This is a genomic window from Pseudosulfitobacter pseudonitzschiae (assembly GCF_002222635.1).
GTDB classification, from domain to species: domain Bacteria; phylum Pseudomonadota; class Alphaproteobacteria; order Rhodobacterales; family Rhodobacteraceae; genus Pseudosulfitobacter; species Pseudosulfitobacter pseudonitzschiae_A.
In genome coordinates this window covers 848,704-904,631 of record NZ_CP022415.1, presented here as the reverse complement: position 1 = coordinate 904,631, position 55,928 = coordinate 848,704, and the positions used below count along the sequence as shown (strand labels likewise).

Below are 55,928 nucleotides of genomic sequence, written 5' to 3'. Positions count from 1 at the left end.
TGCGGAGCGGACAGCAGCACATCGACACCCAGCTTGCGCATGTCGACCCAAGCACAGCCCGATGCGATACAGTCCAGCACCATCAACGCACCAACCTCGTGGGCGGCCGTGGCCATCGCGGCCACATAATCATCAGGCAAAATCACACCGGCACTGGTTTCGACATGTGGAGCAAAGACGATCCCGGGCTTGCTTTCACGGATTGCGGCCACGACCTCTTCAATCGGCGCGGGGGCAAAGGGTGACGGGGACGCGTTGCCGGTCTGGCGCGCCTTCAGCACAGTGGCATCGCCAGTTAGGTCACCGCTTTCGATGATCTGGCTCCAGCGGTAGCTGAACCAGCCGTTACGCACGACCAGCACCCGCGATCCACGGGCGAACTGCCGCGCCACGGCCTCCATCCCGTAGGTGCCCCCGCCGGGAATGATTGCCACCGCGTCGGCGCCGTAGACCTCTTTGAGCATGGCCGAGATGTCTTTCATCACCTTTTGAAAGGCGGCGGACATGTGGTTCAGCGAGCGGTCGGTGAAGACCACCGAAAATTCATCCATCCCTTGCGGGTCAACGGTATCAAGCAATGCCATGATCGGCCTCCTTCAGTCTGACGTTGCCCGACACCTAAGCCGACCCTGCGGCAAATGCCAAGTCAGCTGATCGGGCCAGTCAACCGCTCTTCGCTGAGCAGCACATTGGCCTCGACATCGCCCGCCCCCGGCAAGGTCATGATCCTGCGCCGCAGCACCCGTTCGAAATCGGACAGATCACGCGCCACGACGCGCAGGCGGTAATCATAAAGCCCCAGCACATGTTCCACCGTCTGCACCTCGGGGATTGCGGTCACCGCGCGCTCAAAATCTTCCAGACTGACGCGCCCCTTGGTCGCCAGCTTCACCCCCAGAAACACCGTCACGCCAAAGCCCACGGCCTCGGCGTCGATCTGCAAGCGGTGTCCGGCGATCACGCCGCTCTCCTTCAGCCGTTTGATCCGCCGCCATGTGGCAGGTTGCGACAGGCCCAGATCGCGCCCCAGTGCGCCGGCACTTTGCGTGGCGTCCAGCACCAGCGCGCGCAGCAGGGCGCGGTCGATATCGTCCAACTCCATCATATCGGCAACCGCTCGTCTGATTTAATCCGCGCCACATGCATCAGCGGCTCGATGTCCGCGATATGCGGCAATGTCAGAACCCGCGTACGATAGACACGCTGGTAATGCCCCATATCCTGCGCGATCACCGACAGGCGCACATCGACACGGCCCAGAAATGTCTGGATTTCGACCACCTCTGGCACATCGTGTGCGGCCTTAAGAAACTCGTCAAAGGCCACCGCAACGGTTTTGTCCAGCGTAACCCGCAGCGACACTTCGACAGAATAGCCCAATGCCTGCCAGTCGATCACCGCGCGCACGCCTTTGACAGCGCCGGTGTCCATCATCCGCATCTGCCGCCGCTGCACCCGCGCGGGCGTCATGCCGCAGCGCTCGGCCAGTTCGGCGGGTGTCAGCGTCGGATCGGCCTGCCATTGGCGCAGAATGCGTCTGTCCAGATCATCAAGCATGAATTTTCTGCCTTTAGTCAATCAGGCGAATGATTCACCTTTCATCTTGCCAAATAAACTTAAAATTCAACGCTGACCATCCCTGAAACCACGCCTAAGGTGCAGGCCAGAGACATATGGAAGGATAACACCATGCGCGTTTATTATGACCGCGATTGCGACGTCAACCTGATCAAAGACAAGAAAGTGGCCATTCTGGGCTACGGCTCGCAGGGTCACGCCCACGCGCTGAACCTGCGCGACAGTGGTGCCAAGAACCTTGTCGTTGCCCTGCGCGAAGGCTCGCCCTCGATCGCCAAAGCCGAAGGCGAAGGCCTGAAAACAATGGGCATCGCAGAGGCAGCCGCTTGGGCCGATCTGATCATGTTCACAATGCCCGACGAACTTCAGGCCGATACGTACAAGAAATACGTTCACGACAACATCCGTGAAGGTGCAGCCATTGCATTCGCGCACGGTCTGAACGTGCACTTCGGCCTGATCGAACCCAAAGAAGGCATCGACGTCATCATGATGGCCCCCAAAGGCCCCGGTCACACCGTACGCGGCGAATACACCAAAGGCGGCGGCGTTCCCTGTCTGGTTGCTGTCGACCGTGACGCATCGGGCAAGGCGCTGGAAATCGGCTTGTCCTATTGCTCTGCCATCGGTGGCGGCCGTTCGGGCATCATCGAAACCAACTTCCGCGAAGAATGCGAAACCGACCTGTTCGGTGAACAGGCCGTTCTGTGTGGCGGTCTGGTCGAACTGATCCGCATGGGCTTTGAAACACTGGTCGAAGCCGGTTACGCACCGGAAATGGCCTATTTCGAATGCCTGCACGAAGTGAAACTGATCGTCGACCTGATCTATGAAGGCGGCATCGCCAACATGAACTACTCGATCTCGAACACAGCCGAGTATGGCGAATATGTTTCGGGCCCGCGCATCCTGCCCTACGACGAGACAAAGGCACGGATGAAAGCGGTTCTGACCGACATTCAAACCGGCAAGTTCGTGCGCGACTTCATGGCGGAAAACCAAGTGGGCCAGCCGTTCTTCAAAGGCACCCGTCGCATCAACGACGAACACCAGATCGAAGCCACAGGCGAGAAACTGCGCGGCATGATGCCGTGGATTTCAGCTGGTAAAATGGTCGACAAAGCCAAGAACTAAGCCGGTTCCAACTTTGCACAAACCAAAGCCCCGGCCTTTGCGCCGGGGCTTTTCGTTCGGCACCCCTTTTCGAAACACGCAGGCAGACCAGAATGACGCAAACACCCGAGATCACTGGTAAAAGCTGGGCGATGGTCGCAATCCTTGCGTTCACATGGGGTGGTACGTTCCTTGTGACCGAGCTTGCCCTGACAGGCATCACGCCATTCTGGCTGGCAGCGGGCCGCATCGGCTTTGCCGCTGCGCTGATGCTGGTGATCTGGCTGGCGATGGGCGGGCGGCTGTTCAGCGATGCACCTTGCCGCAGGACATGGGGTGCGATGGCGGCAATCGGTGCGTTCAGTTCGGCCATTCCGTTCATGTTGCTGGCATGGGGGCAGCAGTATGTGACATCCGGATTTGCCGGTGTGTCGATGGCTTCGGTTGCGCTGACCGTTTTGCCGTTGGCGCATTTTCTGGTCCCCGGCGAGCGGTTGACATGGCGACGCACGGCCGGCTTTCTGATCGGTTTTGCCGGTGTCTGCGTGCTGATCGGTGGCCGCGCCTTTGAAAGCACCGGCGCGGGGCTGGAAACGGCGGGACGCGTGGCCTGTATTTCGGCGGCCTGTTGTTATGGCATCTCGTCGGTGTTGATGCGACGTCTGCCAAAAGTTGACCCCATCGGGTTAAGCACGGTGCTGTTGCTGATCGCCGCGGTCATCGTCGTGCCCGCCGCGTTGATCGTCGAAGGGCTGCCGCCGCTTCCTTCAGCGCAGACTTTATTGATCATCGCTTTTTTGGGGTTGGTCCCCACCGCTGCAGCAAACTTTCTACGAGTCACGGTGATCCGCACGGCGGGGCCGGTGTTCATGTCATTGACGAACTATCAGGTGCCGATCTGGTCGGTTCTGATGGGCATCTTGCTGTTGGGCGAACCCGCGCCACCCTCGCTGTTGCTGGCGCTGGTTCTGATTTTGGCGGGCGTGGGACTTAGCCAATATGGTGCGCTTCGCCGCATGTTTGCACGAAACCGCGCCCCTCAGTAACGGCCAAGATCCATCTTGGTCTTGGCCAGCACCTTGCCTTGGGCGTTGATCGCCTTGACCTCGGCCTGATACTGGTTGCCCTTGCCGCCTGAACAGGGGGGCAGATAGCCCGCAGACGCATATTCACCGCTACCACGCGCCTTTTTGATCACGCGTACACCGCTGGGCAACTTTGCGCTTAACCCCGGAACAGCGGGAAACTTGCCCGCGTTGCCCGTAACCGGATAGCCCAGCGTGCCGTGGCCGCCCTTGGTCGACAGCGGGCGATAGCTTTTGTCATTATACTCCACCACCAGCATCACAGCGCCATCGGGAATGCCTGTAACCTGAAAGGGCGGGGTTTTGCCCGTGCCCCCGTTCAGGGTGCATTGCTGGCCGGATGGCACGGTCTTTCCGTCCCACGGCGCACTGACGTGAGCACGCATTTCAGCACTGGCAAGGCCAGCAGACAAGACGATGACGGGCAACGAGAGAAAAAAGGGGTTCATTGGAAATGCTCCGAAAGGGTTTAGACCGCAAACTTTGCGCATCTGCCCTTTTGGATCAAGTGATGACAGCCGTCTCAACCGCGTCCACCACCGCGTTAACCGCATCTTCCAACACCTGCGCATCTTCGCTTTCTGCCATGACACGGATAAGCGGCTCGGTCCCCGAGGTCCGGATCAGCAGGCGGCCATTGCCGCGCAACTGCGCTTCGGCGTCAGCGATAGCGGCCTTTACAGATGCGGCCTCTAGCGGGGCCTGCCCTTCGGCGTAACGCACGTTTTTCAGCAGTTGCGGCACCGGTTTGAAATTGTTCAACAGCACGCTTGCGGGCTCTTCCGAGCGGACCATTTCCGCCAGAAATTGCAGCCCTGCCATCAGACCGTCACCGGTGGTCGAATGGTCGGTCATGACAATATGACCCGATTGTTCGCCACCCAGATTAAAGCCGCCCGCGCGCATCCGTTCCACCACATAGCGATCGCCCACGTTCGTGCGTTCCAACCGCAGACCGCGCCCCTCAAGAAAGCGTTCCAGTCCCAGATTTGACATCACAGTTGCAACCAGAGCGTTGCCCTTCAGCTTGCCCTCGTCGGCCCAGCGGGCAGCCATCAATGCCATGAACTGGTCACCGTCTCCCACCTTGCCGTTTTCGTCGATCAGGATCACCCGATCGGCGTCACCGTCCAGACAAATCCCCACATCTGCGCCATGCGCCACCACCGCTTCGGCAGCGGTTTCTGGATGGGTCGACCCGCAGCCCTGATTGATATTGTAGCCATTGGGGCTGACGCCGACGGGGATCACGGTGGCACCCAGTTCCCACAAAGCTTCCGGCGCGACGCGATGGGCGGCACCGTTGGCGCAATCCACGACCACTTTCAGCCCGTCCAGACGCATCTGGCGCGGGAACGATGATTTGATCCGCTCGATATACCGGAACCGCCCGTCGTCGATCCGTTTGGCGCGGCCTATCTGGCCTGCGTCAATCAGCTCGACTCCGCCGCGCACCAGCGCTTCGATCTCGGCTTCGGCGGCGTCGGACAGTTTGAACCCGTCAGGGCCAAAGAACTTGATGCCATTATCCTCTGCCGGATTGTGGCTGGCCGAAATCATAACGCCCAGATCGGCACGCATGGACCGCGTCAGCAGGCCGACGGCAGGTGTCGGCACCGGCCCCAGCAGCAGCACGTTCATGCCCATCGACGTCAAACCCGCCGTCAGCGCATTTTCAAACATATACCCAGACAGGCGCGTGTCCTTGCCGATCACCACGCGGTGCACACCGCTGTCATCGGGTTTGAAATAACGCCCGACCGCCGCGCCAATGCGCAGAGCGGTTTCGGCAGTCATGTTGCCGGTGTTCGCGGTGCCGCGAATGCCGTCCGTTCCAAAGAGTTTTTTCATGAGGTCTGATGTGCCACAGAGGCGCGCCAGAGGGCAATGGCCTGCGTGTGCATCCCGACATCATGGGCGCGGATCAGCTGAACCCCCTGCCCCAGCGCCGCCAGCGCCACGCCGACCGAGCCTGGGTCGCGCTTGGCCGCATCCGGCTCGTGGCCCAGCGTGCCGATAAACCGCTTGCGTGAAACACCCAGCAGGACCGGCACACCCAATGCGTGAAACAGCGACAGACGGTTCAGCAGCGCAAGGTTGTGCTCCCGCGTCTTGCCAAAGCCGATGCCGGGGTCAGCAATGATGCGATCGCGTGCGATGCCTTGGGCCGATAGGTCAATGATGCGGGCTTCGAGAAAGTCGTACACGTCCAGCAGCACATCGTCATAGTGCGGATCGTGGTGCATGGTCGCCGGATCGCCCTGCGCGTGCATCACGCATACCGGCGCGCCACGAAAGGCACAAAGCGGCGCAAGTGCCGCGTCAAAGGTAAAGCCCGCCACATCGTTCACCACATCCGCACCGGCATCAAGCGCTGCCGCCGCAACGCCAGCCTTGCGGGTGTCGATGGACACGGGCGTGCTGATGCCTGCGGCGCGGATGGCGGTGATGGCGGGAGCGGTGCGGTCGATTTCGTCTTGCGGATCGATGGTTTCAGCCCCGGGTCGAGTGGATTCGCCGCCCACGTCGATGATCGCGGCGCCGTCCTGCACCATTTGCACGGCATGGGCCGTCGCGGCCTCTCCTGCGTGCTGGCCACCGTCGGAAAAGCTGTCAGGGGTGACATTGAGGATACCCATGACGTGCGGTGCGTCCCACGCAAGCCCCGCAATCTGGGCGCGTGGCGCAGTCAGCGCACCCAGATCGCCATCGGCTTGGTCCGCAGGGATCACCACCGGCGCACGTCCGCGCTCCAACACCTCGACATGGGTGAACCAGCCCCAGCCACCGGCCAAGGTCAGAGCACTATCGGGCAGTGCGGGCCCGACCTGCACCAAAGGCCGGAAATACTGCGTCACAGCGTTGCGTCCGCCACCGAAACCGCGCGCAGCGGCACAGAGGCGTCGGCAGGCAAATCTGCACCGATGACCAGCAGTTCGGTCGCGTGATAGGTCGAAGCAAACCATGCCGCCAGCGCCACCGCATCACCGGGCTGAACCGAGGGGCCTGCAACCGCGTCAAGCACGATCTTAGACGGGGCCCAGACACAGCTTTGGCCGTTTTTCATTGCCCAATCCAGTTCTGTATGGGTCTCGACCACCACACAGCGGTCGTCGCGGGCGGCCAGAACCCATGCGTTTTGTTCAATGGCCAACAGGTCGATCCGGCGCTGGGTCCAGCGGTGCCCGGTCTGCGGCGCAGGCACATCCGAGGGGCCGACACAAAAGATCAGCGGGCGGCCTGCGGCCTGCAACTGGTCGATCCACCCCGTCAGATGCGCCGACGCAATGGCCGCGTTCCCCAAAAACACCAGTTCGGGGTGCAACGTGTCTTCATCCTCGTCCGGTTGCGTGGCATCATCGGCACGGGTGCGCACGATCTCGACGCCCAAGGCGCCCGGCCCGCGGTCCAGTTTTTCGATGCGTACAAAGGCGCGCACCGCTTGCGGTTCGACCAAGATACGGTCGGCCACCCGTTCGGCCAGTGTTTCCAGCAGGTTCAACCGTTCGTCCGCCAGTTCGTGGGCGATCGCTTCGGTCACTTTGTCATAGCTCAGGATTCTGTCCACATCGTCGTCGATGGGGCCGGTCAGCGGCTGCACCTCGACCACGATATTGAAATTGATGCGCTGGGTCTTGCCGCGCTCGGCCTGAAAGGCACCGATTTCCACATCGACTGCGTAGTCGCGCACCGATATCCGGTCCAGCGGCGTACCGTCATCTGTGGCCGCCGATCGTTCCGACGGGTGCGCAAAGGCAAGGTGAATTTCAGAGGCCATAAAGATGCGTCCCAAGAGCAGTTGGTTGCCCTTCTAACGCCCCCGCCTCTGAAACGACAGCCTCAAAGGCGTCACCCTGACCGTCAAAGGCGGCGCGCAGTCAGTTGGACGCGGTGCGATATGTGTCGCGGTAGAACAAATGCACGCCGATGCGCGCGGTCTGGGTATACACCTTGCTCCAGCGCGGATTCACTGCAGTCGTGTGATAATGTGTTGCACCCGATGTCAGCTTGGGCGCGGTGCCGTCCAGCGCGGCACGGGCAACCTTGGCCACACGGTTGAACGCGGCTGGTTCGCTGACCTTCTCGGCATGGCCGTCACAGGTATAGGTGAACTGGCACTGGTAGCGTTTGCCGGTGCCCTGATTGATCACACCGCATACCGATCCGGGAAAGCGGCCCGACTTGACGCGGTTAATAATCACTTCGGCCACGGCAAACTGCCCTTTGACCGTTTCGCCGCGCGCTTCGAAATACAGCGCCTCGGCCAAGCAGCGCCATTCGTCGCCGCCCTGCGCCTTGGGCTGGTGATCCAGCCATGTGCGGGTGAATTGAAGACCTTTGTGGGTGACGGTGGGGGGCGAAATCATCGCTTGCAGCCGGTCCTGAGACAAAGACTTCAGCCCCTGTCGTTCGGTCTTGAGCAGTGTCAGAGCCTCTTTTTCAGAGGCGAGAACAGGAACAGTACACAGACCAAAGGCCAGTGTGAGGCAAAGCAGCAAAAATTTCATTAGACCCATCGCGAGCAGTTTCAATTCGGGTCGTCTAACGAAAAAAGCCCCGATAATCCACCTCACCTGCTTTTTTGTCGCAGGCAAGCCACAGGCGGTACCGCATTTGGCGGAGAAAACAGGGGCTTTCTACCCGGTCTTGTGGTTGATCGCAAGCTGCGCTGCAGCAAGACGTGCAACTGGAACGCGAAACGGCGAACAGGAAACATAGTCGAACCCGGCCTGACGCACAAAAGCTATCGATTCGGGGTTGCCGCCATGCTCTCCGCAGATCGACAGCACCAGATCAGGCGATACCGAGCGGCCCCGTCCGGCGCCGATTGCGATCAATTCGCCCACTCCGTCCACGTCCAGCGTATGAAAGGGATCTTCGGGGAATACGCCCTGCTTGACATAAGTCGACATAAACCGCCCCGCATCATCGCGCGACAGACCATAGGTCATCTGGGTCAAATCATTGGTCCCAAAGCTCATAAACGAGCAGTAAGGCGCAATTTCCGCAGCCCGCAACGCGGCCCGCGGAGTTTCGACCATCACGCCCAAACGGTAATCGAACTCTGCTCCACGCTCGTTGCGCACGGCGGTGGCGATAGCATCAACACGCCCGCGCACCAGTTCGACCTCGCGTTTGGCGCTAACCAGCGGGATCATGATTTCGGGCACGACAGGGTCGCCATCAACGCTGGCGTCAATCGTCGCCTCAAAGATCGCACGAGCCTGCATTTCGTAGATTTCCGGCACCGTCACACCCAGACGTACACCCCGCATCCCCAACATAGGGTTATATTCCATCAGACTGTCGACACGGCGCATCACCGTAGACAGCGGCAGATCCAAGGCTTCGGCCAATTCCCGCTGACCGGACCGGCTGGTGGGCAGAAATTCATGCAAGGGCGGATCAAACAGACGGATGCAGACCGGTTGACCCTGCATGATGCGGAACAACTGGGTAAAGTCGTCGCGCTGCATCGGCAGCAGCCGTTCCAGCGAGGCGCGGCGGTCTTTCGAGCTGTCCGCAAAGATCATCTCGCGCATCACGGTCAAGCGGCCCGGCTCGAAGAACATATGTTCGGTGCGGCACAGCCCGATGCCCTGAGCGTTGAAGTTGCGCGCAGTCTGCGCATCGGCTGGGGTGTCGGCGTTGGCGCGAATCCCGATGTCGCTGGCCTCGTTGGCCCAGTCCATCAGTTCCTGAAACGCGTCATCCAGCGCGGCCTCGTGCATGTCAGGTGCGCCCATCAGCACCTGCCCCGAGGTGCCGTCGATGGTGACAACGTCGCCTTCGCGCAGGGTGCGGCCATCGCTAGCCTGAATGGTCTTGTTTTCAATCTGGAACCGCATGTCGGAAATTCCGACCACACAGGGCAGACCGATGCCGCGCCCGATCACGGCTGCGTGGCTGGTGATGCCGCCGCGTTCGGTCAGTACCCCCTTGGCCGCGTGCATGCCGCGAATGTCCTCGGGTGAGGTTTCGCGACGCACAAGAATGCAGGGTTCAGACCGCGCGGCACTGGCCTGAGCTTCAGTGGCGGAAAACACCAGCCGTCCCGTCGCCGCGCCGGGGCTGGCGGCGATGCCGTGGCCCAGCACATCGCGTGGCGCATCCGTGGCGATCTGGCGGTGCAGCAATTCGTTCAGCGCGCGCGGTTCGACCCGCATCAACGCTTCTTCGCGGGTGATGATGCCATCGCGGGCCAGTTGCACGGCAATGCGCACAGTGGCGCGCGACGAACGTGTCACGCGCACACCATCAAGGATATGCAAGCGGCCGTTATCAATGGTAAATTCCACGTGCATCTCTTCGCGCAGACGGGCCCGCATCAGCGCGGCGTGGGATTTCAGCTGGGCAAAACACTCGGGCAACAGCTCTTCGAACGAGGCACCGCGCGGGTCACAGGTGATAAAGATGCTTTCGGCCTGCGGGCTGAGCGCGTCGCGGCCCTGACTTTGGCGCAAATAGCGACCGGTAATCTGTTCCAGACCGGTTTCGGAATTGACCAGTTGCAACACCCCCGACCCGCATTCGCCGCGCCCCACGCCCAATGCCATCTGCTGCACCACAAGGCCCAAACCCGCATCGGCGGGCGCGCCTTTGGCCATACGCAACAGGCGGGCCGAGGTGCCCTCCCATGCGCGGGCCATTGACTTCAGCACACCGGCCAACTGGGTGCCGATGTCCTCGGGAAACGGCTCTTCGGTCTCTTGCTCATAGGCGCTAAGGGTCGCGTCGAGCGCCTCGATGCCTTCGCCGTCGATGGCGTCGAACATATCGGGGTCAAGCCGCGCGACGTGGACGGCATAGCCTTGGACAAAGCGCAGAAATATCTTGGACGCAGCTTGGGTGCCAAGGGTTTCGCACAGCTCGCGGTGGCGGTCGTGATTCATGCCGATGTTCAGCACAGCACCCGGCCCCCCCCAATCGGGATCTTGCGAGGACGGGCGCACGCAGACCAACGCATTGGCAGGAAATTCAGACAGAATTGCCGCGATATCAGGCAGTTGGCCCGACGCGATATTGTGCACCGCGTCGAAGCTGAGCGCCACGGTAGCGGGCACCGGCAGGTCCAGACGCACCAGCCGTTGCAGACACTTTGCCCGACCGCCGTGGGTTTCAGCGGTAATGGGGGCGGTCTGCGTGACCAGCGTTGTGTCTGGGTTATTCTGCACTGCGGCACCTTTTGGTTTCGCCGCAGCATAGAAGGTAATGGATATGTGACAAGGGGGGCTCTGCCCTAGGTGCTGCGCGCCTCCCCCGGAGTTTATCTGGCAAGATGAAGCGCGTCAGCCTTCGATGCGCGTCAGGTCGGCCACAGCCAGACAGGTCTGGCGAATGCGGCTGAGCAGGTTCAGACGGTTTCGCCGCACGGTGGCATTGTCCGAGTTGACCTGAACGGCGGTAAAGAATGCGTCGATCGGCGTGCGCAGGTCGGCCATCGCGGACATGGCAATGGTGAAATCCTGCGCCTGCATCGCGGGAGTGATCTGAGCCTCGGCGGCATCGAGGGCGGCGAACAGGGCGCGTTCCTCTTCGGTTTCGGCAAATTTCACGTCCGCGCCGAACGAATATTCGACGCCGTCGGCCTGTTCCGCTTGGGTCAGGATGTTGTTGGCGCGCTTGAAGCCCTGGATCAGGTTTTCGCCATCGTCGGTTTTCAGCGTGTCCGACAGGGCGCGGGCACGTTTGACCAGAAGGTTGAGGTCGTCGTTGCCATCCATTGCGATGCAGGCGTCGATGATGTCGTGACGGATGCCCTGGTCGCGCAGGTAGACTTTGAGGCGGTCGTGAATGAAGGAGAGGAGGTCGGTGGCAAGTTTCGTCGCCGCAAAAATCAAAGACTCATCTTTTACAAAGACGTTTAGATGCGTGCCTTCGTTCTCAACTTCGACATCGCTGTTCCAAGCGAGGTTTTGAGACTTCAACATGGCAAGTAGTTCTGTGCGCGGAAGCAACAAGGAAGGGATAGGACCACCTGATTGTGGATCGTAATCTACCTCGTCAGTTTCAAATACACGCCAGCTTTCAGCGGAGAGTTTGCCCGTATTTTCGTCCACTTCAAAGAAGTCCATATAGAGAAGAGCTTTATTGTCGGCATGAATCATAAGATTGCCTGCTATCCCTGAAACGAGGGTTTCCAGAGTTGAGGTGCCAATTTCATTCTCAACCAAAATTCGAATAACCCCCAGCGCAGCCCGTCTTAACGCAAACGGGTCCTTGCTTCCCGTCGGCTTCTCGTCAATCGCCCAGAAGCCGGTCAACTTGTCGATCTTTTCGGCCAGCGCCACGGCCACCGAAACACGCTCGGTCGGCACGTCGTCCGAGGGGCCAAGCGGTGCGTAATGATCCTGTGCGGCGGCGGCGATGGCTTTGTCCTCGCCCATTGCCTCGATGTAATAGCGGCCCATAAGCCCTTGAAGTTCGGGGAATTCATAGACCATTTCCGAGGCCAGATCGGCCTTGGACAGACGCGCGGCACGTTCGGCCTGATCGGGGTCGGCGCCCACTGCGGGGGCAATCTCGCGGGCCAGCACGGCCATGCGGTCAACCAGATCGGCCTGTGTGCCCAGTTTGTTGTGGAAGGTCACGTTTTTCAGCGCGTCCAGCCATGTGGTCATGCCAGCAGAGGCGATGCGCAGGTCGTTTTCCCAGAAGAATTTTGCATCGGCCAAACGGGCCGACAGCACCTTTTGGTTGCCCGCAAGGATGGTGGCACCGTTATCGGCGGTTTCGCGGTTCGCGACGGTGATGAACCGCTCGATCCGGCCAGACTTGGGGTTGCGCACAGAAAAGAACTTTTGGTGCTCTTTCATCGAGGTTTGCAGCACCTCGGGCGGCAGGCCCAGAAAATCTTCGTCAATCTTGCCCATCAGCACCACGGGCCATTCGACCAGCCCCGCAACCTCGGCCAGAAGGCCAGCATCCTCGACGACTTCAAGCCCTTGAGCAAAGGCCTGATTGGTGGCGTCATGCCAGATCGCATCGGCGCGCTCGGTTGCGTCCAGCACAACATGAGCGCGCTGCAACTGGGTGGTGTAGTCGTCGAAATTACGCACCGTCAGCGTGCCGGGCGACATAAAGCGGTGCCCTTGGGTGGTATTGCCCGCAACGATGCCATCGACGTCCACCGGCACCACTTCCGCGCCCTCTTCGGTGACCAGAATGCACAGGATCGAATGCAGCGGGCGCACCCATTTCAACGTGCCATTGCCCCAACGCATTGATTTTGGCCACGGAAAGTTGCGGATCGTGTGTTCCAGCACCTCGGCCACAATTTCGGCGGCGGGGCGGCCCGGTTTGGTAATCTTGGCGAACAGGATCTTGCCCTTTGGGGTGTCACGTTCTTCCAGATCGTCGCGGGTCAGACCGGCACCGCGCAGGAAACCTTCGATGGCTTTTTCCGGTGCGTCAGCCTTTGGGCCTTTACGCTCTTCCACCGTGGTGGGCGATGCGGCCAGCGCGCCCTCGATCGTCAGGGTCAGGCGGCGCGGCGTCGAAAAGGCAGCAGCAGAGGCATAGGTCAAACCCGCTTCGACCAGCCCGTCCGTCACCAGCTTTTTCAGGTCACCCGCCGCGCGGGTTTGCATCCGTGCGGGAATTTCTTCGGAAAACAGTTCGATCAGCAGGTCGGGCACGGGCAGTTCCAATCAGATTGCGCTGTGGGGTGGATAGCGCCCCTCGAGCGAAGGGTCCAGAGGTGGAAAACAACGGCAATTGCCGCATCAATCAGCTTTGCAGCGGCAGCTTCAGTCAGTGGCGGGGCGTTCGGGGCATTCCTCGCCTATGACGGTGCCGTCATAGGCCTTTTCGCCGCAATCGTTCAGTTCGTGCCAGACATATCCGCGCCCGTCCTGCGTGATCGCCACAATACGGTCGACGCCATAGTGGACGTTCTTTTGCGACAGGAATGGCAATGCGGTTCCGGCCTCAAGTTCGGCGCCGATTTTTGCGGCATCAAAGCAATCGAACCAGTCCGGCGCATTGCGCGGCTCAGCCTTCTCCAGACCTACATAGGTTTCCGTCAGCAAGGGCAGCGACATTTCGGTCTTGAAGCACGCGCGGTAGCGGATCGGCGAACTGTCGGCGTCGATGGCCTGAAAGTCGGTGAAGGGGATCGGTTCAGGTGCGTCCGAGACCACCGAGACCAGATTGACCTCTTTCACTGTCACCTCGTCATAGAAGCCGTAGACTTGCAGGTAGTACATGCCTGCGCCCGCGATAAGTGCTGTGATCACGATCAGTATCGCCAGTATCTTGCCGGTCATGCCACAGCTTCCGGGGTCCAGCCCCCTGCCCGTGTCTGCACAAATGCATCGGCGCAGGCTTTGGTCAGCGTCCGCACGCGCCCGATATAGGCCTGCCGCTCGGTGACCGAAATAACGCCACGCGCGTCCAGAAGATTGAAGATATGGCTGGCTTTGATCGCCTGATCATAGGCGGGATGCGCCATGACGATGCGTTTGCCGGTCTTGGGGTCTTCGTGCTGCTGATCCAGAATCGCCTTGCACTCGGCCTCGGCCTCTTCGAAGTGGCGCAGCAGAACCTCGGTGTTGGCAACGTCGAAATTCCAGCGGGCGTACTCTTCTTCGGTCTGTTTGAACACATCGCCGTAAGTCAGCGGGATCGTCGATTGCGGATCGTTATACGGCATGTCCATCACGTGATCGACCGCCAGCACATACATCGCCAGACGTTCCAGGCCATAGGTCAGCTCGCCCGAGACGGGGCTGCAATCGTGGCCGCCGACCTGTTGAAAGTAGGTGAACTGCGACACTTCCATGCCGTCGCACCAGACCTCCCAGCCCAGACCCCATGCCCCCAGCGTGGGACTTTCCCAATCGTCTTCGACAAAGCGGATGTCGTGCAAGCTGGCGTCTATGCCGATGGCCTGAAGGCTGCCCAGATACAGCGCCTGAAGATCGGGTGGCGATGGTTTGATCAACACCTGATATTGGTAATAGTGCTGCAAGCGGTTGGGATTTTCGCCATAGCGCCCGTCGGTGGGGCGGCGAGACGGCTGCACATAGGCTGCGGCCCAGGGCTGCGCACCCAGCGATCGCAGGGTGGTCGCAGGGTGAAAGGTGCCCGCGCCCACTTCCATGTCATAGGGTTGCAGGATGGCGCAGCCCTTGGAGGCCCAATAGGTCTGGAGCCGCAGGATGATTTCCTGAAACGAGCGGGGCGCTGTGGGCATATCGGACATGGGCATTGGCTTTCCAGTTTCGTGCGCACCTTTCCTACGCAGCCCCCCGACAATGGTCAATCGCGGCTTTGTTGCAGCGCAGATCGGGTCGGGCAGGAAATTAGCGCCCAAAAGCGCGATATAAGACGTTCGGCGCGATGAATTCCCCGTGTGGACATATGGTCAACGTGGCGAAATCCTGCTTAATTGGCTCAATTAATTTCCGAGCAGGAGTTCAGGTGAAGATGATGCGCAAATTGGTGGTTGCGGCGATGTTGGCAACAGGGGTGTCAGGGTTGACAGCAGGGATGGCAGTGACGCCTGCGGCGGCCCAGTCCGCTCAGGAGGTAGTATGGGTGCAAATTGAAGCGCATCCCAGTCTTGCCACCGCAACATCCCGCGCCCGCGACTATGCCGGTGCGATCGAGGATGTGAACGGCTTTGCGCTGGGTGGTGGTTGGTACGGGATTGCCTTGGGACCCTATGCCCGCGAAGACGCCGAACAGGTGCTGAGCGTCTATCGCGCCGACGGTCTGATCCCGCGTGACGCCTATATCGCAGAATCCTCAGACTATCGCCAGCAGTTCTGGCCGCTTGGCGCAAACGTGCTGAACCGTGGCGTGGTCGATGCCCCTGATGCGGTGGCCTCCAGCACTGAAACGCAGACGGACACACAAATCACGACAGCCGAAACGGCGACCGAAACCACCGCCGAAGCGGCCCCCCTGCCCACACCCGAACCCGCAGATGAAACCCCGACCGAAGCGCGCCGCAGCGAACAGCTGTTGACCCGCGACGAACGGATGGAATTGCAGATGATGCTGAAATGGGCCGGTTTCTACGAGGCCGCCATTGACGGTGCCTTTGGACGTGGCACGCGCAATTCGATGGCCGCATGGCAAGAAGCAAACGCCTTTGACGTCACCGGAATTTTGACCACGCTGCAACGCGCGACGTTGAAAAAGCAATACAATGCGGTGCTGGACGGTCTAGGGCTGGAACGGGTCGTGGATGCGGAGGCAGGCATAGAACTGATGCTGCCCACCAAAGTGGTGTCCTTTGACAGATACGAGCCACCCTTTGCCCATTATGATGCCACCGGCGACGTTCCGGCCAAGGTGCTGTTGATCAGCCAACGCGGCGATCAGGACACGCTTAATGGTCTGTATGACATTATGCAGACCCTGGAAATTGTCCCGCTGGAAGGTCCGCGCGAACGCCGCAACAACGACTTTGTACTGATCGGCGAAAACGGCATGATGGTGTCCGAAACCCGCGCAACCCTGCAAGATGGCAAAATCAAGGGTTTTACCCTGATCTGGCCTGCGGGTGACGAAGAGCGCCGCCGACGTCTGATCGGCGAAATGGACAAGAGTTTTATCCGTCTCGAAGCGGCCCTTGATCCCTCTGCCGGCGACGGTGGTACGCAGGCGATTGATCTGGTGGCCGGTCTGGATGTGCGCAAACCGCGCATCGCCCGCTCAGGCTTTTACGTGGACAACTCCGGTCTGGTCATAACCACATCCGAGGCGGTCCAGTCCTGCACCCGTCTGACCATCGACGACGAACACGAAGCCGATGTTGTGGCCGATGACGCGACAAGCGGCATAGCCGTGGTGCGGCCCCAAGAAACACTGGCGCCGTTGTCGGTGGCACAGTTCAGCGCCGCGCCCCCCCGTTTGCAATCCGAAGTGGCGGTTGCAGGCTATAGCTATGACGGTGTGCTGAGCGCGCCCAGCATGACCTTTGGCAAACTGGCCGATGTGCGCGGATTGCAGGGCGAGACCGGTCTGTACCGTCTGGCTATGACCACCCTGTCGGGTGACGCGGGCGGTCCGGTCTTTGATGCGACTGGGTCGGTCATGGGCATGTTGCTGCCCAAATCCGGCGGCGCGCGTGCATTGCCCGACGAGGTGGTCTTTGCCGCCGACACGGGCGTGATCCGCACGGTTCTGGCGGGTGCCGGTGTCAGCATTCAGGCGGCGGCCTCAACCGGCCCGTCCGAGCCCGAGGACATCACCGAACAAGCCGTGGGCATGACCGTTCTGGTCAGTTGCTGGGACTGATCCTGCACAGGATTTGACACAAATGCGCGGCACCTCAGGGTGCCGCGTTAGCCCCTTGTTAAGGGCTGGCCATCATTTTGACGATCAAGCGTGGGGGCGCGTGAACATTGATCAAAGTGGAGTGGACCATGATTTCCAGATTTCTCAGCATCTTCGCCTTGGGCGCAACCGTCATGGCAGCGTCGCAAGCCACCGCATCCGTTGCAACGCCGCCTGCGGGCCATCAGGGCCAATGGTGGACCAACCCGCTGGGCTGTGAGTATTCGCGCGCCGGACGACCCGGCGAGACGATGTGGTTCCTGATCATCAACACCGCCAAACCCGGCTGCCCGACCTATATCGCGGGCACCACATGGGGCGGCATTTACCGCGCGCATGGCACGATCCTTAAGCGCTGAAACAACTGTTCCGCCTTCCTCACAGGGGCGCCGCAGGCCTGAAACGACCGTATGAGGCACCAACACAATAACGATTGACCGTGGCATGCAAACGGGCGGGACCATTGATCCCGCCCGCTTTTGTTATCGCGCAATCTGGCCGGTCAGCCGTTTGGCAAGGGTTCGCAGAACCCACATTAGTCGGTGACGTCAGGTGTAAGGTAGATCAACGTGGGGCCACTGGCCTTGAACGCGGCGGTAACGGCATCCTGCATCTGCTGGATGGTTTTCGGCGCGACCGCATTGGCCCCGAATGCCTCTGCCAGCTTGCAGAAATCAGGGTTGCGCGCGATCACCGCGTTGGGGGCAATCTGGGCGCGGGCCATGCTGTCCTCGATCTCTTTAAGTTTGCCGTTGTCCCACAGAATGATCGGCAGCGGCAGGCCCAGTTCCACAGCAACACCCAGTTCCTGCATCGTATAGTGAAAACCGTAATCGCCAATGATCGCCAGCGTCGGCAGGCCGGGGCGCGCGATGGCACCGCCAATGGCCGCAGGCGTGGCATAGCCCAAAGTGCCAAAACCGTAGGGGTGGTGCCAATGGCCGGGCTTTTCCATTGGCCAGACGTCCTTGGCCACATAGGCAAATTGGGTCATGTCCGAATAGATCATCGTATCTTCGGGCACCACAGCGCGCAGCGCATCGCACAAGGGCGCAATGCCGGGGCGTGCGGCGTCACTGTCGGCGCGCCATGCTTTACGGGATTTTTTGACTTCGTCCGTCGACCAGCCCGATCGGGCCTTGTCCATCATCTCGGCCCGTTCCAGTAATGCACGCATCAGCAGCGGACCGTCGCACAGGATGTTCAGTGCCCCGGCATCGGTGTTGGTAAAGGCGGCAGGGTCGATATCAACCCGCACCAGCAGACTTTGGTGACCCAGATGCGCGCGCCACAGGTCAACCTCGGCCAGTTCCGATCCGACAACAACAACCACATCCGCGGAACCGATCACCTCGGCGCTGGACGGGTTCGCCAGCCCTGCACCAAAGTGCAACGGATCATCTCTACCGACAATGCCGCGACCGGCATAAGTGGTGAATGATGCAGCGCCCAAAGCTTTCAACGCCTTGCGTGTGGTTTCGGCCCCGACGCGAGCCCCGCCGCCCAAAACGAACAGCAACCGGTCAGCGCCAAGTATACGGTCAAGCGCATCGCCCATCTGTGGTAGGCAGGGGGCGGTATAGGGGCGCGGTGCTGGCGCGGGATCTGCGGCGGCCTGAAGTGCCGCAATCGGCACCTGAATGTGTTTGGGGCGCGGACGTTGCGCCGTCATTTCGGTCAGCGCGCGGTCGATCAGCGTATAGGCGGCATCGGCCGTGCGCGCCTCGGCGGACCAATCGCAGACGGTGGCAGCGGCCGCACGTTGGTCTTTCATCTGGTGCAACTGACCTTTGACGCCTTCAACCTCGTCCAGACAGGAGGACACCACCAGCACCGGTACTGAATCGGAATAGGCCTGCCCCATCGGTGTCATGATATTGCACAGCCCCGGTCCGGTGATCACATAAGCCACCCCCGGCTTGCCCGACGCGCGCGCATAGCCGTCGGCCATAAACCCAGCGCCCTGCTCGTGACGGGCCAGAACATGCGTGATCCCTGCCTCTTCTATACCGCGGTACATTTCCTGATTGTGGACCCCCGGTATGCCAAAAATCGTATCGACCCCCCGCGCCTTCAGCATGTGGGAAATTTGGGCTCCAAGGGGACGTTTCATCAGGCTCTCCAGAATTGTACGGTCAGAATGGCATATACCACCATCAGTTCCAGCCGACCTACCAGCATTCCGCCGGCAAGCAACCATTTGGCAGTGTCGTTGAGAGGGGCAAAGTTGCCCGCAGGGCCGATCGTGTCCCCCAAACCAGGACCGATATTGCCCAGAGCAGTGGCCGCCCCCGACAGCGAGGTTACAAAATCCAGTCCGGTCATGCCCAATGCCACGGCCAGCAGCCCCACCGACACCACGAAAAAAACAAAGAATGACATGACCGACCCCAGCACGTCCGCGTCCACCGGACGGCCATCGTACCGCGGGGTAAAGATGCCATGCGGGCTGCGGGTTTTGCGCAATTGGGCGCGGACCGACGAAAACAATATCTGGTAGCGAAAGATTTTAACCGAACAGGTGGTCGAACCGGCGCATCCGCCGATCATACCCAAAAAGAAAAAGATCGAAATCAGGAACGGACCCCACGCCATGTAATCAACGCTGGAATATCCGGTGCCCGAGATAATCGAGACCACGTTGAACAGCGCCTCGCGCACCGCCTGTTCGACGCTGTGCGGAAAGATATAGGTCAGGGTAAAGGCGCTGACGGCGACAACCACGGCGATGGTCGCCAAAAACGCATGTACCTGCGTATCGCGCCAGATCGCGGTGGTGTTGCCGTTGATCATTTGGACGTAACGTACAAAAGGCAAAGCGGCGAGGATCATAAAGAACGAGGCCGCGTATTCTTTGCCGCCGACAAAACCGCCAAAGGAAGAATCGTAATTGGCAAATCCGCCGGTGGACACTGTGGTCAGCGCATGGACCGTCGCATCGAACACATTCATTCCGAGGGTCAGGTAGACCACTGCACATGTCAGGGTGATCGCAATATACAGGCCCGAAATCTGGCTGGCGATCTGGGTGGCACGGGGCAGGATCTTACCCATTGTTTCGAAGGCTTCCGAGCGGAAGATTTGCATCCCCCCGACCCGCAGTTCAGGCAGGAACACCATCGCGACCACAATGATACCGATGCCACCCAGCCATTGCAGGATACCACGCCACAACAACAGCCCCTTGGGCAGGTCATCCAATCCGGTAAAGACAGTAGACCCTGTGGTGGTCAGCCCTGACATCGCCTCGAAGAACGCGTCGACATAGCGCGCTTCGGTTGCGCCAAAGACGAACGGCAAGGCCCCGAAGATCGGCAGACACAGCCACACACCAGTGGTCAAAAGAAACGTTTGCTGGATCGTCAGACCTTCACGGACACCGTTGGCACAGCTTAGCGCCAATACGCCACCGGCAAGAATGGTGATCAGTCCGGATTCAACAAAAACAGGCCAGTGTTCCTTGCCCTCGGCAAGATCAACCAGCAACGGAACGATCATGGTTAACCCAAGCGCGGTAACCAGAAGTCCGATGACATATCCAACGGGGCGCAAATCAAACATTTCGCCAGCGTTGGCGCGGGCTGCGCCGACTGTCAAGACAGTCTCAGGCGCAGCCCAGCATCAATTCGCAATCAAACGTAGTAGAGATCGCGGAACACGTACGCGGGGATGTTTTCGCGTTCGATTTTCAGCTCGGCCAGTTGCGCGTCCGACATTGCGTTCAGACGATCAATCAGCAGCATGCGTGCTTCCATGCTGCGCGATTTTTGGCCAGCTTCGATCAGGGCGGTAAAGCCACGCGACAGGGCCGCGCCGAAACCCGCGAAGAACTGTGCGACGGGAGTTGCAGAAATGTGAGTGGCGGTTTGAGTAGCCATGATAATGTGCCTCTTTGGTTTGGGAGAGTGATTACGTTTCTCCTATGACACATCATATAGGTATGCCAACCTGACCTACCACTGACGATATTGCATAGCTGCATTGCAGCATTTCGAATATGCTTTCGCTTATTTATTGAGCGTAGCGCCCCTTTTAACACCGCTGCATCGCAGCATACGGCAAAAGGGGCGGCTCTTTAGCCCACGTGAAACAGCGACTGGAACAGTCGCGGATCAATGCTTTCAGCGGCGAAAGTATCGCCTTCGGTCAGCACGGAAACGGCATCGTGGCTGTGCAGGCTTTCTTGATGGCTGGCCACCACACGAAAGTCACCGACTCGGTGATCGGCCAGCAGCTGTTCGCAGAACAGACGCGCTGCATCTTCAACAAAAATCGGGTTGGCAGCGTTCAGTTCGGCAAAGGCCTGTTCGTCTTCGCGTTTGACCATCACCTGCGTTTCGGTCGGAACCGCGCGACGGCAGGCGTCGATCAGGTCTTCAAACCACAACGGCCCCGCGTCACAATCCAGCACCACCGATATCCGCGCCACAGAGCGTTGCGAGTGCGGTGTGGCCAACTGGCCACGGGTGGCACGGGCGTGTTCGCTCAGTTCCAGCGAACAGGGGCACGTGGACGAATAGACGTAATCAAGGTGAACAATCTTTTTGCGCACCCCGTTCTGTTCGACCAACTCCAGTGCGATATCGTAATACTGATAGCCGGACAGACCCGAACGCAGGCTTTTCACCTTCATAGGAAAGGAAAATCGCATCTGGATACGGGCATCAAAGCTTTCCAGATCGGTTTTATAGTCGTCCAGCGCCGCCTCGATCACCTCGAAGCTGAATGTCTGGTCGGCATGGGCATAGAACGAGCGCATGATGCGGCTCATGTTGATGCCCTTTTTCTCGGCCTCAAGGCTGACAGTGCCGGTCACAGAGGTTTCCAACAGCAGCGACGCATCGGTATCACGGCTGCGATAGCGGATCGGCAGCCGAAAGTTCGATATGCCGACGTGCTGGATTTGCTGATGCGCACCACGGATCAGGCTCGAAGGCCCGTTTTGCAGGTCGGGCAGCGTGTTCTTATAGGCTGCGTCGACAACAAACTCCTCGGGGTAGTTGCGCGAAAAAGCCGGATAGTTGGACCCGGAATCGCCGGGCAACAGCCGCGCGACAGAGGCGTCCAGTTCAAGAATTTCGGTGGGTGTTGCGGATTTCGCCCAGCGACGCAGCACATCAAGTGCGGCCTTGGCGTCATCACGTTCGGGTATTTGTTGGAACTCGGGCGTATGAATATTCATGCAGTGGCCCCCCTTTGTATATCAGTCCACACCCAACATAGGTACGCGACCGGCTTTTGCCAATATCTGCCAAAGGTACGCACCAAAGCGAATATCGGTTCAAAATTTCACAATAAATCACGCCGGTGACAGGATTTTTCTTGGGCAACGGTGGCGCAAAAGCGCCCGAAACCGCAGTTTCGGGCGTTGTTTTATTTGGCTTAGACCTGATCGAGCGCTTGCAGCATATCGGCGATCAAATCCTCGGCGTCTTCCAGTCCGACCGACACGCGCACCAGACCGGGTGTGATGCCCAACAGGTCTTTCTGCTCTTGCGGCAGTCGCTGGTGTGTAGTGGTGGCCGGATGGGTCAGGATCGACTTGGCATCGCCCAGATTGTTCGAAATCACACCGATTTGAAGCGCGTTGAGGAAACGGAACGCGGCCTCTTGCCCTCCGGCAAGATCAATCGCGATCAATGTGCCGCCCTTGCCCATCTGGCGTATGCACAGTTCATGTTGGGCGTGAGACGGGTGACCGGGATAAACAGTGCGGACCAGTTTGGGATGACTGGTCAGCGCATTGGCCAGCGCCTCGGCTGTGGCAGTTTGGGCGCGCACGCGCAGGTCCAGCGTTTCCAGACCTTTCAGCATGATCCACGCGCTGAACGGCGACAGCGCGGGGCCAGTGTGCTTGAGATAGGGCTCGACCGTTTTGCGAATGTAATCTTCCGACCCGAGGATCACGCCCCCCATCGCGCGTCCCTGCCCGTCGATGTGTTTGGTGGCGGAATAAACCACCACATCCGCGCCCTGTTCAAACGCGCGGCTATAGACCGGCGAGGCAAAGACGTTGTCGATCACAACCTTGGCATTCTGCGCATGCGCCAGTTTCGCCACGGCTTCGATGTCGACCACTTCCAGCGTCGGATTCGACACGCTTTCAAAGAACACCACATCGGTTTCGGGCGTGATCGCGCGTGCCCAAGCGTCCAGATCGGTGCCGTCCACCAGAACAATTTCGACGCCGTAGCGGCCAAGAATCTCTTCCAGCACATAAAGACACGAACCGAACAGCGCGCGCGCAGACACCACGCGGTCACCCGCTTTGAGCATCGACATCAACGCACCGCTGACAGCCGCCATGCCAGAAGCCGTGGCAAAAGCCGCCTCGGCCCCTTCCAGCGACGCAATCCGGTCCTCGAACATCGCCACCGTGGGGTTGCCATAGCGAGCATAAATAAACTCGTCGTCGCCCAGCTGCTCGAACCGCTGCGCCGCGGCTTCAGCTGTGTCATAGACAAAACCCTGCGTCAGAAAAATCGCTTCACTGACCTCGCCGTACTGGCTGCGGCGTGTGCCGGAATGAACAGCGCGGGTGCGTGGTTTCCAATCGGTCATATCATTCATCCTTACGGGCCAAGAAAGGGCTGGCCACAAAAAAGCCCCCGAAACGCGGTCAAGCGAAGGGAGGCTTCATCCTGACCTTTTAGCGGGATTATTTAACGTGGCCCGCAATCCGGTAACAAATCGCCACGGCGACACCGATAGGCTCTTGCGCCGCCTGCGTCAACACCGTGCGGCGGAGTCATGTAGAGTTTACATAAATTGGCTAGTGCTGCGGCGAACAGCGCAGAAACGTTGCAAGGAGACGCACTTGCCCGTCCTCAGAGTGAACGCCGCCCCCGACGGCCCCCGCCTGCACCTGACCCACGCGCCTCTGCGCCCCGCCCTGTTGCGGGCGGCCCAAGGCACCGGGCCAATTATCGTGATGATCCCCGGATACAAATACGACCCCGCCGCGCCCGCCCATTGCCCGCACCGCACATTGTTGCGCCGCGACGGCGCATGGTTGCGGCAAATGGGGTTCGGCATGGGCGACCCCGACGAAGGGCTGGCGCTGGGATTTGGCTGGAACGCACGTGGCCCTGTCTGGCGCGCAGCACGGCGCGCACGCGCTGCGGGCGGGCAGTTGGGTCGGATCTTGCGTATCCTGCACCGCGCGGCCCCGCACCGGCCCATCCACCTGATGACCCACTCGATGGGCGCCGAGGTGGCGCTGGCGGCCTTGCATGTTTTGCCACGCGGCGCCATCACACGACTGCTGACGTTGGCACCCGCGAGCTATCACAGCACCGCGGATGCTGCGTTGCAATCACCTGCGGGGGCCACGCTGGAATGGATCAACGTGACCAGCCGCGAGAACGCGCTTTTTGATCTGATGTATGAGCGTCTGGTTTCACCGCCATGCCGCAAGGACCGCGTGATCGGCGCGCGCCTGCACGCGGTCAATGCAACCACGCTGCGGCTGGACTGCCCGCGCACGCTGGACTGGCTGCAACGCTTCGGCGCGCAAATCGCACCGCCCACCGCGCGCATCTGCCACTGGTCAGGCTATACCCGTCCTGGCGCGCTTGGGTTTTACAACCGCCTGCTGCGCGATCCGGCACGCGTCCCACTGGCATCGTTGCAAGCGCCCGCACCGGCAGCCCCCGCACGGTGGAGATTGCCCCTGCCAAGCTGGCAAAAAGCGGCCACCTGATCCTGCAACCGCTTCTTTTGGCAACAAATATCCCCGCCGAAGGCAAATAACCCGCAACGCGCGACCAGCTTCAGCCGTCCGACGTGTCGCTGCCTTTTGCGTCCTCAATTCCGTAGGTCTGGAACAGTTTGCTCTGGCTCATGAAAAAGCCGAAAACCGCAATCGACAGACCAAAGGTCTTGAAATACACCCAAATTTCCGTGCTTTGCGTGCGCCAAATTACCTCATTCAGGATTGCCAGCCCGAAGAAAAACAGCATCAGCCGACGCGTCAGGATCATCCAGCCTGTGTCTTGCAGGGGCATCATCCCTTCCATCACATACTTCAGGTAGGACGCGCCGCGCAGCAGGCCAAAGCCCAACATGCCGCCAAACAGCAGGTAGATCATCGTCGGCTTCATTTTGAAGAAACGATCGTCATTCAGCCAGACCGACAGCCCGCCAAAAATCACCACCAGCACCAGTGTCGCCACCTGCATCCGGCTGACCTTGCCTGTCAGAAACCACAGCGCACCGGTCGACGCGATCAGCAGTGGAATGAACGCCGCCGTGACGATGATAAATCCGTCATACTCAGTCCCGCCGATGGTAAAGATGTGGTCCTTGAGCAGCAGGTAAGCAACAAAAAAGACAAGGATCGGGCCGAAATCCAGCGCCGATTTCAAAAAGGGGTTAATCTCGCGTTTGTCACTCTCGGGGGTTTGATTGGTCATCCGCCCATCTCCACAATCACGGCACCCACAGCAATCAGCGCCATCAGCGCGATGCGACGGGGGCCTACGGTTTCTTTCAGCACCAGCCAGCCGATAAAGGCTGCAAACACCGTCGAAGTTTCACGCAACACGGCAGCTTCGCCGACCTTGTCCAGCCGTGTCGCCATCATGATAGAACCAAAACTGAGGAAGGCCACAAGCCCGCCCAGCACACCGCGCCGCATCAGCGGAGCCACCGTCGGCCGGTCCGGCATCGCCCGCCAGCGGATATAGGCAATCGGTGGCATCACAAGCGCATCAATCAGGAAAAACCATGCCAAAAAGGTAAACGGGTTTTCTGTCGCGCGGATGCCATAAGCATCATATGTGGTATAAAGCGCCACAAACAACCCTGTCAGCACCGCCAGCCCCAGCGCCATATTCAACGTCTCGCGTGCTGCCGTCAGGTTGCGCAGATTATAGATGGCCAGCCCGAAGATACCGCACAGCAGCACCCCCACCCCCATCCACTGCACCCAAGTGAACACCTCGTTGAAGATCAAATAGGCGCCGATCACCGCAAACAGCGGACCGGTGCCGCGCACCACGGGATAGACAACCGTATAGGCACCCTTGGTATAGGCCCACGCCTGCAACAGTTTATAGACCGTGTGAATTGCCCAAGCGCCCAGAAAAATCAGCCACATGTGCGGCTCGGGCCAAGGCACGACAAACAACGCAAAGGGGGCCGCCATCACGCCATAGCTTGCATCAATCGCCCCGCGCGTCAGCCACGGGTCATGCCGCCCTTTTTGCATCGCACCAAAGACCGCGTGCAGAAATGCCGCGCTGAGCGCAAGGACCAGCGCAAGTTGGTGACCCGCTGCGGTACCCTCGATCGATGCCAGCCAGTTGGTCATACGCGGCGTCCGTCCGGACAATCGCACGCGCGCAACGGGTTGGCGGCCCGCCGGCCTGCGACCGACCGGCAAAGATTTTTGTGACCCAAATTAGGCACAGGGTGCGGGCCGGACTGTCGATCAGGTTTCATGGGCTATGCAGTGACGCGCAATCGCGCAGGCCGCAAGGCGTTTCGTGGTGCTTAATTGTAACATCTTGGATGGTTGTCAGACATCCGCGCCGGTCAGCGCGCGCGCAAAGTCGTCTGGGTCGAATGCGTCCAGATCGTCGATTTGTTCCCCCACGCCGATGGCATGGATAGGCAGGCCAAACTTGTCCGCCAGCGCCACCAGTACCCCCCCTTTGGCGGTGCCGTCCAGTTTCGTCATGACCAGTCCAGAGACATCAGCGACTTGTTGGAAAATCTTCACCTGATTCAACGCGTTCTGGCCCGTCGTTGCGTCGAGAACCAACAGCGTGTTGTGCGGCGCACTGGGGTCTTTTTTGCGAATGACCCGGACGATCTTGGCCAGTTCTTCCATCAGATCTGCACGGTTTTGCAAGCGGCCTGCGGTGTCGATCATCAGCAAATCGGCGCCGTCTTCCTGCGCCTTGGTCATCGCATCAAAAGCAAGGCTGGCGGGGTCCGACCCTTCAGGGGCGGTCATCACCGGCACGCCCGCACGTTCGCCCCAGACCTGAAGCTGCTCGACCGCAGCGGCACGGAATGTATCACCGGCCGCGATCACCACATTCTTGCCCGCCGCGCGAAACTGGCTGGCCAGCTTGCCGATGGTCGTCGTCTTGCCCGAGCCGTTGACCCCCACCACCAGCACCACCTGCGGCGTCTTGGGGTAGATCGGCAAAGGCCGTGCCACGGGTTCCATGATGCGGGCAATCTCGGTCGCCATCAGATTCTTGATTTCGCCCACCGACAGTTTCCGACCCATGCGCCCCTCGGCCATGTTGGCGGTGACACGCAGGGCGGTATCGACGCCCATGTCGGTCGAGATCAGCAACTCTTCGAGTTGTTCCAGCATGTCATCGTCCAACACGCGGCGCACCACGGGCTGTGCTGCGGGTGTACGTTTGAACAAACGGCCCAAAAGCCCGCCCGCGGCGGGTTGGTTGGTGGCCTCTTGTTGGCCCGGATCAGCGGCGCGCGGCATTTCTGCGGTCGCGGCGGCGGGTGTTTCCATCAAGGTGTCGACGGCCATCGTCGCAGGGCGCGGTCCGGGCGCTGGCGCGGGTGGCAGATCGGGTTCGGGGGCAGGAACGGGATCAGGCTCGGGCTGCGGTTCGGGCGTTTGCGGGATTTCCGGTGTGGGGTCAGGTGGCAGATCCGGCTCGGGCCCAGGGATCGGCGTGGGTTCCGGCGTTGGCTCAGGATCGGGTGTCGGGATCGGGTCCGACGGCAGATCGGGCTCGGGCACCTCTTCGGGGTGGGGCGCGGGCACCGGATCGGGTTCGGGCGTGGGCGATGGTTCGGGCGCAGGCGTTGGATCTTCGGGCTGCGGCGCTTCCGGCTCCGAAGTGCTGATTTCGCCCCCGTCCTCGACAATTGCTTCCAATCCCTCGTCAATCCTTGACGACGATTTGAACATACGGTCCTTGAGTTTCTTGAAAAACGCCATGATGCCCCGTTGGTTGGTTTAAACCTTAGCTAGTATGCAGCGCGGGGTATGAAAAGGGCCAGTATGAAACGGACCGGCGCAAAAACGATCCGCAATGTCGGGCAAAAACACGAGCAAGCATCGGAACAGCGGTGAAAATCCCTGCCGTGGTGCTTAACCGTTCAGGCGCTCGGGCCAAGGTCAGATTTCGTCCGCGAAATGCTTCATGGTCAAACGGATCGGATTTGGCGCCGCCTGCCCCAGCCCGCAGATCGACGCATCTGCCATCGCAGTGCACAGTTCATCCAGCAGCGGTTGGTTCCAACGTTCGGCCTGCATCAGCTTTACCGCCTTTTCACACCCCACGCGGCAGGGCGTACACTGGCCACAGCTTTCATCCTCGAAGAACCGCAGCATGTTCAGCGCCGCATCGCGCGCTTTGTCGTGATCAGACAAGACAACCACCGCCGCAGAGCCGATAAAGGTGCCATGTGGTTGTAATGTGTCAAAATCCAACGGGATGTCATCCATAGATGCAGGCAGCAATCCCGACGATGGGCCGCCCGGTTGGTAGGCTTTGAAATGGTGGCCTTCGGCCATTCCGCCTGCGGCCTCGATGATATCCAATATGGTTGAGCCTGCGGGCAGCAAGTAGACACCGGGCTGCGAAACACGGCCCGAAACCGAGTAGCTGCGCAGGCCGGAACGGTCGTTTTTCTGGATGCTGGACAGAATTTCCGGCCCTTCGCGGCAAATACGGGCAACCCAGTGCAGTGTTTCGACGTTATGGACCAGCGTGGGTTGACCGAAAATACCGACGGCAGCAACGAACGGCGGGCGATGACGCGGGATGCCACGCTTGCCTTCGATGCTTTCGATCATCGCGCTTTCTTCGCCGCAAATATAGGCTCCGGCCCCGCGTCGTAGATCGATATAACCCTTTTCCACAAGTCCTTTGTCTTCCAGCGCCTTGATTTCGCGCCGCAAAATCTCGATCACCGCAGGGTATTCATCCCGCATGTAGATAAAGCAACGCTGCGCTTCGATGGCCCATGCGGCGATCAGCATCCCTTCAAGAAACAAATGCGGTGTTCGCTCCAAGTAATAGCGATCCTTAAAAGTTCCGGGTTCGCCCTCGTCTCCATTAACAGCCAGATACCGCGGGCCCGCGTTGCCCCGAACAAAGCCCCACTTTTTCCCCGAAGGGAAACCAGCCCCGCCCAGACCGCGCAGCCCGCTGTCGAGTATTTGTTGCTGCACCGCCTCCCAACTGCCGCTCTCGCGAAACCTTAATAAAACCTCATAACCACCTGATTTATTGTATTTTTCAAGATTTTCGTAGCTGGGAATAACTGTATGTGTATCATTCGTGGCGATGGCGGCCTGCACCTTTTCCGCTGTGGCGTGGTCGATGTGATTGTGGCCCAGTTCCAGCACCGGCGCTGTGTCACAGCGGCCCATACAGGGTGCGCGCATCACACGCACGCGGGTCGGGTCAAGCCCGTCTTCAAGGGCTGTTTTCAACGCCTGCGCACCGGCCATCTCGCATGACAGGCTATCGCAAACACGGATAGTCAGAGCGGGCGGTGGAGTTTCGCCTTCTTTCACCACGTCGAAGTGGGCGTAAAAGGTCGCGACTTCGTAAACTTCGGCCATCGACAGGCGCATTTCCTCGGCCAACGCCCGCAGGTGCGCGGCAGACAGGTGGCTGTATTCATCCTGAATCAGATGCAGATACTCGATCAACAGATCGCGCCGACGCGGCGCATCTCCCAGCAGCGCACGAATCTCGTCCCAAGCCTGATCTTCCAAAGCACGGCCTTTGGGGCGTACGCGGCCCTTACCTTTGCCGGATTTCCACACACCCTGCCTGTTGTCGCCCTGTTTGTCGTGATCAAGTGCCATGGTCCATCCCTGCCCCAGCGTGCCCCCGAAGGGACGAATTTCACGCACCCTAGCCCATCGCCGCACCGCACTTCAGCCCAAAAGCGACCCTTAAGAGCAGATTTCGGGCCACCGACTTGCGCAGATCGTGATGAACCGGGGCGCATCGGAAACCGTGCCGTAACACTAATCTGCCGATCTATGCAGCACAGGCTGGCGCGTCGGCGTCGCGTCTGCCAGTCTGGCGCCATGATGACACGCACGTTGATTTTCGCCGCCCTTTTCGCCGCACCACTGGCCGCCGAACCAATGGATGCAGACGCCTTTGACGCCTACACCAAGGGCAAAACACTATTCTTCGGTGCCGGCGGCGCACCCTATGGTGCCGAAGTATATCTCGAAAATCGCCGCGTGCGCTGGTCGTTTCTGGATGGCGACTGCAAGGACGGATATTGGTACGAACAGGCGGGCAACATCTGTTTCGTCTACGAAGACCGCCCCGACCCGCAATGCTGGACGTTCGAAAAGCGCGGCGGCGGCCTGATTGCACAGTTTCAGAACGAACCGGGGTCGCTATCGCTGTACGAGGCGCAGGATTTGGGCGAAGAAATGTTGTGCCTTGGCCCCAAGATCGGCGTATAGCCGCCCGCTGCAGCCCAAAAAGACCACGGCGGGCGCAACCCTTTAGCCCAAAACGGTTTTCACCGCCCGCGCCGTCGCTGCAACCACCTGATCCACTTCGGCCTTGTTCAGACAAAAGGGCGGTGCAAAGCCCAGAATGTCGCCCTGCGGCATGGCGCGCGCGATCACCTTGTCCTGCGACAACAACGTGGCCGACACTTGTGCGCCGATCTTGTCTGCGGCATCAAAGAATGTGCGGTCGTCGCGGTCTTTGACAAATTCGACAGCGCACAGCATCCCCTCGCCGCGAATGTCGCCCACATGGGGATGATCGGCCAGCGCCTGCGCCATTGTCTTGTTCAGATAGGCCCCGACCGCGCCCGCGTTGCTGACAAGGTTCAGATCGTCAATCAGCTTGAGGTTGGCCACCCCGGCCGCCGCCCCGATGGGATGTGCCGAATAGGTCCAGCCATGCCCGATGGGGCCGTTTTCATCTGTCCCTTGCTCCAGCACCTTCCAGACCTTGTCGCCGATGATTGACCCCGACAGCGGCGCATAGGCCGACGTCAGCCCCTTGGCGATGGTGATGATATCCGCCTCAAGCCCATAATGATCGCTGCCGAACATGGTGCCCAGACGGCCAAAGCCGGTAACAACCTCATCCACAACCAGTAGAATATCATGCTTTTTCAGCACAGCCTGAATCGCCGCCCAATAGCCTTCGGGCGGTGGCACGATGCCACCGGTGCCCAGAACAGGCTCACCGATAAAGGCGGCGATGGTGTCTGCGCCCTCGCGTTCGATCAACGCCTCAAGTTCGGACACGCAATGGGCGACAAACTGTTCTTCGGTCTGGCTCTGATTCGCGCGGCGGAAATAATAAGGGGCCTCGGTGTGGATCACCTGATCGACCGGCAGATCAAACTTCTTGTGAAACAGCTCAAGCCCGGTCAGCGAGCCGGTGACAAGGCCGGAACCGTGATAACCACGCCAGCGGCTGATGATCTTTTTCTTGTGTGGGCGGCCAAGGATGTTGTTGTAATACCAGATCAATTTCACATTGGTCTCGTTCGCATCCGACCCGCCAAGACCAAAATACACCTTGGACATATTCGATGGGGCGCGGTCCAGAATCATCTTGGACAGAGTGATCGACGCCTCGGTGCCGTGGCCGACGTATGAGTGGTAATAAGCCAGCTCGCGCGCCTGATCGGCGATGGCTTCTGCGATCTCTTCACGGCCATAACCGACGTTGACGCAATAAAGACCCGCAAAGGCGTCCAGCAAACGCGTGCCGTCACGGTCCTCGATGTGGACGCCGCTCGCCGTCATGATCACCCGATTGGGGCTTTCGCCACGGGCATGTTGGGCCAGATGGGTTGAAGGGTGAAAGAAATTTTCGCGGTCCCATTGGTCCAATTGATCGTTCTTCAGCATCCTGACAATCCTTATGCGCAATTTGTGACGTTGGCACAGGCCTATTGGATTTTGCCGCGACCTTCCATGCTTGTGTCAAACCCGTTCGGCACGCCATGATGCGCAAAACCATTCAAGGGGGAGGAGACCCGCAGATGACACAACCCAGATGGACAAACCGGCCGCCTGGATCGAACTGGGGCGATTTCGGCCCCGATGACCAGATCGGACGACTGAACCTGATGGATCGCGCCAAGGTCAAACAAGGGCTGGCCGAGGCGGTCGAGGGGATCACTTTTTGTCTTTCCCTGCCGCTGGATTATCCCGGTGGCAGCGGGTTGAACCCGCGTCGCAAGCCGCCTGTGGTCCGCCCGACGCTGCGCGAGGGGGCGGTGAACTTTAACGCAACCATCCCCGGCGCATCGGATGTTTTGTGTGATGATCTGGCGATCTTGCACCTGCAATATTCGACGCAGTGGGATGCGCTGTGCCATGTGGGTGGGCAGTTCGACACGACGGGCGACGGCAACACCCGCAAGGTGTTTTACAACGGTTACCGCGCAGGCGAAGACATCATCGGCCCCGACGCGATGGACGATGCCGGTGTCGGGCCCAACATGAAGCCGCACAGCACATCACAGGCAACCGCATTGGGCATCGAAAACGCGGCTGCCCACGGCATTCAGGGGCGCGGCGTGATGGTTGATTTGCGCGCACACTTTGGCGACGATCGCACGTTGGTGAATTACGACATGCTGATGCGCGTGATGGAGGCCGATGGCGTGCGCGTGGAACAAGGCGACATGCTGGTGCTGCACACCGGCTTTGCCCAAGTGATTCTGGACATGAACAAAGATCCCGATGAGGATCGCCTGCACAACGCCTGCGCGGTATTGGACGGGCGCGACGCGCGGCTGTTGCAATGGATCACCGACAGCGGCGTCGCCGCCATTGCCGCCGACAACTATGCGGTCGAGGGCTATCCGGCGACACCGGGTGAGGGCTGTTGTTCCACCCTGCCCCTGCACGAGCATTGCCTGTTCAAGAACGGCATCATGCTGGGCGAGCTGTGGCACCTGACGCCGCTGGCCGACTGGTTGCGGGCCAACGGGCGGTCACGGTTTCTGATCACGGCACCGCCTTTGCGGTTGCCCGCGGCAGTTGGGTCTCCGGTGACGCCGGTGGCGACGGTCTAGAGGGTTTCACCTCTAGAACAGCGATCCCTGATCGGGTGCCTTGGCGGTGGACTTTTTCGGGGCAGCCGCCTTGCCACCGACCACCAGTTTGCCATCGGCAAATTCGATCTCAAGGATGGACGATTTCTTTGCCCGCGCCTTGGTTGTCACAACATCGCCGTCGCCGCGCACCACCGCATAGCCGCGCGCCAAGGTCGCCTTGTAGCTAAGCGTTTCGCGCAGCCGGTCCATCGCGTCGATCTTGCGGCGCAGGGTTTCGGTCTGGCCATGCCCTGCGCGCACGATGCCAGCGGTCAGGCGGTCCAGATCGCGCCGCGCCGTGGCGGTTTGCGCCGTCATGGCGGCAGGATCGAAACGACCCGTGCGCGTGGTGAAACGTTCCGATTTTGCCGCGACCGCACGGCTCAGCGCTGGTGCCAGACGCGCCGACAGCTTGTCCAGATCACGCCGTGCGGCCATGACGCTGCGGCGCAGGGTGGCAGGGCGCAGGCTGCCCGACGCTTCGGACAGCTTGACCTTGCGCCGCTGCACTCCGGCAATCAGCGCAGGGCCCAGACGGTCGCCCAGCACATCCAGCCGCTGTCGCGGACTTTCCACCAGTGTTTCGGGGCGGGGCAGCGCACGGCCCAGATCGCTCAGCCGCTGACGGCGACGGATCAGCGTGGTCGACAGTGCCTGCGACATTCGCGCGCCCTGCCCGCCCAGCCAAGCGAGCAACTCGTGGCGCACTGGGACGGCCAGTTCCGCCGCTGCCGTGGGCGTCGGCGCACGTTTGTCGGACACAAAGTCGATCAGCGTGGTGTCGGTCTCGTGGCCAACCGCCGAGATCAGCGGAATATCGGATGCAGCCGCCGCGCGCGCGACGATCTCTTCGTTGAACCCCCACAGGTCTTCCACACTGCCCCCGCCGCGTGCCACTATCAGCAGATCGGGCCGTGGCAGCGATCCGCCAGGCGTCATCGCGTTGAACCCCTCGATGGCGCGGGTCACCTCGGGTGCACAGCGTTCACCCTGTACAGCCACCGGCCAGATCAGCACCTTGCGCGGAAAGCGGTCGCGCAGACGATGCAGAATATCACGGATCACCGCCCCCGACGGCGACGTGACCACGCCGATGATGTCGGGCAAATAGGGCAAGGGCCGCTTGCGGTCCTGATCAAACAGCCCCTCGGCTTGCAACATTCCCTTGCGTTTTTCCAGCAGCGCCATCAGCGCGCCCATGCCCGCCGGTTTGATATCTTCGATAACGATCTGGTATTTCGACTGCCCGCCAAAGGTGGTGATACGCCCCGTGGCGATCACCTCCATCCCCTCTTCGGGCTGGGTTTGCAGACGGCTGGCCACACCTTTCCACATCACACCGGAAATCACGCTGCGGTCATCCTTGAGGTCCAGATAGACATGCCCCGAACGCGGACGCGACACGCGGCCCACCTCGCCACGGATGCGCACATGGCCGAATTCGCCCTCGATCACCCGTTTGATAGCCCCGGAAAGCTCGGTGACGCTGAACTCGGGAGAGTTGCCAGCCTCGGCGGGGTCGTCGATCAGGTCCATTGGTGTGCCTTGCGTGCTTGTGTGGCGGGTGCGTGCAGACTAGAACGCGGGGCAACAAAGGCCAAGGAGTGTGCGCCATGAATATTCTGATCCTCGGCAGTGGTGGCCGCGAACACGCTCTGGCATGGGCGGTGGTGCAAAACCCCAAATGTGACAGACTGATCGTTGCCCCCGGCAATGCGGGCATCGAATCTATGGCGGAATGCGCGTCACTGGATATCGAAGACGGTGGTGCGGTGGTGGCACTGGTCGAGGAAGAATCGATTGATTTCGTCATTGTCGGCCCCGAAGCGCCACTGGCCAAAGGAGTGGCTGACCGTCTGCGCGACGCAGGGGTACTGGTCTTTGGCCCAAGTGCAGCCGCAGCGCAGTTGGAAGCGTCCAAAGCCTTTACCAAAGAGATTTGCGATGCCTGCGGGGCCAACACGGCCGCCTACGGCCACTTCACCGATGCGGCATCGGCCCGCGCCTATGTGCAGCAGCAAGGCGCGCCGATCGTGGTCAAGGCCGACGGACTGGCCGCAGGCAAAGGTGTGATCATCGCCGAAACCGTGGCCGAGGCAGAAGCCGCGATTAACGATATGTTCGGTGGTGCCTTTGGTGGTGCGGGCGCGGAAGTGGTGATCGAAGAATTCATGGATGGCGAAGAGGCTTCGTTCTTCGTGCTTTGCGATGGCACGGATGTGCTGCCGATGGGCACCGCCCAGGACCACAAGCGCGTCGGCGAAGGCGACACCGGCCCCAACACCGGCGGCATGGGCGCCTATTCACCCGCACCGGTGCTGACGGATGCGATTGCACAAACCGCTCTGGACCAGATTATCAAGCCTTGCATGGACGAGATGGCCAAACGCGGGATGCCCTATCAGGGCGTTCTGTACGCCGGGCTGATGATCAAGAACGGCGTGCCGCGTCTGGTGGAATACAATGTGCGCTTTGGCGATCCGGAATGTCAGGTGCTGATGATGCGCCTTGGGGCGCAGGCGATGGACCTGATGCACGCCGCAGCCCAAGGCCGTCTGGCGGGCGCGCGGGTGAACTGGGCCGACGATCACGCGATCACTGTGGTGATGGCCGCCAAAGGCTACCCCGACGCCTATGAAAAAGGCACTGTTATCGGCGGGCTGGACGCGCTGCCCGAAGACAGCAGCAACATAGTTTTCCACGCAGGCACCAAGCGCGAAGGTGGCAACGTGGTGGCCAGCGGCGGGCGGGTTCTGAACGTCACCGCGCGTGGCGCTTCACTGACCGAAGCACGCGATCGCGCCTATGCGATGGTCGATGCGATAGACTGGAATGGCGGCTTCTGCCGGCGCGACATCGGCTGGCGGGCGCTGGACTGACGGGGTTTGTTGGGGGCTCTGCCCCCGCGTCTGCGACGCGCCCCCGGAGTTTACCTGGCAAGATGAAGCTCAATCACACTGAATGGTACCGCGCGGGGCTGCGGCGGAACAGCGACTCAATACGCGCGTTTTGGCACGGTTGTTGACCAGCTGTGTGGCCATGATCTGTGACCAGTCAGCATTGGCGGTGATGACATCGGGGGGTGCCGTCACGATCCAGATCGGCCAGACGCGGGACCATATCTTTGAACACCGCACTCTGGGGCAAGGTGACGCACGTCTGCGCCGCGGGTCCGGTCAGGCACAAACGGCCCCCATTCAGGCAGATCGCCCATGATGCCGTGGCCATAACGATGGGTTGGTGCCTCGATAGGCGCCGTAAAGGCACCAAGGCGCGTCCCGGCCTCCTGCTCTGCCGCCGAGACGCCCGCCAGCAGCACCCAAAAGAGCGCTGCCAATCGCATCAGATTTGTTTTTCGGGCATGTGGACGACCAGACCGTCCAGCGCATCGGTGACCTTCAACTGGCAGGTCAGACGCGACCGCGCGGGGTCGGGCTCGAACGCAAAATCAAGCATGTCTTCTTCCATGTCGTCCTTGGCAGGCAGCTTCTCGGTCCAGGCAGGATCGACGTAGACATGGCAGGTCGAACAGGCACAGGCACCGCCGCAATCGGCCTCGATGCCGGGAATATTATTGTCGCGCGCACCTTCCATAACGGTCATTCCGGTCGCCACCTCGACAACGTGCTCTTTGCCGCCATGCTCGATATAGGTAATCTTGGCCATTCTCGCCCCCTTCATTCAAAATCCCTGCATTTCTATCCAGCCGCTCTGGGGTGCGCCAGCCCCTTTCGCGCCCCCTCTCGGGGTGGTTGCGTGCGGCACACAGTTTTGGCGCGAACCGATGCCGCCCGCCGCCCCGACCGGGGCTGGTCAGCGCTGTGGGATGCAGGTAGCCTATGGCGCAAAGCCGCCCCTGAACCGGCACGAGGACACGAGCAATGATCCATTTCCGCACCGCCGCTCTGGGCATTTTATTGCTGGGCGCATGCGATCCCGTGACCACCTCCGGCATGGACGGGCTAGAGGGGCCGGGCATGATCCGCCTGACCGCCGAACGGCCCGAGGGGGCCGCAGTGGACACATGTTGGGGCAAAAAGACATCTCCCGCCATCATCGAAACCGTCGAGCGCGAGATATTGCTGAAGCCCGCGCAGGTGACCAGCGACGGGGTGATCCAGCAACCTGCCATTTACCAACGCGAAAGCATTCAGGAAATCGTGCAAGAGCGCAATGACACTTGGTTCGAAGTGCCCTGTGCAGCAAAGCTGACACCCGAATTCATCTCGTCCCTGCAACGGGCACTGGCAGCGCGCAAAATCTATCGCGGCCCTGTCACCGGCGAGATGTCGATGCGCACCCGCGCCGCCGTGCGCCGCATTCAGGCACCCGACGGTTTTGACAGCGACATCCTGACCATCGCAACCGCCCGAAAACTGGGGCTGGTCGCGGTCGAACGGCAGCCCGCCGAATAACAAAAGGCCGGACACAATGGCCCGGCCCTTCGCAAACTTGTAACAGCAGGTCGCTTAGTCGGCGATGCCAAGGGCCACAAAGCGCGGATCACCCGCACGGCGCACCAGCAGCAGCAACGACTTGCGCCCGGCTTCCTTGACCTCGGCCACGCGGGTTTCGAAATCGGCAATCGAAGCGATCTTTTGCTGACCGGCCTCGGTGATCACATCACCGGCACGCAGACCTTTCTCATAGGCTTCCGACCCTTCGTCCACAGCCCCAACGGCCAGTCCCACCAAATCGCTGTCTACACCCAACTGGCTGCGCAACTCGTCGGTCAACGGTGCCAGTGTCAGGCCCAGAACCTCTTTGGTGGTTTCGGGTGCCGTTTCAGAATCACCCCCCTGCGCCACCGCAGGCACAGCGCCTTCGGCGTCTTCACGACGACCCAGCGTGACCTTCAGCGTGATGGTTTTGCCCTCACGGAAGACCACAACCCGCACCGCTTCGCCCACGGGGCTGTTGCCGACCTGACGCACAAGACCGCGCGTATCGGTGACTTCGACACCGGCAAAGCTGATGATCACGTCACCGTCTTTCATGCCAGCTTCCATTGCGGGGCCTTCGGGCACCGATGTCACTAGCGCACCGGCGGTTTTCTCCAAACCCATCGCTTCGGCAATATCGGGGGTTACGTCCTGAATACGCACGCCCAACCAGCCACGGCGGGTCTCGCCGTATTCTTGCAGTTGCTTGACAACGCGCCCCACAACATTCGACGCCATCGAAAAGCCGATCCCGATCGAGCCGCCATTAGGCGACAGAATCGCGGTGTTCACACCGATCACCTCGCCGTCCATGTTGAACAGCGGCCCACCCGAATTGCCGCGGTTGATCGCTGCATCGGTCTGGATGTAGTCGTCATAGGTGCCGCTCAGCGCGCGGTTGCGGGCCGAAACGATACCAGCCGATACCGAAAAGCCCTGACCCAGCGGGTTGCCCATCGCAATCACCCAGTCCCCCACACGCGCCGCATCACTGTCACCAAACGGAACGAAGGGCAGCGGGCCATCGGCCTCGACCTTCAGCAGGGCGATATCGGTGTTGGGATCGGTCCCAACCACTTTGGCATCCAGTTCTTTGCCATTAAAGAACTCGACCTTGATCTCGTCTGCCCCTTCAATGACGTGGTTGTTCGTCACCACAAAGCCGTCTTCGGAAATCACGAAACCCGACCCCAGCGCAGATGACCGGCGCGAGCGGTCGCCATTGTCGTTACGATCCTGAAATTCGCGAAAGAAATCTTCGAACGGGCTACCTTCGGGCACGATGCCCTGCGGCCCTGTGTTGCCGGCAACCATGGTGGAAGTTGTGATGTTCACAACCGAAGGGCTGATTTTCTGGGCCAGAGGTGCAAGGCTTTCGGGTTTTGCCTGTGCCGCGATCACCTGCGCCAGCACCAGGACCATCGCCAGGGCTGTCAGCCACATGGCGCGAAGTTGTAAGAATGGGGTGCGTGTTGTCGACACCGCGACCGCTCTGGTCTGCATACGACGTTCTCCTGCTGTCCGTGCGGACAAAAGCCCGCTTTTCACACTTTACTGCGCATCTGCGCACTACCGTGCATCTAGGGTTGCAAGCATGCAACATGAAAGATCGAAATCAATCGCGGCCTGTCAACACCACGTTACCCATCTGTGAACCTGCAACCTCTCAGACAAGACCATAGCACAAAACTTCTTTTGGCCCCAAATATCCCTGCCGGAGGCTACAAGCTAAAATTCACAGAATTTTGAACAAAATCAAATGGCGCGCATGCGCCGCAATCAGTTCAGGCCCAGTTGATAGGCCACACAGACCAGCAACAGTCCGCTCACCAAAGCGAGAAGGCCAACCTGACGGCGTGTGCTTTCGGGCAGGCTGCGCAACATTTCCAGCACCCTTTCAATTAGCGAAGGGGCCAGCACATAGACCAGCCCCTCCACCATCATTACCAGTCCAAGGGCCAACAGGACCCATGCCATTTTATTCGCCTTCGGCCGACCGTGCGCCCTGATCGGAACGCAGGTAGTTGAAGAACTCGCTGTCCGGCGACAGAACCAACGTCGAGTTGCTGCCTTTCAGGGACCGCTCATAGGCGGTCAGCGAACGGTAGAACTCGAAGAACTCTGGATCGGCCCCGAACGCAGTTGCAAAGATGGCGTTGCGCTCGGCGTCGGCTTCACCGCGAATGATGTCGGCTTGACGTGTAGCGTCCGACGTCAGTTCTACCACCGTCCGGTCGGCTTGCGCACGCACCCGCTGGGCGGCTTCTTCACCGCGCGCGATTTCGTCCGCTGCTTCGCGTTCCCGCTCGGCCCGCATCCGTGCAAATGTGGCATCAAGGTTCTGTTCGGGCAGGTTTGTCCGCTTCAGACGCACGTCGACCACGTCCAGCCCCAGCGGCAGAGCACGCTGGCGCGCCTGTGCTGTGATGCGTTCCATCAGTGCTGCACGGTCCGCCGATAGGATGGTGTTCGACGTCACACCATTCGCGCCCAGAACTGCCCGGATCACCGGGTTCAGAATACCTTGCAGACGTTCTTCTGCGGCGCGCATGCCATTGGCACCAACCGCTTGCCGGAACTGCACCACGTCGGAAATCCGGTAACGGGCAAAGGCGTCAACCACCAGTCGGCGGTCATCCGAAGGCGTCACCTCGGTCGGCACGGTGTCCAGCGCCTGAATGCGGTCGTCATAGCGCACAACCTCTTGGATCAGCGGAATCTTGAACGCCAATCCCGGTTGTTCCTTGACCGATTTGATCTGGCCAAATTGCAAAACCAGCGCCTTTTCACGCTCGTCGACAATAAAAACCGAGCTGAGCAGAACGCCCAACAGCACGACGATAACGGGGATAATTATGGTTGTGTTCCGCATCAGTTCGATCCTCCACCACGCAATTGATTGAGTGGCAGATAGGGAACAACCCCTTGCCCCCCGTTGCCACCGGATGTCTCCTCGAGGATGATTTTATCCACATCCCCCAGAATTTTCTCCATCGCCTCCAGATACAGGCGCTTGCGCGTCACCTGTGGTGCCTTGGCATATTCTTCGAGAACCGAGGTAAACCGCGCGGCTTCACCCTGCGCCTCGTTGACCTGTTGGGCACGATAGGCTTCTGCCTCTTCCAGCGTTTGGGCCGCTTCACCACGCGCACCGGCAAGTTCGCGGTTGGCATAAGTGTCAGCTTCGCGTTGCAGACGGTCACGTTGTTGCTCGGCCGCTTGCACTTCGCGGAAGCTGTCGATGACTTCACGCGGCGGGTCAGCCTTGTCGAGGTTCAGACGCAGGATATTCACGCCGCTGTCGTATTGGTCCAGCGTCACCTGAATAAGTTGCTGTGCCTGATCGGCGATCAGCTGACGGTCACGGTTCAGAATCGGCGCCAACTCCGAACGTGCAACCACTTCACGCATCGCCGATTCCGAAACGGCGCGAATGGTGAGATCCGGCTCGGCCAGATTGAACAGGAACTTGGCCGGATCCGAAATGTTCCAGACCACTTGGAAATCAATGTCGATGATGTTCTCGTCAGTCGTTAACATCAGGCCTGTTTCGGTGCTTGCTCCGCTACCGATATTTTCGGTCTGTTCCCGCGTCACCGGCAGAACAACCGAAGTAATCAGCGGCCACGGCGCAAAGTTCAAACCGGGGCTGCCCGTGGACGAATATTCGCCCAGGAACAGTTCGACCGATTGTTCTTCGGGTTTCACGGTATAAAAGCTGGCAAGCCCCCATGCCACGATCAAACCCAGAACCACAAGGCCAACGGTCCCGCGTGTCAGGCGTGGTCCACCGCCGCCACCGCCCGGGCCAGACCCGCCAGTGCCGTTGTTGCCACCACGACCGCCCATCAGGACGCGCAGCTGCTCTTGGCCCTTTCGAACCAACTCGTCGATTTCGGGCATCTGCCCGCCGCCTTCGCCGGGGCGACGACCGCCACCGGGTTTGCCACCATTGCCCGCGCCGTTCGCGCCGCGCCCGTCGTCACCGCCAGAGCCTCCGCCGCCCCAAGGGCCGCCTGTGTTGCCAGCCATATGTCTTCTGTCCTCCTGTTCGCGACCCGTTGGGGACGCGTATCAAATTAATACCTGTGTATTTTGCTTGAGAATTCAAGCAGTGCGTGTCGGTGTCCGCATCGTCACGATTTCCTCGGACATGGTCGGATGCACCGCGCAGGTCCGGTCAAAATCTTCTTTGGTCGCGCCCATCTTGATTGCAATGCCCGCCAGCTGGATCATTTCACCCGCATTTGGCGCGACAATGTGACATCCCAAAATCACGCGCGTTTTCTTGGATACGATCAGTTTCATCAGTACCCTGTCATCGCGTCCGGCAAATGCGGTCTGCATGGGCCGGAAACTGGATGTGTAAACCTCGATCTCTTCTTGCTCGGCTGCGGCTTCCTCGCTCAGGCCGATGGTGCCCATTTCGGGCTGTGTGAAGATCGCAGAAGGGATCAGATCGTGATCCACCGGCGTCGGGTTGTCACGGTACACCGTCTCGACAAAGGCCATGCCTTCGCGGATTGCCACCGGCGTCAGGTTCACACGGTCGGTGACATCGCCGATAGCATAGATGTTGTCCACATCCGTTTTGGAATAGTCATCGACCAGAATCTCGTGGCCCCTGCCCAGCTTTACGCCCACCTCTTCCAAACCCATGTCATGGGTGGACGGTACGCGGCCCGTGGCAAAGAATACCACGTCAAAGACCTTTTCGCCACCTATGGTCGATTTCACCCTGATCGGCCCCCCACGCGAGCCTGCTTGGGCATCGGTTCCGGGATTGACCACCTCGGAGCTTTGTCCGCTCGGGGCGCCCATCGCGGCGTCTGATCCCACATGCGGCGCGTGGTCTTCGCTGTCGGGGCACAATTCGACAATGTTGGTGCCCACGTGCAGATCGATGCCACGTTCGCGCATCGCTTCGGCAACAAGGCCGCGCGCCTCGTCGTCAAAGCCGCGCAGGATCTGCGCGCCGCGATAATATTGCGTCACCTCGACACCCAATCCATGCAAGATACAGGCAAATTCGCAGGCGATATAGCCGCCGCCGATGATCAGGATCGACTTGGGCAGTTTTTCCAGCTTGAAAATGTCGTCACTGACGATGCCCAGATCGGCATTGGGCACATCGGGTCGCACCGGATGACCACCGGTGGCGATCAGGATCGTTTTGGCGGTCTTTTCTTCACCATTGTCCAACACGATGGTGTGTTTGTCTTTCAGCCTGGCGCGGCAATCGAATGTCTTGACACCCGAATTCGCCAGCAGGCCGCGATACACTTCTTCAAGCCGGTCCAACTCTGTGTTCAGACGATTTTGGAACACGGGCCAATCAAACGGCCCCTCTTTAATATCCCACCCATAGGCCGACGCATCGCGCACCGTGTCACGGTATTCGCTGGCAAACACCATCAGCTTTTTCGGCACACAGCCGCGGATTACGCATGTCCCACCATAGCGGCTTTCTTCGGCCAGCCCGACCCGAACCCCGTCGCCCGCTGCCACACGGGCCGCACGTACACCGCCTGAGCCGCCGCCGATTACAAAAAGATCAAAGTCGTATGTGGAAGCCATGAAATCGCGCCCTTTAATTAATCCGCAAGGTCTGTAAACAGATTGTCCGTTTCGACAAAATCCAGACGGTCCTGTTCGATCGTACCTTGATTTATGTCGCGCACCTCGACCCGTCCATCGCCATAGCCAATCACAACTGCGTCACAAATGTCGATGAACAAACCATTTTCAACGACACCGGGCATCTGGTTCAAAACCAATGAAAGCTGTCGCGCATTGCCGATACGGTTCAGGTACAGATCCAGAATATGGTTGCCTTCGTCGGTGACAAAGGGGCGCGCGCCGTTCATGCGCAGCGACGATGACCGCCCCAGCACGTCCATCGAGATCAGCGTTTCCTCGACCAGCGCCTGCGTCGTCTGCCAGCCAAAGGGGATCACTTCGACGGGCAGAGGGAAGGCGCCTAGCGTCTCGACCTCTTTGCCGACGTCAGCGATCACAATCATCTGGTCGCTGGCTGTGGCCACGATCTTTTCTTGCAACAGCGCCCCGCCGCCGCCCTTGATCAGGTTCAGGTCGCCGTCGAATTCGTCGGCTCCGTCGATGGTCAGGTCCAGCCACTTTGCCTCGTCCAGTGAGATCACGTCGATGCCCACGTCGCGGGCCAGTTCTGCCGTGCGTGTCGAGGTTGGAACGCCCTTGATCCGCAACCCGTCGTTGCGCACCATCTCGCCGATGCAACGCACCAGCCAAGCGGCAGTGCTGCCGGTGCCCAGCCCCACCCGCATGCCATCTTCGACATAGTCGGCGGCACGTTTGGCAGCGACGAATTTCGCCTTGTCGATCGGCGATAGTTCTCCGGACATCGGGCAGCTCCGTTGATGTGTCGGGCTGCTTATAGGAAAGTTGCGCCTTGGGTGCGAGGGGCAATCGCACGCATCCCCCCAACCGGTGCGCGACGAATGCGCTCGCAACCCCCCTGTCATGTTGCTGCAATCGCGTGCTGTGCGTCAGCTTTTGCCGTAGATGCGTCGCAAATGACGTGCCTGGTCCAATGACCGCGCGCTATGCCTGCGACCATGACCTATGTGCTGCACTATGCCCCTGACAATGCCTCGCTGATCGTGCGATTGGCGCTGGACCATGCCGACCTGCCCTATGAGGCGCGTCTGGTTGACCGTGCCAGCCGTGCGCAAACCTGCGACACCTATCGCGCGCTGAACCCCAACGGGTTGATCCCCACGCTGGAAACGCCACAGGGCGCGCTGTTCGAAACCGGCGCGATACTGCTGTGGCTGGCCGACACCCACGGCGGGCTTGGACCTGCGCGCGATGCCGCACAGCGGGGCAACTGGCTGAAATGGCTGTTCTTTGTGTCCAACACCCTGCACCCTGCGCTGCGCATGACGTTCTATCCCGAAAAATACACCGGCGACGACCGCCACGATCAGGCCCGCCTGCGCCGCCACCTTCAACAGCAGATCACCACCAGCCTGCGCAATCTGGATGCCGCCGCGACCGACTGGCAGTTTCACGCGCCGACGGTGCTGGATTTCTATATTGCGGGTTGCCTGCGCTGGTGTGCCGTCTATCCTGCCGACACCGACCGCAGTTGGTTTGACCTTGCCGCCTTTCCCGCGCTGCACACCACCTGCCTGCGCGTCGAAGCTTTGCCCGCCTGCGCCACCCTAATACGTGCCGAAGGTCTGGGCGACACGCCATTCACAGCGCCCCGCGCGCCCACCCCGCCCCAAGGAAGTGCCACCTAAATGTTTCTATCCGTCTTCGAGATGTTCAAAGTGGGCATCGGCCCGTCGTCTTCGCACACTATGGGGCCAATGGTTGCTGCCGCGCGCTTTCTGGACATGATGCGCGCCTCGCCCTTCCAATTTGCGGGGGTGCGCGCGTCGTTGCACGGATCGCTGGCCTTTACCGGTGTTGGCCACGCCACAGACCGCGCCACCATTCTGGGCCTTGCGGGGTTCGTGCCCGAAACCTATGACAACGACCGCGCCGAGGCGCTGCTGGCCGATCTGGAGACGTCACACCAGTTACACCCCGAAGGTCTGCCGCCGCTTAAATTCGACCCCAAGCGCGATCTGGTCTTTGACTATGACACCCAGCTTACGGGCCACGCGAATGGCATGATCCTGATGGCCACCGACGCACAGGGCGACGTGACCCTGCGGCAGGTGTTCTATTCCATCGGCGGCGGATTTGTGATGACCGAGGAAGAACTTGCCGCAGGCAAGGACACCGACGAAGGCGCGCCTGTTCCGTTCCCGTTCAAATCCGCCAAGGAAATGCTGGAGATGGCACAGGCCTCGGGCAAGACCATCGCAGGCATGAAACGCGCTAACGAGGAATCGCGCGGCGGGGCCGACAACCTCAAGCGCGGCACGGCGCGGCTGTGGCAGGTGATGAACGATTGCATCGACCGCGGACTGGCAAATGACGGCATCCTTCCCGGCGGATTGCAGGTAAAACGCCGCGCCAAGGCGATTCACGATGCGCTGCAAGCCGAACGCGGTTTGAACCAGCAAGCACCTCACACCATCAACGACTGGATGAGCGTTTACGCGATGGCGGTGAACGAGGAAAACGCCGCCGGTGGGCAGGTGGTCACCGCCCCCACCAACGGGGCGGCAGGCGTGCTGCCCGCAACGCTGCGCTATTACCTCGACCATGTGCCGGGCGCGTCGGAAAAGCACATCGAAGACTTTCTGCTGACCGCCGCCGCCATTGGCGGGCTGGTAAAATACAATGCCTCGATTTCGGGTGCAGAAGCGGGCTGTCAGGCCGAAGTGGGCAGTGCCGCGGCCATGTCCGCCGCAGCCCTGTGCGCGGTGATGGGCGGCACACCCGAACAGGTGGAAAACGCAGCCGAAATCGCGCTGGAACACCATCTGGGCATGACCTGCGATCCGGTCAAGGGGCTGGTGCAGGTGCCGTGCATCGAACGCAACGGTTTGGGCGCGATCAAGGCGGTCAGTGCTGCGTCGCTGGCCCTGCGCGGTGACGGCACCCATCTGGTGCCACTGGATGCCTGTATCGAAACCATGCGCCAGACCGGCGCGGATATGTCCGAGAAATACAAGGAAACCTCGCTGGGCGGGCTGGCGGTGAATGTGCCCAACTGCTGACGCTTTGACCGTTTCCACAATTGCCAATCCCTCCGGTCGAATCTAGCGTGCCACGGATGGATCAGGACCGACCCCTTTTGGGCATCATGTTGATGCTTGGCTTTTGTGTTGTCGCACCGATGGGCGACGCGCTGGCCAAGGTCATTGGCCAGTCGTTGTCATTGGGGCAACTGCTGTGGTGCCGCTTTTTTGTGCAGATGATGGTGTTGATTCCGCTGGTCTGGCTGACCGGACGCGAATGGCGGATGCGCGGCCGCGAATTGCGCCTGACGTTCATCCGCACCCTGCTGCACATCGCGGGCATTGGCGGCATGTTCACTGCCCTGCGGTATCTGCCGCTGGCCGATGCGGTGGCGATTGCCTTTGTCATGCCGTTCATGATGCTATTGCTGGGGAAATTCGTTCTGGGCGAAGAGGTTGGCAGCCGCCGCCTGATTGCCTGCGTCGTGGGCTTTGCGGGCACCCTGCTGGTGGTTCAACCCAGCTTTGCCGATGTGGGCTGGCCCGCGCTGTGGCCGGTGTTTGTGGCATTTACCTTTGCGCTGTTCATGCTGGTCACACGCCAGATCGCAAAACAGACCGATCCGGTGGGCTTGCAAGCTGTGTCGGGCGCGATGGCAGTTGCGATCATGTCACCGGTGTTGTTGCTCTTTTCGGACGACCTGGCGGGATTGGCGATGCGTCTGCCTACAGGAAGCGAAACACTGTTGCTGGTGGGCATCGGGTTGTTTGGCACGCTGGGGCACCTGATGATGACATGGTCGCTGCGCTTTGCGCCCTCGGCGACGCTGGCACCGATGCAATATCTGGAAATCCCCTTTGCGACGGCCATCGGTTATGTCGTGTTCCGCGACTGGCCCAACGGGTTGGCGGCTGTGGGCATCCTGATCACGATCGGTGCAGGGCTTTATGTGGTGCTGCGCGAACGCTCTGTTGCGCGGCGGCAGATGCGGGTGCCACCTGCGGCTTAGGTCAGCGCGGAAACCAGATCGGACAGGATGCGCCGTGGCGCAATGCACAGCATCCCCGGTCCGTCCATCCACAACCTTACCGGACCCGTTGCACGATTCGATGTGCCGATCAGTCGCATGGGGTCAAAGGCCAGCCCCTCGATCGGCCACTGCAATCCGGTCGACCGGCCCGAAACCTTCTGCATTGGAAACAATGATACGACATCTCCGTCAGCCACTGGCAAAGCCACCTGAGCCGGACAATGAAAGATAACCTCATGCGCCCCCAAAACGACACAAGGACGCCCTGCATGGGCCGCGAGAACGTGAAAAGCCGCCAGTTGATGATCCACACGGTCGCCTGTAAACCCGACAGCAATCACCAAGGGGGCCACAATTCTGCACAGCGCCTTGTCAAAATCGGTGCTGGACTGTTCCGTTATATGAAAAAGGCGCGCGGCAGGGATTTGTGCGCTGATTTCATCGGGCAAACTGTCAAAATCACCGATCACCGCGTCGGGCATTACACCCGCTTTCAATGCCAGTGCGGCGCCGCCGTCAGCGGCCACACAGACCGGAGCCAGCGATTGCGCCAAAATCACGTCAGCCGCATTGCCCGCACCACCTCCGACCAGTGTAACTGGCGCTTTGCTTTCAACAATTGCCTTATTCACGGTGGCATTCACCCCATATTTGGAAACAGGTCACAAAGTCGCCATGAAATGATACCGTGTTGAGCACAGATTCGGGCCGCTTTGGCCGCGCCAGTCAACATTAAATGTAGCTGCAGCAGCGCAGAGGACGAGTAGTATGTTGAGTAACAATAAGATTTTAACGGTCTCCTACGGCACATTCTCGTGCACGTTGGAAGGGTTTGACGATTCTTTCCACACAATGAAAGCCATTGCGGAATATTTTCGCGATCTGGCCAGTGATGACCGTTACTTTGGCGCCGAGCCTCCGCAACCTGACGCCGAGATGCTGGCGCGCATTGCCGAACGCGAAATCGCCCGCAGGGTCGAGGCGCGGACCAATGACGGCCGCATCTTTCTCAACGCCACAGCACCGCAAACAGCGCCCGCGCCGATGGCCCCACAACAGCAGGCCCCTGCCGCGGAATCGGCTGCTGCCGAACCTGCCGCGCAACCTGCCCCTGCCGAAACCGCCAAGGCTGAAGAAGCTGCCAAACACATCACACCCGAGATGATCCCCGAAACCGACGCCGTCCAGCTGCAGGACGTCCCTGGGGATGCGGTTGATTATGCGGATGATCAGGACGCCATCGACAGTGCCTTTGATCGCGCCAACGCAAGCGACATGCTGGCCCCACCCGCTATCGCCGCCATGAAAGACGCAAAAACCGAAGCCGAGGCCTTTTTTGCGGACACCAAGACCGACATTGTTGCAGGCGAACCCGAAGACCAACAGGCAGAGACCGCCGAAGCCGAAGACGTGGTGGCCCCCGTCCGCGACCGTGTCGTGCCCCATGCAGACAGTATCGCAGCCAAGCTTGAACGTATCCGTGCCGTTGTTTCGCAGGCCGATGACGACGACAAGGACGACGACTATTCCGAAGACGAACACGCCGAAAATTTCGTGCCCGGCACCGCACATGCGGACGACGACTACGAAGACGAATCTGAAGACATGCAAGCGCAAGACGATGCGCTGATGAATGCCCTGATGAACGAGGACGACGAAGCCGCGGAAGAAGCCGCGGAAGAAGCCGCACAAGACGTTGTCGCAGAGGCCGCTGCCGACGTGACAGCCGCACTGGACACAGACGACAGTATGACCATGTCGCAAGAAGACGACAACGAAGACGTGGCCGCCATCCTTGCGCGTTTCGACGACAGCATGTCCGACAACAAAGCCGAAGCACCCGAAGTGGCAGCGGATGACAGCGACGACATGAACCTGTTTGGCGACGACGACGACAACTACATGGACGAAGATGACGACGAAGAGATCATGATCGTCGATGAAGACGATGACATCGATAATTCAGCAGCCAGCTCTGCCCCGCGCATCGCCCGCATCGTCAAAGTCAAACGTGCCGACCTTGAAGCCGCCATCGCCCAAGGCAATCTCGAAGAGATGTCCGACGAGGATGACGAGGACGAAGAAGACCGCAGCGCAATCGGTTCTTCGCTCTCGGACGAGGACGAACACGCCTTGATGCGCGAACTGGCCGACGTCGAAGGCAGCATGAGCGACGTGGAAAAGGACGAAAACAACGCCGCACAGGCTGTCAGCAAACTGAATGCCGCTGGCGAAGGCGATATGGACCGCTTGATGGCCAAGGCCGATGCGCAAATGGGCGAACCCGAAAGTGCGCGCAACCGCGACGCCTTTGCCCACCTGCGCGCTGCCGTGGCTGCGAAAAACTCGGATGAAGGCATCGTTGGTGCCAAAATCGCCGAAGACGCATTGGAAGTGCGCGCCTATCAGACCGATCTGGCCGATGTGGTCAAACCGCGCCGCCCCGAAGCGCGTGGCACAGGCAGCAGCCGCCCCGCGCCGCTGAAACTGGTCGCTGAACAGCGTGTGGACAGTGTTGTCGCAGCCTCCGATGGCCCCGTGCGGCCGCGCCGCGTGTCTGCCGCCCCTGCGGTGGTCGAGGTTGACAGCGGCCACAGCTTTGCCGAATTTGCAGAAGACATGGGTGCCCACAACCTGCCCGATCTTCTGGAAGCCGCCGCCGCCTATCTGGTCTTTGTCGAAGAGCGCGAGCAGTTCTCGCGCCCTCAAGTGATGACCAAAGTGCGTCAGGTGATCGGCGCCGACTTTAGCCGCGAAGACGGCCTGCGTTCCTTTGGCCAACTGCTTCGGGCCGGGAAGATCGAAAAGATCAAAGGCGGGCGCTTTGCTGTCTCTGGCGACATCGGGTTTCGGCCCGACCAGCGCGCTGCGGGTTAACTGCCAAACCTGAAAAGAGACTGTAACGGCGGGCCTTAGGGTCCGCCGTTTGGCGTTTTGGGGGTCAGCCTTGCGGCACCGGTGTACAAAAGATCAGCCGGTTGCCAAAGGGATCAGCCACAACCATGTCATCCATCCCATAGGGCTGGCGCTTCACCGAGGGACGGGCAAACCCGTATCCCTTGTCACGCAACGCCGCAGCATAGGCCGCCACATCCGCGACCCCGATGCGCAGCACAGCGCCCGGCGATGCATCGCCGTGATGTTCGGACAGGTGAATTTCGCAGTCGCCCATCCGCAGGCCTGTATAAAGCGGCAGATCGGGTGAAAACCGGTGCTCGAAAGCCACTTCGAAGCCCAGAAAATCAACGTAGAATTCCCGCGCCTTGGCCGCATCGAAACTGCGCAGTACCGGTATGGGAGCCGCCGCCTGCATCAGTCGTCTGCGTCAGGGTCCGGTTGCCCGACCCCCTTGAACACAGCCCTGAGCGGAAAGGCCCACAAGACGCCAAGCCCCAGATAGATCAGCAATTCCACCCAGATCGACGGCCGGTCGAACAGCGCCACCAGATTGACCGCAACGATCACATAAAGCGGCAGGCCCACCAGCAGAATGATCAGCGACCAGCGTCTCCTTGCCTTGTAACTCAGCGCCATATCGCCCCCTTAGTCCGCAAACGGATCACGCACCAGAATGGTGTCTTCACGCTCGGGCGAGGTTGACAGCAATGCCACGGGGCATTCGATCAGTTCTTCGACGCGGCGCACATATTTGATCGCCTCGGCGGGCAGTTCGGCCCAACTGCGCGCGCCTTCGGTCGATTCCGACCAGCCCGGCATCTCTTCGTAAACCGGCGTGCAGCGTGCCTGTTGATCGGCGGCAGTGGGCAGATAGTCCATCCGTTCGCCATCCAATTCATAGCCAACGCAAATTTTCAGCGTCTCGAACCCGTCCAGCACGTCTAGCTTGGTCAGCGAAATGCCGTTCACGCCGCTGGTCGCACAGGTCTGTCGCACAAGGCAGGCATCGAACCAGCCACAGCGCCGCTTGCGGCCTGTGGTGGTGCCGAACTCATGGCCGCGCTCGCCCAGCCGCTGGCCGTCATCGTCGTGCAATTCGGTCGGGAACGGGCCTTCGCCCACGCGCGTGGTATAGGCTTTGACGATGCCCAGAACGTAATTGATCGCCCCCGGCCCCATACCTGTGCCCGTGGCCGCCTGACCTGCAATCACGTTGGATGACGTAACGAAAGGATATGTGCCAAAGTCGATGTCCAACAGCGCACCTTGCGCCCCTTCGAACAGAATGCGTTTTCCCGCCTTGCGCTTTTCGTTTAGCACCTTCCAGACAGGCGCGGCAAAAGGCAGGATTTCAGGCGCAATCGCGCGCAGTTGGGCCAGCAGATCGTCGCGATCGACCGGTTCCAGACCCAGCCCCGAACGCAGCGCATTGTGATGCACCAAAGCACGGTCCACACGCAATTCCAGCGTCGCGTTATCCGCCAGATCGGCGACACGGATCACCCGACGGCCCACTTTGTCCTCGTAGCACGGCCCGATGCCGCGACCGGTGGTGCCAATCTTGGCGACCGAGTTCTGATCTTCGCGCGCGCGGTCCAGCTCACCGTGGAACGGCAGGATCAGCGGAGTGTTCTCTGCAATCATCAGCGTTTCGGGGGTGATAACGACGCCCTGTTCACGGATGCCTGCAATCTCCTTGACCAGATGCCATGGGTCCAGAACCACACCATTCCCGATCACCGACAGCTTTCCGCCGCGCACCACACCGGAAGGCAGCGCATGCAGCTTGTAAACCGTCCCGTCGACCACCAAGGTGTGGCCCGCATTATGCCCGCCCTGAAAGCGCGCAATCACATCAGCGCGTTCGCTGAGCCAATCGACGATCTTGCCTTTTCCTTCGTCACCCCACTGGGCGCCGACAACGACGACATTGGCCATGATGCAGGTCCTTTATATTTGCAAACCGGAGTCGGTATAGTCCGCCAGACACATACGCGAAACCACAAACTGAAACCGCACGCCGCTTATCGCCAATAAATTTCCAAAGGCCGATGCGACGCTGCACCCTTTACACATGGGGTGGTTTTGGGCAATTCCTGAAGCAACCAGACACCGGAGACCGCGATGGGCTTTATCCTGCGCTGGCTGGCGGCCTTTGTGCTGCTGGCCCTGACCTATAATCCGACCCAGTTCAATTACGTGCGGTGGGCGCGCGATTACGGGGACAAAAACCTGTCGATCGCGGTTCTGGTCGGGCTGCTTTTGCTGATCGGCTACATCATTTATCTGCGCGCGACGCTGCGGTCGATCGGCGGATTCGGCATGGCGCTGGTGCTGTCCGTGATGGGCGCGGGGCTTTGGGTGCTCTATGATCTGCAACTGCTCAGCTTGGAGGATTCCAACCTTAACACATGGCTGGGCCTTCTGGCACTCAGCTCGGTTTTGGGAATTGGCCTGTCGTGGAGTCTGGTACGGCGGCGTCTGTCCGGTCAGGCGGATGTGGACGACATCGACGAATAAAAATCAACCGTCCAGCATGACCGGATCGCCGTGCGGCGTGCGCAAATAGGCGGCCTCCCACGCGTCACGCACCTTTGCCACAGCGGCGGCGTCGGCCCAGCCTTTTTCGGCCAGCAGTGTTTCCAGCGTCTGTAGCCACGCCGCGAAATAATCATCGCCACCGTTCAGATCGCGGGTCAGCCCGTGCTGCGCCAGAGTGGTCGAAAACCGCGCCGCCCAGTCGGGCCAGTCGAACCGCCCTGCCTCGTTCAAATGCACGGTCAGCGCAAAAAGTTGCGCGTGCCACGGCGCTTCGAACACGGGTTCGGGGCGGCTCATGTTGCAGGCTCCAGATAGCTTTGCCACAGGTCCAGCACGACCTCGTCGCGCGGATGTTCGGGACGTGCCCACAATTCGGACGCGGCAAAGGCCACGGCATAGACAGGTTCGGGCCGGTCGCCCAGACCGTGCGCTGCGGCGTCGGGCAGCACATGATGACCATGCAGCCGCACGATGCGCCCTGTGGCTCCCGCCGCATAATCAGGCAAACGGGTGTGCCCCCCGTCAACAAAAGCATTGTGCGCGTGGCGGCGCGTGCGCACCCTGTCACCGCGCGCAAACGTGGCAGCGATCTGTGCTGGCCGGTCCGCGGGGCCGCCGCGCGCCAGAACACCGGTGACGGCATCTGCGGTCAGTTTACGATCGGCCAGCGGGGATGGTCCTGCGGCATGACCGCTGGACAGTTCCTCGGGAGTCAACACACCCTTGTCCACCAGCATATCGGCCAGGCCCGCCAACCACTTTTCGTAGTAGCTGAAGGCGGCGTAATCCTTGGGCGCCAGCCGTTCGCGGGCATGACGGCTGGTGTCGATGTTCCATTGGTCCAACGATCCGCAGGCCAGCGTCACCGCCAACGCACGCGGATGCCAGTCAGCATGGAACACTTCGGTTTCGGGTTCGGGCTGCACGGGGCCATCGCCAAAGCGTCCGCCCATGTCGTGAACGCGGCTCATGGCCTCAAAGCCAGTCCGGTGCCGATCATCGAATCGCGTGTCACCAGATCCATCAGCGCCGCCTCGTCCAGTCCTTCGGTGCCGGCTGGGCGCTGCGGGATCACCAGATAGCGCACCTCGGCGGTCGAATCCCAGACCCGCACGGCGGTGTCTTCGGGCAATGTCACGCCGAAATCGGCCAGCACCTTGCGCGGCTCGCGCACCGCGCGGGCGCGGTAGGCGTCGGATTTGTACCATGCGGGCGGAATTCCCAGCAACGGCCACGGATAGCAACTGCACAGCGTGCAAACGACCATGTTGTGCGTGTCTTCCGTGTTCTCGACCGCGACCATATGTTCGCCTTGTCGCCCGTAATAACCCAGTTCGGACACCACAGCGGTTGCATCCTCCAGCAATGCCGCGCGAAAAGCGGGATCGGACCATGCACGCGCCACCACATGCGCGCCATTGCGCGGTCCGATGCGGTTTTCATAGGTGTCGATGATTTCATCCAGCGCCGCGGGGTCGATCAATCCCTTTTCGGTCAGGATCGTTTCCAGCGCCTTGACCCGCAAAGCAGGGTCTGGCGGCAGCAGCGCATGGGCGTGATCGTGGTCATGATGGTCATGAGGCATAGCCGCAGCATGGCGCGCAGGCGCACCATTTGTCCATACCCTCGTGCTTAACCGGCCACGCACCCTTGCCCCGCCTGCGAAACTTGCATAGATACCCGCAAAACCGAACGTGAGCATCGCGAGCATACATGGAAAACGTCGTCCTGATCATTCACCTTATCCTGTCTCTGGGGCTGATTGCCGTAGTGCTTCTTCAGCGCTCGGAAGGCGGCGGTCTGGGCATGGGCAGCGGTGGTGGCGGTGCCACGGCAGGCCGCGCAGCCGCGACCGCACTGGGCAAAGTGACATGGATTCTGGCGATCTGCTTTATCATCACGTCGATCACGCTGACGATCATCGCCGCTGAAAAATCTGCCGGCACCTCGGTCATCGACCGGTTGGGCGCCGCGCCAGAGACGCAGGACGGCACCCCGCTGACCCCGCCCGCCGATGGTCTGACACCGCCCACCCAAAGCGACGCCGAAGCGCCGCTGGTTCCGGCGGGCGACTGACCTTTTAACTCTATACCTTGAGGCAAGATGCCGCGCTGCAACATCATGTTGCGGCATGGCTTGCCTTGAACCGAAATCATCCGTTATACTGAGGCCCCGTGGTGCTGTGAAAATCGCAGCCGATTCTGGTGGTTTTGGTCAATCCGAAATTCGCATTTGCAACACGGGGAGCATCCGACTCATGGCGCGTTATATCTTCATCACTGGCGGTGTGGTCTCTTCACTTGGCAAGGGGCTGGCGTCGGCAGCGCTGGGGGCCTTGTTGCAGGCACGCGGCTTTTCCGTCCGGTTGCGCAAACTTGATCCCTATCTGAACGTCGATCCGGGCACGATGTCGCCCTTTGAACACGGCGAGGTATTTGTCACCGACGACGGCGCCGAAACCGATCTGGACCTTGGCCATTACGAGCGTTTCACCGGTGTGCCTGCACGGCAAACCGATTCCGTGTCCTCGGGACGGATTTATTCCACCGTGCTGGAAAAGGAGCGTCGGGGCGATTATCTGGGCAAAACCATTCAGGTTGTTCCCCACGTCACCAATGAAATCAAAGAGTTCCTGCACATAGGCGACGACGAGGTCGATTTCATGCTGTGCGAAATCGGCGGCACCGTTGGCGACATCGAAGGCCTGCCCTTCTTTGAAGCGATCCGCCAGTTCAGCCATGACAAACCGCGCGGCCAGTGCATTTTTATGCACCTGACGCTGCTGCCCTATCTGGCGGCCTCGGGCGAGTTGAAAACCAAACCGACGCAACACTCGGTCAAGGAATTGCAGTCCATCGGCATCGCACCCGACATCCTTGTGTGCCGCTCCGAACAGCCCATTCCCGAAAAAGAGCGCGAGAAAATCGCCCTGTTCTGCAACGTGCGCAAAGAAGCGGTCGTGGCAGCCTATGACCTGCCCACAATCTATGACGCGCCACTGGCCTATCACGAACAAGGGCTGGATCAGGCTGTTCTGGATGCGTTCCAGATCAGCCCCGCACCACGCCCCGAACTGTCCACATGGCAGGACGTGTCCGACCGGGTCCATCACCCCGAAGGCGAGGTCAAAGTGGCGATTGTCGGCAAATACACGCAGCTGGAAGACGCCTATAAATCAATCGCCGAGGCGCTGACCCACGGCGGGATGGCAAACCGCGTCAAAGTGCGCATCGAATGGGTGGACGCCGAGGTGTTCGACAAATCCACCGATGTGGCGGCCCATCT

53 protein-coding genes and 1 riboswitch (2 of these 54 only partly in view) are annotated in these 55,928 nt (G+C 60.4%); of the genes, 16 read left to right on the top strand and 37 right to left on the bottom strand.

Annotation, left to right across the window (positions count from 1 at the left end; all coding sequences use genetic code 11):
• The 3 genes from SULPSESMR1_RS04295 to SULPSESMR1_RS04285 all read right to left on the bottom strand — a co-directional run.
• Positions 1–584, bottom strand: partial view of an aminotransferase class V-fold PLP-dependent enzyme gene (locus tag SULPSESMR1_RS04295; RefSeq protein WP_089419708.1) — the 5' portion only. Its footprint begins 541 nt before the window's first position; the window shows 584 of its 1,125 coding nt (coding positions 1–584); its start codon is at positions 582–584; its stop codon lies beyond the left edge, outside the window.
• A 62-nt stretch (positions 585–646) separates the two neighbouring features.
• Positions 647–1,105, bottom strand: coding sequence for an Lrp/AsnC family transcriptional regulator (locus SULPSESMR1_RS04290; protein ID WP_089419707.1), 459 nt, complete (start codon positions 1,103–1,105; stop codon positions 647–649).
• A complete protein-coding gene (locus SULPSESMR1_RS04285) occupies positions 1,102–1,557 on the bottom strand; it encodes an Lrp/AsnC family transcriptional regulator (protein ID WP_089419706.1) in 456 nt (151 codons plus the stop codon). Before SULPSESMR1_RS04285 ends, SULPSESMR1_RS04290 begins: the two co-directional genes overlap by 4 nt.
• 132 nt (positions 1,558–1,689) lie before the next feature.
• On the opposite strand from SULPSESMR1_RS04285, the gene ilvC reads away from it, so the two are divergent.
• Entirely contained in the window at positions 1,690–2,712 is a 1,023-nt protein-coding gene (ilvC, locus tag SULPSESMR1_RS04280) for a ketol-acid reductoisomerase (RefSeq protein WP_089419705.1), read from the top strand.
• A 92-nt stretch (positions 2,713–2,804) separates the two neighbouring features.
• A complete protein-coding gene (locus SULPSESMR1_RS04275) occupies positions 2,805–3,737 on the top strand; it encodes a DMT family transporter (protein ID WP_089419704.1) in 933 nt (310 codons plus the stop codon).
• Here SULPSESMR1_RS04275 and SULPSESMR1_RS04270 read toward each other — a convergent pair.
• The 9 genes from SULPSESMR1_RS04270 to SULPSESMR1_RS04230 all read right to left on the bottom strand — a co-directional run bounded on the left by SULPSESMR1_RS04270 (position 3,731) and on the right by SULPSESMR1_RS04230 (position 14,982).
• Entirely contained in the window at positions 3,731–4,225 is a 495-nt protein-coding gene (locus SULPSESMR1_RS04270) for a hypothetical protein (protein ID WP_240311270.1), read from the bottom strand. The genes SULPSESMR1_RS04275 and SULPSESMR1_RS04270 overlap by 7 nt on opposite strands.
• Before the next feature lie 55 nt (positions 4,226–4,280).
• Entirely contained in the window at positions 4,281–5,627 is a 1,347-nt protein-coding gene (gene glmM, locus SULPSESMR1_RS04265; RefSeq protein WP_089419703.1) for a phosphoglucosamine mutase, read from the bottom strand.
• Complete coding sequence (gene folP / locus SULPSESMR1_RS04260) at positions 5,624–6,634, bottom strand: dihydropteroate synthase (protein WP_089419702.1); 1,011 nt, start codon at positions 6,632–6,634, stop codon at positions 5,624–5,626. The genes glmM and folP overlap by 4 nt, the downstream gene beginning before the upstream one ends.
• Positions 6,631–7,554, bottom strand: a complete 924-nt coding sequence (locus SULPSESMR1_RS04255) for a dihydroneopterin aldolase (protein ID WP_089419701.1) — start codon at positions 7,552–7,554, stop codon at positions 6,631–6,633. Before SULPSESMR1_RS04255 ends, folP begins: the two co-directional genes overlap by 4 nt.
• 100 nt (positions 7,555–7,654) lie before the next feature.
• A complete protein-coding gene (locus SULPSESMR1_RS04250) occupies positions 7,655–8,284 on the bottom strand; it encodes a cell wall hydrolase (RefSeq protein WP_089419700.1) in 630 nt (209 codons plus the stop codon).
• Positions 8,285–8,413: 129 nt separating this feature from the next.
• Entirely contained in the window at positions 8,414–10,951 is a 2,538-nt protein-coding gene (locus SULPSESMR1_RS04245) for a putative PEP-binding protein (protein ID WP_089419699.1), read from the bottom strand.
• A gap of 114 nt (positions 10,952–11,065) precedes the next feature.
• Positions 11,066–13,414, bottom strand: coding sequence for a glycine--tRNA ligase subunit beta (glyS, locus tag SULPSESMR1_RS04240; RefSeq protein WP_089419698.1), 2,349 nt, complete (start codon positions 13,412–13,414; stop codon positions 11,066–11,068).
• 111 nt (positions 13,415–13,525) lie between these two features.
• Entirely contained in the window at positions 13,526–14,044 is a 519-nt protein-coding gene (locus tag SULPSESMR1_RS04235) for a DUF6446 family protein (protein WP_089419697.1), read from the bottom strand.
• Positions 14,041–14,982, bottom strand: coding sequence for a glycine--tRNA ligase subunit alpha (locus SULPSESMR1_RS04230; protein ID WP_089422137.1), 942 nt, complete (start codon positions 14,980–14,982; stop codon positions 14,041–14,043). The genes SULPSESMR1_RS04235 and SULPSESMR1_RS04230 overlap by 4 nt, the downstream gene beginning before the upstream one ends.
• Before the next feature lie 227 nt (positions 14,983–15,209).
• Between SULPSESMR1_RS04230 and SULPSESMR1_RS04225 the strand changes: the two genes are divergently transcribed.
• Both SULPSESMR1_RS04225 and SULPSESMR1_RS04220 read left to right on the top strand, forming a co-directional pair.
• The gene (locus SULPSESMR1_RS04225; RefSeq protein ID WP_089422136.1) at positions 15,210–17,027 is read left to right on the top strand and encodes a serine protease; all 1,818 of its coding nucleotides are present in this window, start codon (positions 15,210–15,212) and stop codon (positions 17,025–17,027) included.
• Positions 17,028–17,155: 128 nt separating this feature from the next.
• The gene (locus SULPSESMR1_RS04220) at positions 17,156–17,425 is read left to right on the top strand and encodes a hypothetical protein (RefSeq protein WP_240311271.1); all 270 of its coding nucleotides are present in this window, start codon (positions 17,156–17,158) and stop codon (positions 17,423–17,425) included.
• Positions 17,426–17,601: 176 nt separating this feature from the next.
• Here SULPSESMR1_RS04220 and SULPSESMR1_RS04215 read toward each other — a convergent pair whose 3' ends face one another.
• The 5 genes from SULPSESMR1_RS04215 to metZ form a co-directional block, all read right to left on the bottom strand.
• A complete protein-coding gene (locus tag SULPSESMR1_RS04215) occupies positions 17,602–19,179 on the bottom strand; it encodes a thiamine pyrophosphate-binding protein (RefSeq protein WP_089419696.1) in 1,578 nt (525 codons plus the stop codon).
• Positions 19,179–20,627 (bottom strand): TrkH family potassium uptake protein, encoded by a 1,449-nt coding sequence (locus SULPSESMR1_RS04210; RefSeq protein ID WP_089422135.1) that lies wholly within the window; start codon positions 20,625–20,627, stop codon positions 19,179–19,181. The genes SULPSESMR1_RS04215 and SULPSESMR1_RS04210 overlap by 1 nt, the downstream gene beginning before the upstream one ends.
• Before the next feature lie 71 nt (positions 20,628–20,698).
• The gene (locus SULPSESMR1_RS04205; RefSeq protein ID WP_089419695.1) at positions 20,699–20,944 is read right to left on the bottom strand and encodes a hypothetical protein; all 246 of its coding nucleotides are present in this window, start codon (positions 20,942–20,944) and stop codon (positions 20,699–20,701) included.
• A gap of 197 nt (positions 20,945–21,141) precedes the next feature.
• Complete coding sequence (gene folE2, locus SULPSESMR1_RS04200) at positions 21,142–22,248, bottom strand: GTP cyclohydrolase FolE2 (RefSeq protein ID WP_089419694.1); 1,107 nt, start codon at positions 22,246–22,248, stop codon at positions 21,142–21,144.
• A 200-nt stretch (positions 22,249–22,448) separates the two neighbouring features.
• Entirely contained in the window at positions 22,449–23,627 is a 1,179-nt protein-coding gene (metZ, locus tag SULPSESMR1_RS04195; RefSeq protein WP_089422134.1) for an O-succinylhomoserine sulfhydrylase, read from the bottom strand.
• Between the two features lie 68 nt (positions 23,628–23,695).
• Positions 23,696–23,773, bottom strand: a riboswitch (SAM riboswitch).
• Positions 23,774–23,883: 110 nt separating this feature from the next.
• Here metZ and SULPSESMR1_RS04190 point away from each other — a divergent pair.
• A complete protein-coding gene (locus SULPSESMR1_RS04190) occupies positions 23,884–24,768 on the top strand; it encodes an alpha/beta hydrolase (protein ID WP_089419693.1) in 885 nt (294 codons plus the stop codon).
• Positions 24,769–24,838: 70 nt separating this feature from the next.
• On the opposite strand, the gene SULPSESMR1_RS04185 is transcribed toward SULPSESMR1_RS04190, so the two are convergent.
• From SULPSESMR1_RS04185 to SULPSESMR1_RS04170, 4 genes are all read right to left on the bottom strand, one after another.
• The gene (locus tag SULPSESMR1_RS04185; protein WP_089419692.1) at positions 24,839–25,480 is read right to left on the bottom strand and encodes an inner membrane-spanning protein YciB; all 642 of its coding nucleotides are present in this window, start codon (positions 25,478–25,480) and stop codon (positions 24,839–24,841) included.
• Complete coding sequence (locus SULPSESMR1_RS04180) at positions 25,477–26,379, bottom strand: DMT family transporter (protein ID WP_089419691.1); 903 nt, start codon at positions 26,377–26,379, stop codon at positions 25,477–25,479. Before SULPSESMR1_RS04180 ends, SULPSESMR1_RS04185 begins: the two co-directional genes overlap by 4 nt.
• A 207-nt stretch (positions 26,380–26,586) precedes the next feature.
• A complete protein-coding gene (ftsY, locus tag SULPSESMR1_RS04175; protein ID WP_089419690.1) occupies positions 26,587–27,993 on the bottom strand; it encodes a signal recognition particle-docking protein FtsY in 1,407 nt (468 codons plus the stop codon).
• Between the two features lie 180 nt (positions 27,994–28,173).
• Positions 28,174–29,877 (bottom strand): NAD(P)H-dependent oxidoreductase subunit E, encoded by a 1,704-nt coding sequence (locus SULPSESMR1_RS04170; RefSeq protein ID WP_089419689.1) that lies wholly within the window; start codon positions 29,875–29,877, stop codon positions 28,174–28,176.
• Between the two features lie 228 nt (positions 29,878–30,105).
• Here SULPSESMR1_RS04170 and SULPSESMR1_RS04165 point away from each other — a divergent pair, with 228 nt between their 5' ends.
• Entirely contained in the window at positions 30,106–30,498 is a 393-nt protein-coding gene (locus tag SULPSESMR1_RS04165) for a hypothetical protein (protein WP_089422133.1), read from the top strand.
• 42 nt (positions 30,499–30,540) lie between these two features.
• Here SULPSESMR1_RS04165 and SULPSESMR1_RS04160 read toward each other — a convergent pair whose 3' ends face one another.
• Positions 30,541–31,914, bottom strand: a complete 1,374-nt coding sequence (locus SULPSESMR1_RS04160; protein ID WP_089419688.1) for an aspartate aminotransferase family protein — start codon at positions 31,912–31,914, stop codon at positions 30,541–30,543.
• 134 nt (positions 31,915–32,048) lie between these two features.
• Here SULPSESMR1_RS04160 and SULPSESMR1_RS04155 point away from each other — a divergent pair, with 134 nt between their 5' ends.
• On the top strand, positions 32,049–33,089 hold the full coding sequence (locus SULPSESMR1_RS04155) for a cyclase family protein (protein WP_089419687.1): 1,041 nt from the start codon (positions 32,049–32,051) through the stop codon (positions 33,087–33,089).
• A gap of 12 nt (positions 33,090–33,101) precedes the next feature.
• Here the strand turns inward: SULPSESMR1_RS04155 and xseA are convergent, their stop codons facing one another.
• On the bottom strand, positions 33,102–34,646 hold the full coding sequence (gene xseA, locus SULPSESMR1_RS04150) for an exodeoxyribonuclease VII large subunit (RefSeq protein ID WP_089419686.1): 1,545 nt from the start codon (positions 34,644–34,646) through the stop codon (positions 33,102–33,104).
• Between the two features lie 77 nt (positions 34,647–34,723).
• On the opposite strand from xseA, the gene purD reads away from it, so the two are divergent.
• Positions 34,724–35,989: a phosphoribosylamine--glycine ligase gene (gene purD, locus SULPSESMR1_RS04145; protein ID WP_089419685.1), complete on the top strand. Its 1,266-nt coding sequence runs from the start codon at positions 34,724–34,726 to the stop codon at positions 35,987–35,989.
• Positions 35,990–36,452: 463 nt separating this feature from the next.
• Here purD and SULPSESMR1_RS04135 read toward each other — a convergent pair whose 3' ends face one another.
• Positions 36,453–36,776, bottom strand: a complete 324-nt coding sequence (locus tag SULPSESMR1_RS04135) for a 2Fe-2S iron-sulfur cluster-binding protein (RefSeq protein ID WP_089419683.1) — start codon at positions 36,774–36,776, stop codon at positions 36,453–36,455.
• Between the two features lie 215 nt (positions 36,777–36,991).
• Here SULPSESMR1_RS04135 and SULPSESMR1_RS04130 point away from each other — a divergent pair, with 215 nt between their 5' ends.
• Positions 36,992–37,525 carry a peptidoglycan-binding domain-containing protein gene (locus SULPSESMR1_RS04130; RefSeq protein ID WP_198362852.1) on the top strand — a complete coding sequence of 178 codons (534 nt, stop codon included), beginning with the start codon at positions 36,992–36,994 and terminating at the stop codon, positions 37,523–37,525.
• A 54-nt stretch (positions 37,526–37,579) separates the two neighbouring features.
• Here SULPSESMR1_RS04130 and SULPSESMR1_RS04125 read toward each other — a convergent pair whose 3' ends face one another.
• The 6 genes from SULPSESMR1_RS04125 to rpiA all read right to left on the bottom strand — a co-directional run bounded on the left by SULPSESMR1_RS04125 (position 37,580) and on the right by rpiA (position 43,935).
• Positions 37,580–39,055, bottom strand: a complete 1,476-nt coding sequence (locus SULPSESMR1_RS04125; RefSeq protein ID WP_089419682.1) for a Do family serine endopeptidase — start codon at positions 39,053–39,055, stop codon at positions 37,580–37,582.
• Between the two features lie 276 nt (positions 39,056–39,331).
• The gene (locus tag SULPSESMR1_RS04120) at positions 39,332–39,529 is read right to left on the bottom strand and encodes a DUF2065 domain-containing protein (RefSeq protein WP_089419681.1); all 198 of its coding nucleotides are present in this window, start codon (positions 39,527–39,529) and stop codon (positions 39,332–39,334) included.
• A gap of 1 nt (position 39,530) precedes the next feature.
• The gene (hflC, locus tag SULPSESMR1_RS04115) at positions 39,531–40,424 is read right to left on the bottom strand and encodes a protease modulator HflC (RefSeq protein WP_089419680.1); all 894 of its coding nucleotides are present in this window, start codon (positions 40,422–40,424) and stop codon (positions 39,531–39,533) included.
• Positions 40,424–41,584: an FtsH protease activity modulator HflK gene (hflK, locus tag SULPSESMR1_RS04110; RefSeq protein WP_089419679.1), complete on the bottom strand. Its 1,161-nt coding sequence runs from the start codon at positions 41,582–41,584 to the stop codon at positions 40,424–40,426. Before hflK ends, hflC begins: the two co-directional genes overlap by 1 nt.
• 75 nt (positions 41,585–41,659) lie before the next feature.
• Entirely contained in the window at positions 41,660–43,129 is a 1,470-nt protein-coding gene (locus tag SULPSESMR1_RS04105) for an FAD-dependent oxidoreductase (protein WP_089419678.1), read from the bottom strand.
• Positions 43,130–43,146: 17 nt separating this feature from the next.
• Positions 43,147–43,935, bottom strand: coding sequence for a ribose-5-phosphate isomerase RpiA (gene rpiA / locus SULPSESMR1_RS04100; RefSeq protein WP_089419677.1), 789 nt, complete (start codon positions 43,933–43,935; stop codon positions 43,147–43,149).
• Between the two features lie 201 nt (positions 43,936–44,136).
• Between rpiA and SULPSESMR1_RS04095 the strand changes: the two genes are divergently transcribed.
• Genes SULPSESMR1_RS04095 through SULPSESMR1_RS04085 form a run of 3 tightly spaced genes read left to right on the top strand, consistent with a single transcriptional unit; the run spans position 44,137 to position 47,183 of the window.
• Positions 44,137–44,838: a glutathione S-transferase family protein gene (locus SULPSESMR1_RS04095; protein ID WP_240311272.1), complete on the top strand. Its 702-nt coding sequence runs from the start codon at positions 44,137–44,139 to the stop codon at positions 44,836–44,838.
• Entirely contained in the window at positions 44,839–46,212 is a 1,374-nt protein-coding gene (locus SULPSESMR1_RS04090) for an L-serine ammonia-lyase (protein ID WP_089419676.1), read from the top strand.
• A 56-nt stretch (positions 46,213–46,268) separates the two neighbouring features.
• Complete coding sequence (locus SULPSESMR1_RS04085) at positions 46,269–47,183, top strand: DMT family transporter (RefSeq protein ID WP_089419675.1); 915 nt, start codon at positions 46,269–46,271, stop codon at positions 47,181–47,183.
• Here the strand turns inward: SULPSESMR1_RS04085 and SULPSESMR1_RS04080 are convergent.
• Complete coding sequence (locus SULPSESMR1_RS04080) at positions 47,180–47,836, bottom strand: thiamine diphosphokinase (RefSeq protein ID WP_089422130.1); 657 nt, start codon at positions 47,834–47,836, stop codon at positions 47,180–47,182. The two genes, SULPSESMR1_RS04085 and SULPSESMR1_RS04080, sit on opposite strands and share 4 nt — an antisense overlap.
• A 136-nt stretch (positions 47,837–47,972) precedes the next feature.
• Between SULPSESMR1_RS04080 and SULPSESMR1_RS04075 the strand changes: the two genes are divergently transcribed.
• On the top strand, positions 47,973–50,081 hold the full coding sequence (locus tag SULPSESMR1_RS04075; RefSeq protein ID WP_089419674.1) for a hypothetical protein: 2,109 nt from the start codon (positions 47,973–47,975) through the stop codon (positions 50,079–50,081).
• Between the two features lie 64 nt (positions 50,082–50,145).
• Here SULPSESMR1_RS04075 and SULPSESMR1_RS04070 read toward each other — a convergent pair whose 3' ends face one another.
• From SULPSESMR1_RS04070 to SULPSESMR1_RS04060, 3 genes are read right to left on the bottom strand one after another with little or no spacing between them, the layout of a single operon-like run.
• A complete protein-coding gene (locus SULPSESMR1_RS04070) occupies positions 50,146–50,517 on the bottom strand; it encodes a glyoxalase superfamily protein (RefSeq protein ID WP_089419673.1) in 372 nt (123 codons plus the stop codon).
• Entirely contained in the window at positions 50,517–50,738 is a 222-nt protein-coding gene (locus tag SULPSESMR1_RS04065) for a DUF2842 domain-containing protein (protein ID WP_089419672.1), read from the bottom strand. Before SULPSESMR1_RS04065 ends, SULPSESMR1_RS04070 begins: the two co-directional genes overlap by 1 nt.
• Before the next feature lie 9 nt (positions 50,739–50,747).
• Positions 50,748–52,040 carry an adenylosuccinate synthase gene (locus tag SULPSESMR1_RS04060; protein WP_089419671.1) on the bottom strand — a complete coding sequence of 431 codons (1,293 nt, stop codon included), beginning with the start codon at positions 52,038–52,040 and terminating at the stop codon, positions 50,748–50,750.
• Positions 52,041–52,226: 186 nt separating this feature from the next.
• Here SULPSESMR1_RS04060 and SULPSESMR1_RS04055 point away from each other — a divergent pair, with 186 nt between their 5' ends.
• Complete coding sequence (locus SULPSESMR1_RS04055) at positions 52,227–52,622, top strand: DUF6524 family protein (protein WP_089419670.1); 396 nt, start codon at positions 52,227–52,229, stop codon at positions 52,620–52,622.
• Positions 52,623–52,625: 3 nt separating this feature from the next.
• Here SULPSESMR1_RS04055 and SULPSESMR1_RS04050 read toward each other — a convergent pair whose 3' ends face one another.
• From SULPSESMR1_RS04050 to nthA, 3 genes are read right to left on the bottom strand one after another with little or no spacing between them, the layout of a single operon-like run.
• Entirely contained in the window at positions 52,626–52,940 is a 315-nt protein-coding gene (locus tag SULPSESMR1_RS04050) for a nitrile hydratase accessory protein (protein ID WP_089419669.1), read from the bottom strand.
• Complete coding sequence (gene nthB / locus SULPSESMR1_RS04045; RefSeq protein WP_089419668.1) at positions 52,937–53,614, bottom strand: nitrile hydratase subunit beta; 678 nt, start codon at positions 53,612–53,614, stop codon at positions 52,937–52,939. Before nthB ends, SULPSESMR1_RS04050 begins: the two co-directional genes overlap by 4 nt.
• Positions 53,611–54,228, bottom strand: coding sequence for a nitrile hydratase subunit alpha (nthA, locus tag SULPSESMR1_RS04040; protein ID WP_089419667.1), 618 nt, complete (start codon positions 54,226–54,228; stop codon positions 53,611–53,613). The genes nthB and nthA overlap by 4 nt, the downstream gene beginning before the upstream one ends.
• A 128-nt stretch (positions 54,229–54,356) precedes the next feature.
• Between nthA and secG the strand changes: the two genes are divergently transcribed.
• Both secG and SULPSESMR1_RS04030 read left to right on the top strand, forming a co-directional pair.
• Entirely contained in the window at positions 54,357–54,719 is a 363-nt protein-coding gene (secG, locus tag SULPSESMR1_RS04035; RefSeq protein ID WP_089419666.1) for a preprotein translocase subunit SecG, read from the top strand.
• 181 nt (positions 54,720–54,900) lie between these two features.
• Positions 54,901–55,928, top strand: the 5' portion of a protein-coding gene (locus SULPSESMR1_RS04030) for a CTP synthase (RefSeq protein ID WP_089419665.1). Its footprint extends 619 nt past the window's final position; only the first 1,028 of its 1,647 coding nucleotides appear in the window; its start codon is at positions 54,901–54,903; the stop codon falls past the right edge of the window.

What these genes read in the sequence shown, in the direction of transcription:
- SULPSESMR1_RS04250 (WP_089419700.1), bottom strand. Translation starts at nt 8,284, where the DNA reads ATGAAATTTTTGCTGCTTTGCCTCACACTGGCCTTTGGTCTGTGTACT.
- SULPSESMR1_RS04275 (WP_089419704.1), top strand. Translation starts at nt 2,805, where the DNA reads ATGACGCAAACACCCGAGATCACTGGTAAAAGCTGGGCGATGGTCGCA.
- xseA (WP_089419686.1), bottom strand. Translation starts at nt 34,646, where the DNA reads ATGGACCTGATCGACGACCCCGCCGAGGCTGGCAACTCTCCCGAGTTC.
- SULPSESMR1_RS04170 (WP_089419689.1), bottom strand. Translation starts at nt 29,877, where the DNA reads ATGGCACTTGATCACGACAAACAGGGCGACAACAGGCAGGGTGTGTGG.
- SULPSESMR1_RS04290 (WP_089419707.1), bottom strand. Translation starts at nt 1,105, where the DNA reads ATGATGGAGTTGGACGATATCGACCGCGCCCTGCTGCGCGCGCTGGTG.
- secG (WP_089419666.1), top strand. Translation starts at nt 54,357, where the DNA reads ATGGAAAACGTCGTCCTGATCATTCACCTTATCCTGTCTCTGGGGCTG.
- SULPSESMR1_RS04215 (WP_089419696.1), bottom strand. Translation starts at nt 19,179, where the DNA reads ATGAAACGTCCCCTTGGAGCCCAAATTTCCCACATGCTGAAGGCGCGG.
- SULPSESMR1_RS04180 (WP_089419691.1), bottom strand. Translation starts at nt 26,379, where the DNA reads ATGACCAACTGGCTGGCATCGATCGAGGGTACCGCAGCGGGTCACCAA.
- purD (WP_089419685.1), top strand. Translation starts at nt 34,724, where the DNA reads ATGAATATTCTGATCCTCGGCAGTGGTGGCCGCGAACACGCTCTGGCA.
- SULPSESMR1_RS04130 (WP_198362852.1), top strand. Translation starts at nt 36,992, where the DNA reads ATGATCCATTTCCGCACCGCCGCTCTGGGCATTTTATTGCTGGGCGCA.
- SULPSESMR1_RS04210 (WP_089422135.1), bottom strand. Translation starts at nt 20,627, where the DNA reads ATGTTTGATTTGCGCCCCGTTGGATATGTCATCGGACTTCTGGTTACC.
- SULPSESMR1_RS04155 (WP_089419687.1), top strand. Translation starts at nt 32,049, where the DNA reads ATGACACAACCCAGATGGACAAACCGGCCGCCTGGATCGAACTGGGGC.
- SULPSESMR1_RS04160 (WP_089419688.1), bottom strand. Translation starts at nt 31,914, where the DNA reads ATGCTGAAGAACGATCAATTGGACCAATGGGACCGCGAAAATTTCTTT.
- rpiA (WP_089419677.1), bottom strand. Translation starts at nt 43,935, where the DNA reads ATGTCCGGAGAACTATCGCCGATCGACAAGGCGAAATTCGTCGCTGCC.
- hflK (WP_089419679.1), bottom strand. Translation starts at nt 41,584, where the DNA reads ATGGCTGGCAACACAGGCGGCCCTTGGGGCGGCGGAGGCTCTGGCGGT.
- nthB (WP_089419668.1), bottom strand. Translation starts at nt 53,614, where the DNA reads ATGAGCCGCGTTCACGACATGGGCGGACGCTTTGGCGATGGCCCCGTG.
- SULPSESMR1_RS04120 (WP_089419681.1), bottom strand. Translation starts at nt 39,529, where the DNA reads ATGGCATGGGTCCTGTTGGCCCTTGGACTGGTAATGATGGTGGAGGGG.
- SULPSESMR1_RS04070 (WP_089419673.1), bottom strand. Translation starts at nt 50,517, where the DNA reads ATGCAGGCGGCGGCTCCCATACCGGTACTGCGCAGTTTCGATGCGGCC.
- ftsY (WP_089419690.1), bottom strand. Translation starts at nt 27,993, where the DNA reads ATGGCGTTTTTCAAGAAACTCAAGGACCGTATGTTCAAATCGTCGTCA.
- SULPSESMR1_RS04255 (WP_089419701.1), bottom strand. Translation starts at nt 7,554, where the DNA reads ATGGCCTCTGAAATTCACCTTGCCTTTGCGCACCCGTCGGAACGATCG.
- SULPSESMR1_RS04230 (WP_089422137.1), bottom strand. Translation starts at nt 14,982, where the DNA reads ATGTCCGATATGCCCACAGCGCCCCGCTCGTTTCAGGAAATCATCCTG.
- SULPSESMR1_RS04060 (WP_089419671.1), bottom strand. Translation starts at nt 52,040, where the DNA reads ATGGCCAATGTCGTCGTTGTCGGCGCCCAGTGGGGTGACGAAGGAAAA.
- SULPSESMR1_RS04090 (WP_089419676.1), top strand. Translation starts at nt 44,839, where the DNA reads ATGTTTCTATCCGTCTTCGAGATGTTCAAAGTGGGCATCGGCCCGTCG.
- folE2 (WP_089419694.1), bottom strand. Translation starts at nt 22,248, where the DNA reads ATGAATATTCATACGCCCGAGTTCCAACAAATACCCGAACGTGATGAC.
- ilvC (WP_089419705.1), top strand. Translation starts at nt 1,690, where the DNA reads ATGCGCGTTTATTATGACCGCGATTGCGACGTCAACCTGATCAAAGAC.
- SULPSESMR1_RS04050 (WP_089419669.1), bottom strand. Translation starts at nt 52,940, where the DNA reads ATGAGCCGCCCCGAACCCGTGTTCGAAGCGCCGTGGCACGCGCAACTT.
- SULPSESMR1_RS04225 (WP_089422136.1), top strand. Translation starts at nt 15,210, where the DNA reads ATGCGCAAATTGGTGGTTGCGGCGATGTTGGCAACAGGGGTGTCAGGG.
- SULPSESMR1_RS04205 (WP_089419695.1), bottom strand. Translation starts at nt 20,944, where the DNA reads ATGGCTACTCAAACCGCCACTCACATTTCTGCAACTCCCGTCGCACAG.
- SULPSESMR1_RS04185 (WP_089419692.1), bottom strand. Translation starts at nt 25,480, where the DNA reads ATGACCAATCAAACCCCCGAGAGTGACAAACGCGAGATTAACCCCTTT.
- SULPSESMR1_RS04085 (WP_089419675.1), top strand. Translation starts at nt 46,269, where the DNA reads ATGGATCAGGACCGACCCCTTTTGGGCATCATGTTGATGCTTGGCTTT.
- metZ (WP_089422134.1), bottom strand. Translation starts at nt 23,627, where the DNA reads ATGACCGATTGGAAACCACGCACCCGCGCTGTTCATTCCGGCACACGC.
- SULPSESMR1_RS04075 (WP_089419674.1), top strand. Translation starts at nt 47,973, where the DNA reads ATGTTGAGTAACAATAAGATTTTAACGGTCTCCTACGGCACATTCTCG.
- hflC (WP_089419680.1), bottom strand. Translation starts at nt 40,424, where the DNA reads ATGCGGAACACAACCATAATTATCCCCGTTATCGTCGTGCTGTTGGGC.
- SULPSESMR1_RS04270 (WP_240311270.1), bottom strand. Translation starts at nt 4,225, where the DNA reads ATGAACCCCTTTTTTCTCTCGTTGCCCGTCATCGTCTTGTCTGCTGGC.
- SULPSESMR1_RS04095 (WP_240311272.1), top strand. Translation starts at nt 44,137, where the DNA reads ATGCCTGCGACCATGACCTATGTGCTGCACTATGCCCCTGACAATGCC.
- SULPSESMR1_RS04055 (WP_089419670.1), top strand. Translation starts at nt 52,227, where the DNA reads ATGGGCTTTATCCTGCGCTGGCTGGCGGCCTTTGTGCTGCTGGCCCTG.
- SULPSESMR1_RS04125 (WP_089419682.1), bottom strand. Translation starts at nt 39,055, where the DNA reads ATGCAGACCAGAGCGGTCGCGGTGTCGACAACACGCACCCCATTCTTA.
- SULPSESMR1_RS04065 (WP_089419672.1), bottom strand. Translation starts at nt 50,738, where the DNA reads ATGGCGCTGAGTTACAAGGCAAGGAGACGCTGGTCGCTGATCATTCTG.
- SULPSESMR1_RS04135 (WP_089419683.1), bottom strand. Translation starts at nt 36,776, where the DNA reads ATGGCCAAGATTACCTATATCGAGCATGGCGGCAAAGAGCACGTTGTC.
- SULPSESMR1_RS04285 (WP_089419706.1), bottom strand. Translation starts at nt 1,557, where the DNA reads ATGCTTGATGATCTGGACAGACGCATTCTGCGCCAATGGCAGGCCGAT.
- SULPSESMR1_RS04220 (WP_240311271.1), top strand. Translation starts at nt 17,156, where the DNA reads ATGATTTCCAGATTTCTCAGCATCTTCGCCTTGGGCGCAACCGTCATG.
- SULPSESMR1_RS04165 (WP_089422133.1), top strand. Translation starts at nt 30,106, where the DNA reads ATGATGACACGCACGTTGATTTTCGCCGCCCTTTTCGCCGCACCACTG.
- glmM (WP_089419703.1), bottom strand. Translation starts at nt 5,627, where the DNA reads ATGAAAAAACTCTTTGGAACGGACGGCATTCGCGGCACCGCGAACACC.
- SULPSESMR1_RS04105 (WP_089419678.1), bottom strand. Translation starts at nt 43,129, where the DNA reads ATGGCTTCCACATACGACTTTGATCTTTTTGTAATCGGCGGCGGCTCA.
- nthA (WP_089419667.1), bottom strand. Translation starts at nt 54,228, where the DNA reads ATGCCTCATGACCATCATGACCACGATCACGCCCATGCGCTGCTGCCG.
- SULPSESMR1_RS04235 (WP_089419697.1), bottom strand. Translation starts at nt 14,044, where the DNA reads ATGACCGGCAAGATACTGGCGATACTGATCGTGATCACAGCACTTATC.